At 55.4% G+C, this 56370-nt stretch carries 58 protein-coding genes and 1 tRNA gene (2 of these 59 cut by a window edge); 24 read left to right on the forward strand and 35 right to left on the reverse strand.

Going from position 1 to position 56370, the window contains the following annotated elements:
- The 3 genes from olsA to tsf form a co-directional block, all read left to right on the forward strand.
- On the forward strand, positions 1–645 hold the 3' portion of the coding sequence (gene olsA, locus AVO44_RS00575) for a lyso-ornithine lipid O-acyltransferase (RefSeq protein WP_068331225.1). 210 nt of this gene lie to the left of the window's left edge; 645 of the gene's 855 nt are visible here — the last part of the coding sequence; its start codon lies off the left edge, out of view; the stop codon is at positions 643–645.
- A 168-nt stretch (positions 646–813) separates the two neighbouring features.
- Complete coding sequence (rpsB, locus tag AVO44_RS00580; RefSeq protein WP_068331227.1) at positions 814–1605, forward strand: 30S ribosomal protein S2; 792 nt, start codon at positions 814–816, stop codon at positions 1603–1605.
- Positions 1606–1682: 77 nt separating this feature from the next.
- Positions 1683–2558 (forward strand): translation elongation factor Ts, encoded by an 876-nt coding sequence (tsf, locus tag AVO44_RS00585; protein ID WP_068331229.1) that lies wholly within the window; start codon positions 1683–1685, stop codon positions 2556–2558.
- Positions 2559–2931: 373 nt separating this feature from the next.
- Here tsf and AVO44_RS00590 read toward each other — a convergent pair whose 3' ends face one another.
- From AVO44_RS00590 to AVO44_RS00600, 3 genes are all read right to left on the reverse strand, one after another.
- Positions 2932–3687: a helix-turn-helix transcriptional regulator gene (locus tag AVO44_RS00590; protein WP_068331231.1), complete on the reverse strand. Its 756-nt coding sequence runs from the start codon at positions 3685–3687 to the stop codon at positions 2932–2934.
- Positions 3684–4133, reverse strand: coding sequence for a type II 3-dehydroquinate dehydratase (gene aroQ, locus AVO44_RS00595; protein WP_068331233.1), 450 nt, complete (start codon positions 4131–4133; stop codon positions 3684–3686). Before aroQ ends, AVO44_RS00590 begins: the two co-directional genes overlap by 4 nt.
- A 92-nt stretch (positions 4134–4225) precedes the next feature.
- A complete protein-coding gene (locus tag AVO44_RS00600; protein WP_068331235.1) occupies positions 4226–5239 on the reverse strand; it encodes an NADPH:quinone oxidoreductase family protein in 1014 nt (337 codons plus the stop codon).
- A 124-nt stretch (positions 5240–5363) separates the two neighbouring features.
- On the opposite strand from AVO44_RS00600, the gene AVO44_RS00605 reads away from it, so the two are divergent.
- Positions 5364–6182 (forward strand): SDR family oxidoreductase, encoded by an 819-nt coding sequence (locus AVO44_RS00605; RefSeq protein WP_068331238.1) that lies wholly within the window; start codon positions 5364–5366, stop codon positions 6180–6182.
- Positions 6183–6197: 15 nt separating this feature from the next.
- Positions 6198–7220: a phosphotransferase family protein gene (locus AVO44_RS00610; RefSeq protein WP_068331240.1), complete on the forward strand. Its 1023-nt coding sequence runs from the start codon at positions 6198–6200 to the stop codon at positions 7218–7220.
- Here AVO44_RS00610 and AVO44_RS00615 read toward each other — a convergent pair.
- Entirely contained in the window at positions 7217–7822 is a 606-nt protein-coding gene (locus AVO44_RS00615; protein ID WP_068331242.1) for a 2-hydroxychromene-2-carboxylate isomerase, read from the reverse strand. The genes AVO44_RS00610 and AVO44_RS00615 overlap by 4 nt on opposite strands.
- Positions 7823–7995: 173 nt before the next feature.
- Here AVO44_RS00615 and AVO44_RS00620 point away from each other — a divergent pair, with 173 nt between their 5' ends.
- A complete protein-coding gene (locus AVO44_RS00620; RefSeq protein ID WP_068331244.1) occupies positions 7996–9216 on the forward strand; it encodes a serine hydrolase domain-containing protein in 1221 nt (406 codons plus the stop codon).
- A gap of 50 nt (positions 9217–9266) precedes the next feature.
- Positions 9267–10136 (forward strand): acyl-CoA thioesterase, encoded by an 870-nt coding sequence (locus tag AVO44_RS00625; protein ID WP_068331246.1) that lies wholly within the window; start codon positions 9267–9269, stop codon positions 10134–10136.
- Here the strand turns inward: AVO44_RS00625 and AVO44_RS00630 are convergent.
- The 12 genes from AVO44_RS00630 to AVO44_RS00685 all read right to left on the reverse strand — a co-directional run bounded on the left by AVO44_RS00630 (position 10133) and on the right by AVO44_RS00685 (position 21858).
- The gene (locus AVO44_RS00630; protein ID WP_068331248.1) at positions 10133–10900 is read right to left on the reverse strand and encodes an SDR family oxidoreductase; all 768 of its coding nucleotides are present in this window, start codon (positions 10898–10900) and stop codon (positions 10133–10135) included. The two genes, AVO44_RS00625 and AVO44_RS00630, sit on opposite strands and share 4 nt — an antisense overlap.
- A 111-nt stretch (positions 10901–11011) precedes the next feature.
- A complete protein-coding gene (locus tag AVO44_RS00635) occupies positions 11012–12241 on the reverse strand; it encodes an acyl-CoA dehydrogenase (protein ID WP_068331251.1) in 1230 nt (409 codons plus the stop codon).
- Positions 12242–12353: 112 nt separating this feature from the next.
- Positions 12354–13043, reverse strand: a complete 690-nt coding sequence (phoB, locus tag AVO44_RS00640; RefSeq protein ID WP_068331252.1) for a phosphate regulon transcriptional regulator PhoB — start codon at positions 13041–13043, stop codon at positions 12354–12356.
- Positions 13044–13055: 12 nt separating this feature from the next.
- Positions 13056–13757 (reverse strand): phosphate signaling complex protein PhoU, encoded by a 702-nt coding sequence (gene phoU, locus AVO44_RS00645; RefSeq protein WP_068331254.1) that lies wholly within the window; start codon positions 13755–13757, stop codon positions 13056–13058.
- 16 nt (positions 13758–13773) lie between these two features.
- On the reverse strand, positions 13774–14571 hold the full coding sequence (pstB, locus tag AVO44_RS00650; RefSeq protein ID WP_068332550.1) for a phosphate ABC transporter ATP-binding protein PstB: 798 nt from the start codon (positions 14569–14571) through the stop codon (positions 13774–13776).
- 14 nt (positions 14572–14585) lie between these two features.
- Positions 14586–15917 carry a phosphate ABC transporter permease PstA gene (gene pstA / locus AVO44_RS00655; protein ID WP_068331256.1) on the reverse strand — a complete coding sequence of 444 codons (1332 nt, stop codon included), beginning with the start codon at positions 15915–15917 and terminating at the stop codon, positions 14586–14588.
- Entirely contained in the window at positions 15914–17386 is a 1473-nt protein-coding gene (pstC, locus tag AVO44_RS00660) for a phosphate ABC transporter permease subunit PstC (protein WP_068331258.1), read from the reverse strand. The genes pstA and pstC overlap by 4 nt, the downstream gene beginning before the upstream one ends.
- Before the next feature lie 87 nt (positions 17387–17473).
- Entirely contained in the window at positions 17474–18514 is a 1041-nt protein-coding gene (locus tag AVO44_RS00665; RefSeq protein WP_068331260.1) for a substrate-binding domain-containing protein, read from the reverse strand.
- A 203-nt stretch (positions 18515–18717) separates the two neighbouring features.
- Positions 18718–19764: a sensor histidine kinase gene (locus AVO44_RS00670; RefSeq protein ID WP_068331262.1), complete on the reverse strand. Its 1047-nt coding sequence runs from the start codon at positions 19762–19764 to the stop codon at positions 18718–18720.
- A gap of 23 nt (positions 19765–19787) precedes the next feature.
- The gene (locus AVO44_RS00675) at positions 19788–20312 is read right to left on the reverse strand and encodes a gamma carbonic anhydrase family protein (RefSeq protein ID WP_068331264.1); all 525 of its coding nucleotides are present in this window, start codon (positions 20310–20312) and stop codon (positions 19788–19790) included.
- Entirely contained in the window at positions 20309–20950 is a 642-nt protein-coding gene (gene gmk, locus AVO44_RS00680; RefSeq protein ID WP_068332553.1) for a guanylate kinase, read from the reverse strand. Before gmk ends, AVO44_RS00675 begins: the two co-directional genes overlap by 4 nt.
- Positions 20951–20967: 17 nt before the next feature.
- Complete coding sequence (locus AVO44_RS00685; protein WP_068332555.1) at positions 20968–21858, reverse strand: YicC/YloC family endoribonuclease; 891 nt, start codon at positions 21856–21858, stop codon at positions 20968–20970.
- 222 nt (positions 21859–22080) lie between these two features.
- Here AVO44_RS00685 and AVO44_RS00690 point away from each other — a divergent pair, with 222 nt between their 5' ends.
- On the forward strand, positions 22081–22755 hold the full coding sequence (locus AVO44_RS00690) for a PAS domain-containing protein (protein ID WP_068332561.1): 675 nt from the start codon (positions 22081–22083) through the stop codon (positions 22753–22755).
- 54 nt (positions 22756–22809) lie between these two features.
- On the opposite strand, the gene AVO44_RS00695 is transcribed toward AVO44_RS00690, so the two are convergent.
- Positions 22810–24180, reverse strand: a complete 1371-nt coding sequence (locus tag AVO44_RS00695) for a class II 3-deoxy-7-phosphoheptulonate synthase (protein ID WP_068331266.1) — start codon at positions 24178–24180, stop codon at positions 22810–22812.
- Positions 24181–24348: 168 nt separating this feature from the next.
- Between AVO44_RS00695 and AVO44_RS00700 the strand changes: the two genes are divergently transcribed.
- The gene (locus AVO44_RS00700; protein ID WP_068331268.1) at positions 24349–25353 is read left to right on the forward strand and encodes a GlxA family transcriptional regulator; all 1005 of its coding nucleotides are present in this window, start codon (positions 24349–24351) and stop codon (positions 25351–25353) included.
- A gap of 97 nt (positions 25354–25450) precedes the next feature.
- Here the strand turns inward: AVO44_RS00700 and AVO44_RS00705 are convergent, their stop codons facing one another.
- Complete coding sequence (locus tag AVO44_RS00705) at positions 25451–26551, reverse strand: PQQ-dependent sugar dehydrogenase (protein ID WP_068331269.1); 1101 nt, start codon at positions 26549–26551, stop codon at positions 25451–25453.
- 165 nt (positions 26552–26716) lie between these two features.
- On the opposite strand from AVO44_RS00705, the gene AVO44_RS00710 reads away from it, so the two are divergent.
- The 7 genes from AVO44_RS00710 (at position 26717) to AVO44_RS00740 (ending at position 32890) form a co-directional block, all read left to right on the forward strand.
- Positions 26717–27898: an ABC transporter substrate-binding protein gene (locus AVO44_RS00710; protein WP_068331271.1), complete on the forward strand. Its 1182-nt coding sequence runs from the start codon at positions 26717–26719 to the stop codon at positions 27896–27898.
- A 125-nt stretch (positions 27899–28023) separates the two neighbouring features.
- The gene (locus AVO44_RS00715) at positions 28024–28812 is read left to right on the forward strand and encodes an ABC transporter ATP-binding protein (RefSeq protein ID WP_068331273.1); all 789 of its coding nucleotides are present in this window, start codon (positions 28024–28026) and stop codon (positions 28810–28812) included.
- Positions 28809–29651, forward strand: a complete 843-nt coding sequence (locus tag AVO44_RS00720; RefSeq protein WP_082677354.1) for an ABC transporter ATP-binding protein — start codon at positions 28809–28811, stop codon at positions 29649–29651. The genes AVO44_RS00715 and AVO44_RS00720 overlap by 4 nt, the downstream gene beginning before the upstream one ends.
- A gap of 80 nt (positions 29652–29731) precedes the next feature.
- Positions 29732–30127, forward strand: coding sequence for a hypothetical protein (locus tag AVO44_RS00725; RefSeq protein WP_068331275.1), 396 nt, complete (start codon positions 29732–29734; stop codon positions 30125–30127).
- Positions 30127–31137: a branched-chain amino acid ABC transporter permease gene (locus tag AVO44_RS00730; RefSeq protein WP_068331277.1), complete on the forward strand. Its 1011-nt coding sequence runs from the start codon at positions 30127–30129 to the stop codon at positions 31135–31137. Before AVO44_RS00725 ends, AVO44_RS00730 begins: the two co-directional genes overlap by 1 nt.
- Positions 31134–32447 (forward strand): branched-chain amino acid ABC transporter permease, encoded by a 1314-nt coding sequence (locus AVO44_RS00735; RefSeq protein WP_068331279.1) that lies wholly within the window; start codon positions 31134–31136, stop codon positions 32445–32447. Before AVO44_RS00730 ends, AVO44_RS00735 begins: the two co-directional genes overlap by 4 nt.
- Before the next feature lie 188 nt (positions 32448–32635).
- Positions 32636–32890 carry a hypothetical protein gene (locus AVO44_RS00740; protein ID WP_068331281.1) on the forward strand — a complete coding sequence of 85 codons (255 nt, stop codon included), beginning with the start codon at positions 32636–32638 and terminating at the stop codon, positions 32888–32890.
- Positions 32891–32931: 41 nt separating this feature from the next.
- Here AVO44_RS00740 and AVO44_RS00745 read toward each other — a convergent pair whose 3' ends face one another.
- Positions 32932–34473, reverse strand: coding sequence for a helicase HerA-like domain-containing protein (locus tag AVO44_RS00745; protein WP_068331283.1), 1542 nt, complete (start codon positions 34471–34473; stop codon positions 32932–32934).
- Between the two features lie 437 nt (positions 34474–34910).
- On the opposite strand from AVO44_RS00745, the gene AVO44_RS00750 reads away from it, so the two are divergent.
- On the forward strand, positions 34911–35504 hold the full coding sequence (locus AVO44_RS00750; RefSeq protein WP_068331285.1) for an invasion associated locus B family protein: 594 nt from the start codon (positions 34911–34913) through the stop codon (positions 35502–35504).
- Positions 35505–35559: 55 nt separating this feature from the next.
- Here the strand turns inward: AVO44_RS00750 and AVO44_RS00755 are convergent, their stop codons facing one another.
- Genes AVO44_RS00755 through AVO44_RS00770 form a run of 4 tightly spaced genes read right to left on the reverse strand, consistent with a single transcriptional unit; the run spans position 35560 to position 39797 of the window.
- A complete protein-coding gene (locus tag AVO44_RS00755; RefSeq protein WP_068331287.1) occupies positions 35560–36768 on the reverse strand; it encodes a beta-ketoacyl-[acyl-carrier-protein] synthase family protein in 1209 nt (402 codons plus the stop codon).
- 9 nt (positions 36769–36777) lie between these two features.
- Complete coding sequence (locus AVO44_RS00760) at positions 36778–37035, reverse strand: acyl carrier protein (protein ID WP_068331289.1); 258 nt, start codon at positions 37033–37035, stop codon at positions 36778–36780.
- A gap of 32 nt (positions 37036–37067) precedes the next feature.
- On the reverse strand, positions 37068–38159 hold the full coding sequence (locus AVO44_RS00765; protein ID WP_068331291.1) for a UDP-3-O-(3-hydroxymyristoyl)glucosamine N-acyltransferase: 1092 nt from the start codon (positions 38157–38159) through the stop codon (positions 37068–37070).
- Between the two features lie 33 nt (positions 38160–38192).
- On the reverse strand, positions 38193–39797 hold the full coding sequence (locus AVO44_RS00770) for a L,D-transpeptidase family protein (RefSeq protein WP_068331293.1): 1605 nt from the start codon (positions 39795–39797) through the stop codon (positions 38193–38195).
- A 354-nt stretch (positions 39798–40151) separates the two neighbouring features.
- Here AVO44_RS00770 and mepK point away from each other — a divergent pair, with 354 nt between their 5' ends.
- Entirely contained in the window at positions 40152–40721 is a 570-nt protein-coding gene (mepK, locus tag AVO44_RS00775) for a peptidoglycan L,D-endopeptidase MepK (protein ID WP_068331295.1), read from the forward strand.
- Positions 40722–40853: 132 nt separating this feature from the next.
- On the opposite strand, the gene AVO44_RS00780 is transcribed toward mepK, so the two are convergent.
- The 9 genes from AVO44_RS00780 to iscR all read right to left on the reverse strand — a co-directional run bounded on the left by AVO44_RS00780 (position 40854) and on the right by iscR (position 48487).
- Positions 40854–40930: transfer RNA gene (locus AVO44_RS00780), tRNA-Arg, on the reverse strand.
- 66 nt (positions 40931–40996) lie between these two features.
- The gene (locus AVO44_RS00785) at positions 40997–42217 is read right to left on the reverse strand and encodes a cysteine desulfurase (RefSeq protein ID WP_068331297.1); all 1221 of its coding nucleotides are present in this window, start codon (positions 42215–42217) and stop codon (positions 40997–40999) included.
- A gap of 13 nt (positions 42218–42230) precedes the next feature.
- Positions 42231–42797 (reverse strand): Yip1 family protein, encoded by a 567-nt coding sequence (locus AVO44_RS00790; protein ID WP_068331299.1) that lies wholly within the window; start codon positions 42795–42797, stop codon positions 42231–42233.
- Positions 42794–43279, reverse strand: a complete 486-nt coding sequence (locus tag AVO44_RS00795; protein WP_068331302.1) for a YIP1 family protein — start codon at positions 43277–43279, stop codon at positions 42794–42796. The genes AVO44_RS00790 and AVO44_RS00795 overlap by 4 nt, the downstream gene beginning before the upstream one ends.
- The gene (locus AVO44_RS00800; RefSeq protein ID WP_068331304.1) at positions 43279–44559 is read right to left on the reverse strand and encodes a SufB/SufD family protein; all 1281 of its coding nucleotides are present in this window, start codon (positions 44557–44559) and stop codon (positions 43279–43281) included. Before AVO44_RS00800 ends, AVO44_RS00795 begins: the two co-directional genes overlap by 1 nt.
- Positions 44559–45314, reverse strand: coding sequence for a Fe-S cluster assembly ATPase SufC (gene sufC / locus AVO44_RS00805; RefSeq protein WP_068331306.1), 756 nt, complete (start codon positions 45312–45314; stop codon positions 44559–44561). Before sufC ends, AVO44_RS00800 begins: the two co-directional genes overlap by 1 nt.
- Before the next feature lie 71 nt (positions 45315–45385).
- The gene (sufB, locus tag AVO44_RS00810; protein WP_068331308.1) at positions 45386–46906 is read right to left on the reverse strand and encodes a Fe-S cluster assembly protein SufB; all 1521 of its coding nucleotides are present in this window, start codon (positions 46904–46906) and stop codon (positions 45386–45388) included.
- A gap of 18 nt (positions 46907–46924) precedes the next feature.
- The gene (locus AVO44_RS00815) at positions 46925–47968 is read right to left on the reverse strand and encodes a cysteine desulfurase family protein (RefSeq protein WP_068331310.1); all 1044 of its coding nucleotides are present in this window, start codon (positions 47966–47968) and stop codon (positions 46925–46927) included.
- Between the two features lie 60 nt (positions 47969–48028).
- Complete coding sequence (gene iscR / locus AVO44_RS00820) at positions 48029–48487, reverse strand: Fe-S cluster assembly transcriptional regulator IscR (protein ID WP_068332565.1); 459 nt, start codon at positions 48485–48487, stop codon at positions 48029–48031.
- A 176-nt stretch (positions 48488–48663) separates the two neighbouring features.
- On the opposite strand from iscR, the gene AVO44_RS00825 reads away from it, so the two are divergent.
- From AVO44_RS00825 to AVO44_RS00850, 6 genes are all read left to right on the forward strand, one after another.
- Positions 48664–49317 carry an alpha/beta hydrolase gene (locus AVO44_RS00825; RefSeq protein ID WP_068331311.1) on the forward strand — a complete coding sequence of 218 codons (654 nt, stop codon included), beginning with the start codon at positions 48664–48666 and terminating at the stop codon, positions 49315–49317.
- The gene (locus tag AVO44_RS00830) at positions 49317–49562 is read left to right on the forward strand and encodes a hypothetical protein (RefSeq protein ID WP_068331313.1); all 246 of its coding nucleotides are present in this window, start codon (positions 49317–49319) and stop codon (positions 49560–49562) included. The genes AVO44_RS00825 and AVO44_RS00830 overlap by 1 nt, the downstream gene beginning before the upstream one ends.
- On the forward strand, positions 49559–50716 hold the full coding sequence (locus tag AVO44_RS00835; RefSeq protein WP_068331315.1) for an HD domain-containing protein: 1158 nt from the start codon (positions 49559–49561) through the stop codon (positions 50714–50716). Before AVO44_RS00830 ends, AVO44_RS00835 begins: the two co-directional genes overlap by 4 nt.
- 372 nt (positions 50717–51088) lie before the next feature.
- The gene (locus AVO44_RS00840; RefSeq protein WP_068331317.1) at positions 51089–51424 is read left to right on the forward strand and encodes a DMT family transporter; all 336 of its coding nucleotides are present in this window, start codon (positions 51089–51091) and stop codon (positions 51422–51424) included.
- A gap of 76 nt (positions 51425–51500) precedes the next feature.
- Positions 51501–53318: a translational GTPase TypA gene (typA, locus tag AVO44_RS00845; RefSeq protein WP_068331318.1), complete on the forward strand. Its 1818-nt coding sequence runs from the start codon at positions 51501–51503 to the stop codon at positions 53316–53318.
- A gap of 299 nt (positions 53319–53617) precedes the next feature.
- Positions 53618–54565 (forward strand): hypothetical protein, encoded by a 948-nt coding sequence (locus AVO44_RS00850; protein ID WP_068331320.1) that lies wholly within the window; start codon positions 53618–53620, stop codon positions 54563–54565.
- Between the two features lie 157 nt (positions 54566–54722).
- Here the strand turns inward: AVO44_RS00850 and AVO44_RS00855 are convergent, their stop codons facing one another.
- The 3 genes from AVO44_RS00855 to alaS all read right to left on the reverse strand — a co-directional run.
- Positions 54723–55346, reverse strand: coding sequence for a transglutaminase-like cysteine peptidase (locus AVO44_RS00855; protein ID WP_068331322.1), 624 nt, complete (start codon positions 55344–55346; stop codon positions 54723–54725).
- A 355-nt stretch (positions 55347–55701) separates the two neighbouring features.
- Positions 55702–55989 carry a DUF1330 domain-containing protein gene (locus AVO44_RS00860; RefSeq protein ID WP_068331325.1) on the reverse strand — a complete coding sequence of 96 codons (288 nt, stop codon included), beginning with the start codon at positions 55987–55989 and terminating at the stop codon, positions 55702–55704.
- 1 nt (position 55990) lies between these two features.
- A protein-coding gene (gene alaS / locus AVO44_RS00865) for an alanine--tRNA ligase (protein WP_068331327.1) crosses the window boundary here: on the reverse strand, positions 55991–56370 show its end. Its footprint extends 2290 nt past the window's final position; 380 of the gene's 2670 nt are visible here — the last part of the coding sequence; its start codon lies off the right edge, out of view; its stop codon occupies positions 55991–55993.

A 56370-nucleotide genomic window follows, 5' to 3' on the forward strand; every position in this document is an offset into this window, starting at 1 on the left:
CCGCAATTCGTCTGTCGCAACGCGTTCAGGATTCTGGGAATCGGTTTTCGGACATCTGGCGAATTGATGCGGCAGCGCGGTGCCGTGGTGGCCAACCACACAAGTTGGCTGGACATCTTCGCGCTGAATGCGAGGAAGCGCGTTTATTTCGTCTCTAAGGCCGAGGTTGCAAAGTGGCCCGTCATAGGTTGGCTGGCTCGCGCAACTGGCACGGTTTTCATTGAGCGCGACCGTAAGAAGGCAAAGGAACAAACCAAAGTCTTTGAAGCCCGCCTGAAGGCTGGCCACAAGCTTCTGTTTTTCCCAGAAGGGACCTCAACAGACGGGCTGCGCATTTTGCCCTTTAAAACAACGCTCTTTGCGGCGTTCTTCGCAGATGAGTTGCGTGAGTTCATGTACGTCCAGCCGGTGACGGTTATTTTCCACGCGCCCAATGGCCAGCCTGAAAGGTTTTATGGTTGGTGGGGCGAGATGGATTTTGGTCCACATTTGATCAAAACGCTGGGCGCGCGCCGACAGGGTAGCGTCGAGCTTATTTATCACGCCCCGGCCAAGGTTAGCGACTTTGAAGACCGCAAGGCACTGGCCGCGCATTGTGAAGAGGCGGTGCGCCACGCTCATAGCTTGGCACGGCTTGAAAAATAAGGGCGAATACCCCTTGCGAAACGACAAAACCTACCTTATACGCGCGCCATTCAAACCCGCAGGCGGGGTTTGGGCTTTTTGAGGGAGACATCCTCATTAAGACCGCCGGTTGGAGCATCTGCTTCTTTCACCCCCGCCCAGGCGTAAACCGGAAAAGGAAAATACCGCATGGCTCTTCCCGAGTTCTCAATGCGTCAGCTGTTGGAAGCTGGCGTTCACTTTGGTCACCAGACACAGCGTTGGAATCCCCGCATGGGCCCGTTCATCTACGGCTCGCGCAATGGCATCCACATCATGGACCTGACCCAAACTGTTCCGATGCTGGATCAGGCGCTGCAAGCCGTTCGTGACACCGTTGCCAAAGGTGGCCGTGTTCTATTCGTTGGCACCAAGCGTCAGGCCGCTGGCCCGATCGCGGAAGCGGCAGAAAAGTCGGCTCAGTACTACATGAACCACCGCTGGCTGGGCGGCACCCTGACCAACTGGAAAACCGTTTCCCAGTCGATCAACCGTCTGAACCAGATCGACGAAGCCATGGAATCCGGTGCCGAAGGCCTGACCAAGAAAGAGCGTCTGGGCATGGAACGTGACCAAGCCAAGCTGCAAGCTTCGCTGGGCGGTATCCGTGAAATGGGCGGCGTTCCTGACTTGCTGTTCGTCATCGACGTCAAAAAAGAAGCACTGGCCATCGCCGAAGCCAACAAGCTGGGCATTCCGGTTGTCGCCGTTGTTGACACCAACTGCTCGCCCGACGGTGTTGACTACATCATTCCAGGCAACGACGACGCAGCCCGCGCAATTGCTTTGTACTGCGATCTGGCCTCACGTGCCGCTCTGGACGGTATGACCGCACAATTGGGCGCCGCAGGTGTCGATTTGGGCGCGTTCGAAGAAGCCCCGGTTGAAGAAGCCGTTGCCGACGAAGCCCCGGCCGACGCAGAAGCATCCGCCGAAGCGTAAGCTGCCCGTCACGTAAATGACATATGGGGCAGGGTATGACCTGCCCCAAATCCGTTTGAATTGAGGAGAGCCAAGAGATGGCAATCACAGCAGCAATGGTTAAAGAACTGCGCGACTCGACCGGCGCAGGCATGATGGACGCAAAAAAGGCGCTGACTGAAACCGGCGGCAACATGGACGAAGCCGTTGACTGGCTGCGCACCAAAGGTCTGGCTAAAGCGGCTAAGAAATCAGGCCGTACTGCAGCAGAAGGTCTGGTTGCTGTCCATGTCGACGGTGGCAACGGTGTCGCGGTCGAAGTGAATTCGGAAACCGACTTCGTTGCGAAGAACGCCGAGTTCCAGGAAATGGTTGGTAAGATCGCCTCCGCAGCCAAAAACGTCGACAATGTCGAGGCGCTGTTGGCGGCTGATCTGGGCGGCAAGAGCGTTGCCGACACGCTAACCGACAAGATCGCCACCATTGGCGAGAACATGTCGGTGCGTCGCATGGCGAAGCTGTCGGGTGACACTGTTGTGTCTTACGTCCACAACGCGGCGACCAATGGGATGGGCAAAATCGGTGTTCTGGTCGCCTTGACCGGTGGCGACGAAGCGATTGGCAAACAGGTTGCAATGCACATTGCGGCTGTGAACCCGACAGCTCTGTCCGAGGCGGACATGGACCCGGCAGTTGTCGAGAAAGAAAAGCAGGTTCAGATGGATATCGCCCGCGAATCCGGAAAGCCGGAGCAGGTGATCGAGAAGATGATCGAAGGACGCATGAAGAAATTCGTCGCTGAATCCACTCTGCTGAACCAGCAATTCGTCGTGAACCCTGACCTGACCGTTGAAGCAGCGGCAAAAGAAGCAGGCGCCACCATCACCGGCTTTATCCGTCTGGAAGTTGGCGAAGGCATCGTTGTCGAAAAGGAAGACTTCGCAGCCGAAGTCGCAAAGGCCGCCCAAGGTTAAGTGAATGTGCCCGGATGAATAAGTTCTGGGCACACTCAAAAAACCAGCCGCGTACTGCGGGGGTCATTTCACGCAAAGACGATTTAAATAGAAAAGGGCGCGAACGCGCCCTTTTTTGCGGGGTAATTGAGGGACCCCGCAAGATGGGGATGGTCGGGGCCCCTCAAAATTCCGACACACAGACGCGTACAAATAGACGCCTGGTTGTCAGAGCGGATGGAGCGCCTTGGTATTGCAAAGATCCATCCAAATGTTCCCTGGCTAAAGCCACCACTCACGGAACAATATCATTTTGCAACTAACAGCCAAGATTCGGAAAGTAATGATTTCCTTACCTAAGGTAAATTGACGCATTAAGGCGTCAGAATCCAGTCTACACCTCCATAATGAACATCTGATTTTGCAATGAAGCCTTCAGTACAGCTTGGGCCGTTGTTTCCACTGAAAGTGCCTCGCGCGCCAGCCTCAGATGTTTCTCAACCGTCGCAGAGGTCAGACCCATCAGTAAAGCGATATCCTGGGTGGTTTTTCCATCTCCGACCCATTGCAAAGCTTCGCGCTGACGCTTTGTCAGGGCCCGGTTCGGCGCGTGATAGGGCAGGGTAAGGATCTTCAGGTGCGCGACATTGTTCATCAACAAGATATCGTCGCCGCAATCTTTCCAAAGCGCATCAACCTCTTTCTGAGAGTTTGCTTCACCCGCAGACAATGAAATTGCCCCTTTAGACCGCATCGACACCGACGTGAAACTGACCGTATATCCAAATGACACACCATGCATTCTGTTGAAGTTGAGAACGTCCAGCTCTTCTTTTGTCAGCTTTCCTTTGGCTGCCATTTCCTGCGCCATACTCCAACTTGCTGCACCTTCGTTGTTCAGCGCCCACTTAAGCATGGGGGCATGAAAGTAAAGCCCGTCGCGCAGGAACCCATCCAAATACGATTTTTCATGGTTGGTAAGAACCAGGAAATCCTCGGGGTCGCCCAGCGAGGTTTCCGTTCGAAACTGTGTGTGGCCATAAATTAGCCTATCGAACCCGAACTTCGCCATCTGACGGCAATGGGCATCCCAAAGCTCTTCCAAGGTTTTGGTATAGCTCAGAAAGTGCAGGTATTCGCTCAGTTTCATTGAGCTTGCCTGTTTTTCAGATGTGCGGACAGAGCATCCAGAGCCAGCGTGTATCCTTGCGGGCCAAAGCCACAAATCTGTCCAATCGCAACCTTCGCAATATAGGACACATGCCGAAAATCTTCGCGCGCGTGGATGTTTGACAAATGCACCTCAACCACCGGCAGCTCGACCGATGCAATCGCATCCATCAAAGCGATCGACGTATGCGTATACGCGCCGGCGTTCAGAATGAGCCCGTCCTGTTCGCCCTTCGCGGAATGAATGGCGTCAATTAACGCGCCTTCGAGGTTGGATTGAAAACAAGTCACCTCAAAACCAATTGAAGATCCATGGGTTCTACAAAGGTCTTCAACCATCTCAAGCGTTGTGCTTCCGTAAACCTCGGGCTGCCTGGTTCCCAAAAGATTCAGATTTGGGCCGTTTAAAATCAAGGTTTTTAGCATTACTTCACTGTCCCCATTACAGGTTCTTAGTCGCGGATGGGCGGTAGTGTCCACCGCCAAATTCTCGCTTACGGCGAGTATGACATTCTGCTTCAGTCATGCTCCGACTGGTCGGGCATGATGACTACGATCTTCCCAAACGCCGATCGGCTGGAGAGATGGGCCAAAGCTTCGGGCGCCCGATTTAGCGGAAATCTAGCGCTAATCTTTGGTTTTATACGAGCTTCGGCATATAACCGAAACAAATCTTTTACGTTTTCAGCATGGCCTTTGGGGTCGCGCAAGACAGAGGCTCCCCAAAAAACGCCGACGATCTGACAGCTTTTCAGAAGGGGCAGATTCAGCGGGATTCTGGGAATTCCGGCCGGGAAACCAACCACCAGATATCGCCCGGCCCAACCCATACTGCGCAACGCAGGTTCAGCGTAGTCACCCCCCACGGCGTCATAAACTACATTCACACCTGAAGGCCCCGCCAGAGCCTTGATTTCAGAAGAAAATGCCTTTTGCGCCGACTTGTCCATTTCATTTGCATAGATAATCGTTTCATCAGCGCCGAGGCTTCGGCAAAAAGCGGCTTTGTCCTCTGAGGATACTGCCGCAATAACTCGTGCACCCATCGCTTTGCCCAACTCGACCGCTGCCGAGCCAACCCCTCCGGCGGCACCAAGCACCAGAAGTGTTTCGCCAGACTGCAAGGCAGCACGGTCTTTCAAGGCGTGATAGGACGTACCGTATGTAAAAACGAAACAAGCGGCATCTTCAAAGGGCATTGTTTCCGGAAATTTAACGGCTGCTGCCGCGGGGAGTGTCACGTGCGTGGCAAACCCACCATAAACGGTAAGCGCCAAAACGCAGTCCCCGATTGTGAAACCAGTCACGCCCTCACCAATTGCCAGGACTTCTCCCGCAATTTCTCCACCCGGTGAAAAAGGGCGCGGCGGCTTGATCTGATAGAGGTCTTTTATGATCAATGTATCCGGGAAGTTCACGCCTGCCGCCCTGATACCAACCAGAAGCTCCCCCTTACCCGGTGTTGGATCGGGCAGGGTCTTCAACTCCAAAGTTTCAGGACCTCCTGGTACGACGCTGAGTAAAGCTTGCATATTCGCCCTGTTATCCATGTTATTCAGTCAGAACGAACTTTGTCGTCACAGCAGGTGTTGTCAAGAAATCAAAGGTTTCCACGACAAACTGCCTGTTAGCGATTCAAATACCAAGGAGCAGACCATGACCCCTGAAACGCTATTCTCATTGCAGGGCAAAACAGCGCTTGTAACCGGAGGAGCGACCGGTATTGGCCGAATGGCTGCCGAGACAATGGTGCGGGCGGGAGCGCGGGTACTGATTGCGTCGCGCAAGGTCGAGGCCTGCGAGGCGGTTGCTTCTGAACTGAACGCACTGGGCGCCTCGGGCCACGCGGAAGGATTTGGTGGTGATGTCGCTACGCAAGAAGGGATCGATGCATTAGTAACCGAGATAAACAAGCGCACGGAAACGCTTGATATACTGATGAATAATGCAGGCGTGACATGGGGAGCTCCGATGGGTCAATTCCCCTACGATGCTTGGGACAAAGTCATGTCTGTAAACGTCGCCGGGCTATTCGAACTAACGCAGAAACTTCTGCCCACACTGATGAAATCGGGCTCGGCCGATGATCCGGCACGCATTGTGAATGTTGGCTCAGTGATGGGAGAGGTGCCAATGGGGGATGGTGCCTATAGTTACGCAGCCTCAAAAGCGGCCGTTCTGCACCTGACTAAAATCATGGCGAAAGAGTTCGCGCCCCAGCATATCACCGTAAACGCTCTGGCACCCGGACCATTCGTTTCAAAGATGACCGCCTTTGCCACCGCCGACGAAGAGACCCGAGAGCGGGTGGGAAGTACGGTGCCATTGGGGCGCGTCGGACGCGATGAGGATATTGCGGGCTGCATGTTATTTCTGTGTGGACGAGGAGGCAGCTATGTTACCGGGGCGGTTATTCCGGTGTCCGGTGGTATCAACGTGGAAACAGCCGGCAATATCTTCGCCGAAGCCATGTGATTGCGAAGGTGAAAGATGAACAGTACACAAATGGATCTGTCGGCCGTTGACACATATCTCAGTCGCCATCTGCCCGGGTATCAGGGGCCGATTGAGGCGACCAAATTCGCAATAGGACAGTCGAACCCGACTTTCCTTTTGACGACCCCCAAAAGTACATACGTTTTACGCCGCAAGCCGCCGGGAACACTTCTTAAATCCGCTCATGCCGTAGACAGGGAGTTTCGCGTTCAGACTGCTTTGGCCGACACGGCTGTTCCAGTGCCGAAGATGTACCTGCTGTGTGAAGACAAAACTGTCATCGGTTCGGATTTTTACGTGATGGAGCATCTTGACGGCCGGATATTTCTTGAACCCACAATGACCGGCGAAAGCAACGAAACACGCACCGCAGTTCTGGATGAAATGAACCGTGTCTTGGCCGATTTGCATGACGTGGATATCGCGGCTGTGGGTCTGTCCGATTTTGGACCACCCGGCAATTACTTTGAGCGTCAGATTGCGCGTTGGATTAAGCAATACCGCGCTTCGGAAACGTCCCATATCCCCGAGATGGACGCCCTGATTGACGCGCTTGAAGGTTCTGTGCCACAGGACGATGGTCAACGAACACTGGTTCACGGCGACTACAGGATCGATAACCTGATGTTCGAAAAAGATGGAACTCGCTGCATTGGGGTGCTGGATTGGGAGCTTTCAACTATCGGACACCCTTACGCTGACTTGGCCGCCGTGATCATGCAGTGGCGCATGCCACCAGGCACCGAGGGTCGAGGGCTTGCCGGCATTGATCGGGCCAGTCTTGGCTTGCCGTCCGATCAGGCTTTTATCGACCAATATTGTCAGCGCCGAAGTTTGCCGGGCATTGAGAATTTCGGCTTTTACCTCGCCTTCAATTTCTTTCGTATGGGCAGCATTTTGCAAGGCGTTTTTAAACGCGCGGAAGATGGTAATGCCTCTGATCCAGAACGCGCCAAGATCTTGGGGTCATATGTTCCGATGTTCGCAAAGCATGGGCTGGAAGCGTTAGAAGACTAGGATGTTCTCGATAGCTCCAACGCCAAATCTGCCATGCTGTTTTTTCCGAAAAACATCTCGGACCCGACAAACATACTTGGCACGCCAAAAACGCCGCGCTTTACCACCGCTTTCGTCTGGTCCTTCAGGTGCTGCTTGACCTCAGGACTGAACATTGCCTCGCGTAACTTGCGTACGGGCAGTTCGTTTTCTTGTAAAATTTCGGACAGGACACCCAGATCGTCAACCTTCTGTCCGTGCACCCAAATTGCTTCAAATACTGCTTTTATATATCTGTTCTCCCACGATTTTCCGGCGGAAAAAACGGCACCCCGCATGGCCAGCTTGGTATTGACTGGAAAGTGAGGGCTCATGTGAAAGCTTAAACCGCGCATGCGCGCAAACCGATGAAGATCGTGGCTCAGATACGCCGTTTTTTGGCGATTTTCCGAAAACGCCTGGAACGGGTTTTGGTTGTTGGTAACCTTGAAAACTATCGAAAGCAGCACCGGCGCGTAAGTCACCCGAGCACCATGCCTGTCTGCAACGTCGGGCAGGGTTTTGTACGCGAGAAAGGCGTTGGGGCTACAGAAATCATACACAAAATCGATATGTTGCGTCATGATGCTCCTCCGAAATGGCGACAATTTTTACTGTTCCAACTCGTGACAAGCGAATCCGCTACAGGACAAGTGTAACAGCCTGCTGAATCTTCGCGTAGAAATCTTGTGGAATTCGCTTTCAACTCCGGCCGCAGGCACGCAGTATCGCCGCACGAAACGGGGGACAAACAAAGATGACCAAGTTCGAGCCGTCGCGCCTGAACCGTATTGGCGACTGGATGAAGCGTTACGTGGATGAGCGAAAATACGCAGGCAGCTCCTTGTTGATAAAACACAATGGACAGGAAGTTTTTTTCAACGCCTACGGCAAAAGAAGCATTGAGCACAATCTGCCATTCCAACGCGATACACTCGTCCGCATCTATTCAATGACTAAACCGGTGACCACAGTTGCGGTGATGATGCTGGCGGAACGCGGCCTATTTCACCTCGACGCGCAACTATCTGAATTTCTGCCGGAATTCTCTGATATGCAGGCCTTGGTTCCTGGTGCCATGAGCACAGATCAGACGGAAAAGGCCCCAACACCGACACTGCATCAGTTGCTGACGCACACAAGTGGTTTCAGCTACCCGTTCAACCCTGGAATTTTGCCCGAACTGATGGATGCCCAAGACATGGTGTTCAAACCTGACCAGGGGCTTTTGGCTGATCGCGTATACGATCTTGCTGCACTGCCGTTGGCGTTCCAACCTGGCTCACGATGGGAGTATTCGGTTGGCATAGATGTTGTGGGGCGCGTTATTGAGGTCGTCTCCGGTAAATCTCTGGACAAGTTTCTTGCTCAAGAGGTCTTGGAGCCGCTTGGAATGCACGAGACGGATTTCACGGTTCCAACAGGGGCAGGAGATCGGTTTGCTTCGCTCTACACACCGTTGGAAGGAAACGCGATGGCCTTGAATTCCGCACAAACCGGCACTGAGACGCTGCGACTGGTGGATCATGCTGGTAGATCTCCGTTTGAAAAGACAACCACGTTTTCCGGTGGTGGCGGATTGGTCGGAACAATCGACGACTATTCCCGGTTCGCTGAGATGCTTAGAAACCGGGGGCAGGGCAATGGACACCGTTTGTTGAGCCCGAAAACCGTTGAATATATGTTAATCAATCACTTACCAGGCGACATTGCCTCAATGGGACCGCAAAGCTTTGCTGAACAACCCATGGAAGGTACAGGTTTCGGACTAGGAGGTGCCATTGTTACTAACCCGGGTCGAGTGCGTGTTCCGGGGTCTTTAGGTGACTTTAGTTGGGGCGGCATGGCTTCGACATTTTTTTGGATCGACCGGGTCAATAACATGACTTCTGTCTTTTTTACGCAGTTGTCGCCGTCCAGCTCATACCCGTCACGCGCCGAACTCAAGGCGCTTGTCCTTGGGGCAATGATTGAATGACGCGTTGAGCGCTGATACCAAATCTCTCATACAAACCCGGAGACCAAAACATGACCGCAGCGGAACGTGTTCTTCTGAACCTTTTGAACATCGAAAGGCTTGAGGTTGATCTGTTTCGCGGGACGGGCTCTGGCGGGGAAACACCAACGCGCATCTTTGGTGGACAGGTCATCGCGCAGGCTTTGGCCGCAGCATACCGCACGGTGGATGATCGGCTGTGTCATTCGCTTCATGCCTATTTTATCCGTGCAGGTGATCCGTCTATGCCGGTTATATATCAGGTTGATAGAGCCCGAGATGGAGGTTCCATGACAACGCGGCGTGTGGTTGCGATTCAGCATGGACAGCAAATCCTGAACATGTCGGCATCGTTTCACGTAAAGGATGAAGGCTGGGATCATCACCACGCCATGCCGCAGACCAAAGCGCCAGAAAACTATCCAGCACGAGAAGAATTGCGGAAGAAATATGAGGATAAGGTTCCGGAAAAACTTCGTGGCGAGCTTATGCGCGAAAGGCCCATCGAAGTGCGTGAAGTGGATCATCTGAACCCATTCAACCCCGCAAAATCAGATGACCGAAACCAGATTTGGTTCCGTATGCCAGGCGCGGCCGGCGCCGACCCGGTAACGCAACACCTAATTTTGGCTTACGCGTCGGACATGTATCTGATGTCGTCAGGAATGCGTCCGCATGGGCTAAGTTGGTTTACCGGAGAGATCAATGGCGCCAGCCTTGACCATGCTTTGTGGTTTCACGCACCGGTTCATTTCGAAAACTGGCATCTGTACTCGATGGACTCGCCATGGAGCGGGCAGGGACGCAATTTCAACCGCGGGTCCATCTATACCGAAGACGGGACTTTGATCGCATCCGTCGCGCAGGAAGGCCTGATGCGCAAAGCACGAAAGAAACCTTAGCTGTCTTCGATAAATTTTTGATTTAGCTTCCGCATTCCCGCTAGCCAGCGATCGTAATCACCAGCTTTGAGTTGCATGTAGTCCAGAACTTGCGGATGCGGAAGTATTAAAAACTGTTCGGACCGGATGGCTTGAACACAGGTTTCGGCAACATCCTCGGGTTCAAGCATACCGTCAATCGCTGCGACCGAGGTCTCAAGGCCTCGAGTCATTTCAGACCGCACAGCTTGCGGACACAGAACTGAAACGCGCAATCCCTTGTGGCCATAGGTTAAGGAAAGCCATTCTGCGAACCCGACAGCGGCATGCTTGGTAACACCGTAAGGGGCAGCACCGGGTTGGTTCAGCACTCCGGCGGCTGATGCTGTAATCAGGAAGTATCCGCCGCCGCGTGCAATCATACGTGGCACCAAGTGCCGCGCTGCCCAGACATGCGACATGACATTGATTGTCCAAATCCGATCCCAATCTTCGTTCGGAACCTCCAATCCGCCCAACGTCAGAATACCGGCATTCGCGCAGAATAAATCAATGGGCCCAATCGAATCCTCGACAGTTTCAATCAGCGCCTTGATCGCATCTTCACGCGACACGTCGCAGGTTATGGCGTGGCCATCAATATCTCGCGCCACATTCTGAGCGCCAATTTCGTCGATGTCCGCGCAGACAACCTTGGCACCGTCCTGAGCAAACCGATCGGCCAGACCTTTGCCGATCCCATGCGCGGCACCAGTGACGACCACAGTTTTTCCGCGCAAGTCCATTTAGCAAATCCAGATGTCAGCTTAGCTCGTAATCATAAACGCATGGTATTACGCTGGAAACAGCGCTTGGCCATTTCCATTAAATTAACATAATACCGATTACGCGACTTATTAGTAAAAGGCCTGCAGCCCCGTCTGCGACCGCCCCAGGATCAACGCATGTACATCATGAGTACCTTCATAGGTGTTCACCGTCTCAAGGTTAACCATGTGACGAATGACCTGGAACTCAAGTGAGATGCCATTCCCGCCGTGCATGTCCCGCGACATGCGCGCGATATCCAAAGCCTTGCCGCAGTTGTTTCTCTTGATGACCGAAATCATCTCGGGTGCAGCCTCAGCCTCATCCATCAGACGACCGACGCGCAAACTTGCCTGCAAACCCAGAGCGATTTCTGTTTGCATGTCGGCCAATTTGCGTTGGAACAGCTGGGTCTGTGCCAGCGGCCGATTAAACTGTTTACGATCCAAGCCGTATTGGCGTGCGGCGTGCCAGCAATATTCGGCTGCGCCCATCACTCCCCAGCTGATGCCATAACGCGCGCGATTCAGACAGCCAAATGGCCCCTTGAGACCCTGAACATGCGGCAGCAGCGCACTTTCGTCGACCTCGACGCCCTCGAGGACGATCTCACCAGTAATAGATGCGCGCAGGCTCAACTTGTTTTGGATTTTCGGCGCGCTCAGACCCTTGAGTCCTTTGTCCAGCACAAACCCGCGAATCTTTCCGTCATGTGCATCAGACTTGGCCCAGATGACGAACACATCCGCAATCGGCGCGTTCGATATCCACATTTTGCTTCCCGTCAGACGATAGCCACCGTCGATCTTTTCCGCGCGGGTCTTCATCCCTGCCGGGTCTGACCCTGCATCCGCTTCGGTCAAGCCAAAACAGCCAATCCATTCGCCGCTGGCCAGTTTCGGAAGGTACTTCCGACGCTGTTCCTCACTGCCGTAAGCATAGATCGGGTACATCACCAGAGAGCTTTGCACCGACATCATCGAGCGATAACCGGAATCAACACGCTCAACTTCGCGCGCGACCAAACCGTATGAGACATACCCTGCCCCAAGGCCGCCATACTGTTCAGGGATCGTGGTGCCCAGCAGGCCCATCTCACCCATTTCGCGAAAGATTTCGGGATCCGTTTCTTCGTTTTGAAACGCGTCGGTCACACGAGGTTGCAGCTTTTCCTGAGCATATGCCTGCGCGCTGGCGGCGATCATACGCTCGTCTTCGTTTAGCTGATCGTTCAGGCGAAACGGGTCATCCCATGCGAATTTACCCATATCGGGCGCATCTTTCGCGCGTAGGGCTGGCTTGGTGTCGGGGGCGTTCATGGTGCTTCTCCGCATAGTCGGCTTGGGGCAAACTAACCCGGTACGCACTCAAATGACAGTAAGAGTTTCGCATCTAACCATGAGCGGAACTCATACCCCTGCCCCCTTTGGTTTATCCCAAGGCGTATCCGGCCCCGCGCACAGTTCTTACGGGGTCTTGACCCCCGTGTTGCGTCAGCGCTTTTCGCAACCGTCCGATATGAACGTCAACCGTGCGCGTATCAACATAGATATCCCGACCCCAGACCCGATCAAGCAATTGTTCACGGCTCCAGACACGGCCCGGTTTCTCCATGAACGTGCTGAGCAGTCGGAATTCGGTGGGGCCAAGCTTCAGTGGCTTACTGTCGCGGCTGACCTTGTGTGTCTCCGAATCCAGAACGATGTCGTCAAACTCCAGCCGCAGACCTACAGTGGCAGGCCTCACTCGACGCAACTGCGTGCGCACGCGCGCCATCAATTCCACAACCGAATATGGTTTAACCACATAGTCATCCGCACCCGTCTCAAGGCCGCGCACCTTGTCGACTTCTTCCGTGCGGGCCGAGAGCATGATGATCGGGATCGACCGCGTATCTGGGCGTGATTTCAATCGGCGGCAGACCTCTATCCCACTGAGGTTTGGCATCATCCAATCCAAAACAATGATGTCCGGATGTTCCTCATCGACAAGCAACATGGCTTCGTCTCCGCTGCCAGCCTTGGACACACGGAACCCTTCTGCCTCAAGGTTGTAAGCCAGAACTTCTCGTTGCGCGGGTTCATCCTCGACAACCAGAACGGTCGGTTGATCAGCGGACATCTGTTAAAACTCCTAGGCGGATTGAGAGGTTATGTCGGCTTTCGGTCGCGCCTCGGTCGGGCGTTCACCGGTGACAAGATACACGACCTGCTCGGCGATCGCAGTGACATGGTCGCCCATGCGTTCGATGTTCTTGGCAATGAAATGAAGATGCATACAGGATGATATGTTGCGCGGATCCTCGGCCATGAAGGTCAGGAATTCGCGGAACAGGCCATTATACATCTGGTCCACTTCTTCATCGCGGGCAATGACATCGGTCGCCAGTTCGGCATCACGCTGAATGTATGCGTCCAACGCATCGCGCAGCATTCGCTCAACCTCGCGCGCCATCCGACGCAAGGCAGCGGCGCTGCCATTGATCTCGCTGGCATTAACCAGAACCGTTGTGCGCTTGGCGATGTTCTTGGAATAGTCGCCGATACGTTCAAGGTTTGCGGATACCTTCAGCACCGACAGCACCAGGCGCAAATCGCTGGCCGCAGGTGCGCGAAGGGCGATCAGGCGGGCAGTTTCCTCATTTATCAGGTCTTCCAGCGCATCAATTGCCTTGTCGCCCTGACGAACCTGCTGGGCCAGTTCCTCGTCTCGGGTTTCAAGCGATCTGGCCGAGCTCATGATTGCGGCCTCGACCAACCCGCCCATTTTCATTATATGGGCTTGAATAGCTTCGAGATCCCGGTCGAATACGGATGCGATATGTTGTTCGCTCATGTTTTGATACCTGTGCTCAGCCAATCCGGCCAGTGATGTAACTTTCGGTGCGAGGATCTTCGGGGTTGGTGAAGATCTGGCCCGTCTCGCCAAATTCAACAAGGTTTCCAAGGTGAAAGAACGCGGTCTTCTGGCTGACCCGCGCGGCCTGCTGCATCGAATGCGTTACGATCACCACGGAATATCGCGACCGTAGTTCATCAATCAATTCCTCGACCTGCGCGGTCGCGATCGGGTCCAGAGCCGAGCACGGCTCGTCCATCAACAGAACCTCAGGCTCGGTCGCGACAGCGCGGGCGATGCACAGGCGTTGTTGCTGCCCCCCGGACAAGCCAGTGCCGGGCGCATCAAGCCGGTCTTTCACCTCATCCCAGATTGCGCCGCGACGCAGGGATTTCTCAACGATTTCATCTAGTTCCGCCTTATTTCTGGCAAGCCCGTGAATACGCGGACCATAAGCTACGTTGTCATAGATCGACTTCGGGAATGGGTTGGGCTTTTGGAAAACCATGCCTACCTTGGCGCGCAGCTGAACGGGATCGACACGCTTGTCATAGATGTCTTCGCCGTCCAGTTTGAACGAACCCTCGACGCGCGCGACGTCGATTGTGTCATTCATTCGGTTCAGGCACCGCAGGAATGTCGATTTACCGCAGCCGGACGGACCAATGAAGGCAGTGACGGTCTTGTCTTCAATATCGACATTCACGTCTTTGATAGCATGGTTGTCACCGTAGTAAACTTGGCAATCACGGCACTCCAGCTTGATTTCATTGGCGTCCACTTGTCTCTCCACTCGCGACATGTCGTTCATTTTGGTGCCCTTCATTACCAGCGGCGTTCAAACCGGCGGCGCAGGATGATTGCGATAATATTCATCGTGAGAAGGAACATGAGAAGAATGATAATCCCACCCCACGCTTTTTCATAGAAGCCGACATCCGCGCGCGCAGCCCAGGTATAGATTTGGGCGGGCATGACCGAGTTCGGTTCGGTGAAACCAGCTAGAAAACCGTCCGGGTATCCGCGGGCTACGAATCCAACCATACCGATCAGCAAAAGCGGCGCTGTCTCGCCCAGTGCCTGAGCAAGTCCGATGATCGTGCCCGTCAGAATTCCCGGCGCGGCCAAGGGCAACACGTGGTGGAACACCGCCTGCATCTTTGACGCCCCTACCCCCAACGCGGCATCGCGGATAGATGGCGGAACCGCCTTCAGCGATGCGCGGGTCGAGATGATGATTGTTGGCAGGGTCATCAATGTCAGAACAAGCCCCCCGACCAACGGCGCCGACTGCGGCAGGTGCATGAACTGGATGAACACCGCAAGACCCAGGATACCAAAAACGATGGAGGGCACGGCCGCCAGGTTGGAGATGTTCACCTCAATCAGGTCCGTAAACTTGTTCTGAGGCGCAAACTCTTCAAGATAGATCGAGGCAGCCACGCCAATCGGCAGCGACAAAGCCAGAACCACCAGCATCATGAAGAACGAACCCACGACAGAGGCACCGATTCCTGCCCCGCCGGGGTTGTCCACGCCAGAATCGGCACCGGTGATGAAGGGCCAGTTGAACACCTGTTTTATGACCCCCGCCTCTGTTAACGCGTCAACAAGATCAAGATCGCTGAGTTGCAGAAAACGGCTGTCCTGAAGTGTGTCGCGCGAGACGCGGCCTTTGAAATATCCGTCGACCCGGCTGGAAGCTGCCAATTCGAAGTTGATTGGCTCACCCACTTGGTCCGGATTTTCGCTGTAGAAAGTTCGGATTGTGCCGCCGACTTTACCCAAAAGACGCTCAATCGCAGCTTCGTCAAAGTCGACGCTGATCCCGCTTTCCGCAAGCTTACCGTTCAACTCTGTAATGAAAAGATCAGAATAGGCTTTGGTCTTGAACAGCGTGCTTTCTGCCTCGGCCCGTTGCGGTTCCGTCAGGGTGAATTCAACGCTGACAACAGTTCGCGTAAATGCGGGAATCCCTTCTTTCAGGATCGACGCAAAAAGTACCACCAGAAAGAACAGGCCGGTTGCGATCGCAATAATACCGTAGAGGCGAAAACGCTTTTCAGCCTTGGCGCGCTTCAATGTACGCTCATCACTGGCGGTGAGGGAGGTTGCGCGGCGACCCGTTCCGGGGTTTTCCATGCTTGCGTCAGTCATTCGTACTGCTCCCGGTACTTGCGCACGATGTAAAGGGCAAAGACGTTAAGCCCCAGTGTCAGGATGAAAAGGGTCATTCCCAGTGCGAAGGCCACCAGTGCTTCGGGGGACGCGAAGTCAGCGTCGCCCGTCAACTGGCTTACGATTTTGGCCGTTACGGTTGTCATGGCCTCGAACGGGTTCAGGCTGAGCCGGGCGGCAGCCCCTGCCCCCAGAACCACAATCATGGTTTCACCGATGGCGCGCGACGCCGCCAGAAGGATTGCACCGACAATCCCCGGCAAGGCAGCAGGCAGGACGACCTGTCGGATTGTCTCGGATTGGGTTGCACCCAACCCGTATGATCCGTCACGCATCGCCTGCGGTACCGCGTTGATGATGTCGTCCGAAAGTGATGAGACAAACGGGATCAGCATGATGCCCATAACAAGCCCGGCTGTCACGACTGCGGTTCCTGCTTTCATCCATCCCAGCCCCTCGTCACCGAAAACGCCCAGCAAGAGCGGCCCAACGGTTAGCAGCGCAAAGAGGCCGTAAACAATCGTCGGGATACCGGCCAGAACTTCCAGCAGAGGCTTTGCAAAGGCCCGCACACGCGGGGATGCGTATTCACTCAGATAAATGGCCGCAAACAGACCGATTGGAACAGCCACCAGCAAGGCAACGAGCGATATGTAGAACGTGCCCCACAGCAACGGAATGATACCAAGCTCAGACGAACCACCACGGCCAGAAAAGCTGGGCGACCAGGTAGTTCCGAAAAAGAAATCTGACGCCGGATAGAGCTTGAAAAATTCCCACGTGTTGAAAACCAGGGAAAGAACGATCCCAACGGTTGTGAGGATGGCGATAGAGGCGGCCGCAAGAAGCAGAACCTGAACGCCTTGCTCAACGACATTTCGGGCCCGGAAAACTTTGTTCGTTTGCCACAAGCTGATAGCTGCGCCAGCCACAGCAGCGAGCAGCACGGCGATCGTCATGGCAGAACGGCCTGTCGAGTTCAGAACACGATAGCTCTGAGCCGCACGAAGAATCGGTTGCGTGATATTCGACGTAACGACCTGGCCCGCATCTTTGAGACGCTGCGTCATGTCCGTAAAATCGGCGCGCGCGTTCTGGGCGATATCCTCGGTTATAAGGCCTTGCTCAACCGCATTGTCCAAACCACTAGCCGCGCGGCGCACCTCGGCCAGAACCAGACTGCGGGACGAACCTTCTTTAATCGCCGTTTCCGGGATCATGCCGGATATCTGGGTATTCACGTAAATTGGCTGCACGAGCAACCAGAGGATCAAAAGACCAAAGGCAGGCACGATTGTCTTCAGGAAAACGTTTGCGCCGTAAAAGGATGGCAGCGAATGCAAGCTTCGGCTATCGCCTCCGGCGCTTTGCAGTGCACGCGACCGCCCCAGAAAATAGCCGCCCGCCGCGATCGCCAGAACGATCAGAAAGAGCCAAAGTATCGGCATGACACCCCCACTGGTCTCATTTGGTATTTAAAGGCGCGTAGGGGCGATATCGAAAACCGCCCCCAGCAAATTAGACCAGCGTCAGGCTTAGCTACCCGAACCCATGGTGACTTCGTTGGCAATTGCTTCCTGAGTTTCTGCAAGCTCGGGGTCAGCAACCAGGCCGTAGTTTGCCAGCGGACCGGACGGACCTGCGATTTCATCAGCAACGAAGAACTGAGCGTATTCTTTCAGGCCCGGGATCACGCCGATATGCGCTTTCTTGATGTAGAAGAACAGCGGGCGCGACACCGGGTATTCACCGGTCGAGATGGTCTCGGTCGACGGAGCGACACCGGACATGGTGGCCACTTTCAGCTTGTCGGTGTTGTTCTCATAAAACGCCAGACCAAACACGCCGATACCGTTCGGGTTGGTGTCGATACGCGCCAGTGTCTCGGTGTAGTCACCGTCAATGTCCACCGACTTTCCGTCTGTACGAACGTCCAGGCACGCGTCTTCAGCGTCGTCTTCGCTCATGCCGCCGGCAACCATGGCTTCCATTGCGCCAGTCGCTTCACAGCCGATCAGCAGAACTTTTTCCTCAAAGACTTCGCGAGTGCCGTGCTTGGTGCCGGGAATAAAGCTTGCGATTTCAACGTCCGGCAGATCAGAGTTGAATTCAGCCCACGTGTTGTATGGATTGTCGACGATTTCCCCGTCTTTCAGAACCTTGGCACCCAGAGCGTTGAAGATATCGGCAGGCTCAAACGCGTTGAAGGCTGGGCCCGACTGCTGGCTTGCAAAGACGATTCCGTCATAACCGATACGAACTTCCATGATGTCGGTCACGCCGTTTTCGGCACAGGCTTTGATCTCTTTCTCGCGAATAGCGCGGGATGCGTTTGCAACGTCGATGGTGTTTTCGCCAACACCTTCGCAGAAACGCTTCAGACCAGCCGACGAACCACCAGATTCAACAACCGGTGTCGGGAAATCAGTGTTATCACCAAACAGTTCTGCCACGATCGAAGCATAAGGCAGCACGGTCGACGAACCTGCGACTTGAACGTTGTCACGGGCTGCAGCGGTGGTTGCCGAAACAGCAGCGATAGCCAGCGCAGAAGCCGACAGTTTTACAAAGGACATTTCAGTCTCCCTGAAAAGATAAGTTCTGATCACCCCATGATGATCTTGCGCGAACCTCTAAAAGCCGTGCGTAAGCCTTTTGTGACAAGTTTGTAACAGCTTTATGACAGCACAGAAGAAACCTAGGTGACGTAGCGCAAAGCGGACATGCAATTTTTACATAGGTTGGGCAAACTAAGCTGAATCCAGACGTTCCGACCGCCTTAACGCGGCAAAATAACGGTAAACGTCGCGCCTTTACCCAGATCGCTTTCCACCCGTAACCGGCCACGATGTCGGTTGATTATGTGCTTCACGATCGCAAGCCCCAGTCCGGTTCCGCCCAACTGGCGTGATCTGTGACTGTCCGCCCGGTAGAATCGCTCCGTCAGGCGCGGCAGGTGAACCGCATCAATACCCGGCCCCTTATCAATCACCTGAACCCGAACCGCCGGTCCACGCATGGCAGTGTCACGTTCCGAGGGTATAACCCGCACCTCAACACTCCCGCCGCTACCACCATATTTGATGGCGTTCTCAATCAGGTTGGTAAAAACCTGCCGCAACTGATCATTATCCCCGGTTAGCGTTACAGGGCCTTCCGGTGCGTTCAGGTTCAGATCAACCTTCGCATCCGTGGCCAGAGGGCGCAGAGAGTTCAACGTCGATTGCAACAGCCCCGTCAATTCCAGCTGTTCTTTCGGGCGCACGCGCTCTTCGCTTTCAACCCTGTTCAAGGACAGAAGATCCCCAACCAGACGATTCATACGGTTGGCTTCGTCAGACATGATCTTCAGAAAGCGCTCGCGTGCAGCGGCATCGTCATGGGCCGGGCCTTGTAGGGTTTCGATAAAGCCCATCAAAGCGGTTAGGGGTGTTCGCAATTCATGACTAACGTTTGCCACGAAATCCCGGCGCATCTGGCTGGCCTGCTCGACATGCGTGATGTCCTGAAAAGTAGCCAACGTCGCACCGCCTGAAACCGCGCCAACTCCGTTCATATAGCGGCACTTGATCTCGAACGTCGTGTCCTGCGCACCGTCGTTGGACAAGTGACGCGCTATGGTCGGCCCTTTCGAGCGGAGGCTCTGCTCTATTGCCTCGATAACCTGCGGCTGCCTCAGGATTGTTGCGAAATGGCGACCGACGATGTTCTGCGCCAACAACGTCTTTGCATCGGTATTGGCCGCGATAATCCGTTCCGTCTGATCGACCATCAAAGCCGGCATCGGAATGGCCGCGACAAACTCGGCAAGCAGATCGTCTGACATCACTGTGCTCTTTTTCCGAAGCATTAAGACAGTGGCTTCAACTCATCGCGGAACCGGCGCATGTTCTCCTGATAATGAAGCGCGCTCCAAGTGATCTTCTGTGCCGCGGCGTCATCCAGTTGCCGCACGACCTTTCCCGGCGATCCCATGACAAGCGAATTATCAGGGATTTCCTTGCCTTCCGTAATCAACGCTCCGGCCCCTATCAGGCAATTCTTCCCGATCTTCGCACCATTCAGAACGATAGCTCCCATGCCGATCAGAGTGTTGTCACCGATGGTGCAGCCGTGCAGCATCACCTTGTGCCCAATGGTGCAGTTTCTGCCGATGGTCAGCGGGTAACCGGCGTCGATATGCATGACACAGTTCTCCTGCACGTTGCTGCCTTCACCCACCCGGATCTCTTCATGATCTGCGCGAATGGTACAACCGAACCAGACCGAGGCCCCTTTTTCCAGCACCACCTTACCGATCAGGTTCGCATCCGGGGCAACCCATGTATCTTCGTGGATTTGCGGAGAATGCTCACCCAAGGCGTAAACAGTCATGACAGGCCCTCGAATTCGTTCTGCAATGTGCGGACATGGCTTTGCAGTGTGGGTTGCTGGATACGCCGCATCCTTTCGGCGCTGACGATGGTTTTCAGCTTTTCCTCTGTTGCGTCCAAGTCGTCATTGACCAACACATAGTCGTAATACCCCCAGTGGCTGATTTCATCCCAACTTTTGAGCATCCGCTTGGCGATGACGTCCTCGCTGTCCTGTCCACGCGTCTCAAGACGTCGCCGCAGTTCAGGGATCGAAGGTGGTAGAATAAAAATGGACAGCGCGTGCTTTCCCAAGTCCGAGTTTCGGATCTGCACCTCACCCTGCCAGTCAACATCAAATAAGACGTCCCGTCCGGCGTTGATCGACTCCCGCACGGGTCCGGCCGGCGAGCCGTAGAAATTTCCGAACACATGGGCGTGTTCCAGCATTTGCCCTTTGGCGACTTGTTGCTTGAACTCATCCTCCGAGAGGAAATAGTACTCGCGCCCATGCTCTTCACCGGGGCGTGGAGCGCGGGTTGTGGCCGAAATCGAGAATTCGAGGTCTCCGTCCCACGCCATCAACCGACGGGCCAGGGTGGATTTACCTGCGCCGGACGGCGAAGACAGGATGATAAGTAGGCCACGGCGATCTGCCATATCAGGTATTCCCATAGTCATTCAACATTTTGCACTTGCTCGCGCATCTGGTCTATTACGGCTTTTAACTCAAGCCCCACCGATGTCAGATCAGCGCTTTGCGCCTTTGAACACAGCGTGTTCGCTTCGCGATTGAACTCTTGCATCAGAAAATCCAGCTTGCGCCCCACCGCCACATCCTGCGATAGCAGACTGCGTGCCGCGTCGACATGGGCTTTCAACCGGTCGATCTCTTCGGTGATGTCAGATTTAACCGCGATCAGCGCCAGCTCCTGTGCCACACGATCGGGTTCAACCCCCTGCGCGTTGTCCAGCACCCGCGCAAGGTTTTCCCGCAGCGTGTCTGCCATTTTGTCCTTTCGCTGTTCGGCAAGTTCGGCTGCTTGAGTCACCAGTTCCGAAACTAAACGTAGCTGTGAGTCCAAAATTTCAGCCAAGGCGTTACCCTCGGCTTGTCGCATATCGACGAATTCGGCCAGCACGTCTTTAAAATCGACCGTTAAAGCCTCTACCAGCGGTGCTGGATCGTCAACATCGCTGCCAGCTTCCAACATCCCCTTAAATGCAATCAAATCTGCCGCGCTTGAGGGGGCGAGTGTTACACCGCGAGCCGCCGCCATTTCCTGTGTTCGCCCCATTGCCACAAGCGCCGCACCCATCGCGGCTTCGTTCAAAACCAAATCAAGGGCAGTTTCATCCCGGCCCAACCGCAGAGACAGGGTGACATTGCCACGGCTCAGCGCCTTTGTCATTTGACTGCGCAAGGCGGCCTCAAGCCCGGTTAACCAATCGGGCACGCGCAGGCGCAGGTCCAGCCCCTTGCCGTTCACACTGCGCAGCTCCCACGTCCAGCTATGAGGCCCCAATGCCCCCTTGCCCGAGGCGAAACCGGTCATAGATCTGATCATACTTGCTGCCCCTGTCTGCTCGCTTGCCGCACCTAAAGCCAACAATGGCCGCAGGGCAAGCCTTTGCTGAATTTGAGTGTTCAGCCAGAAGTTAACCATTCATTAAAGATTTCCTCCAAAATTGAATCAACCCGTGTCAATTTTGGCCCCAGACAGTTCTGGACGATCCAGATGTCTGGCTTTTTACGAAAATTGGGGTCGCTTGACGCTAGGGTGATGAAAATGAGGAACTTTTTCGGTAACGGGTTCGGGTCGAATTCTGGAAAGATCGTTGCAATGGATCGTTTTGACAACGGGCGCAGCCTTTCGCCCATCCGACAGGCCGAGGCCTACTGGACCGCATTGCTGACCAGTGACGGCATCCCCAAGCGATCACAGGTCGATCCGCGAGGGCTTGAGAATATCCTGGAATACACGTTCATACTTGAACGGATCACCCCGCGGCTGGCGCGGTTCCGTGTTGCAGGAAGCCATCTGAACAAACTGGCGGGCATGGAAGTCCGTGGCATGCCACTGACCGCCTTCTTTGAGCCCAGTGCACGTTCGCAAATTTCTGATGTGCTGGAGCAGGTCTTCGCCAAGCCTGCTATCGCTGGATTTGACTTAGTCTCCGCAGGTAAACTGGGTCGCACCCGAGTACAGGCGCGAATGATACTGTTGCCGTTAAAAAGCGATCTTGGAGATGTCAGCCGTGTTCTTGGAGTATTGGTGAGTGATGGCGCGATCAGCGCAACGCCCCGCCGTTTCACCATTCAAGACACCCAACTGCGGGCTGTATCCGACGTTCAGGCGCCCAAAAGACCAAAGCGGCAGCTTTCGACCGGTTTTGCCGAGGCTCCCCAAGAGTTCAAACGCCCCGGTTCTCACCTTCGGCTGGTTGTGTCCCGCGATGATTAAAAACGAAAAAGGCGGGCAAACCCTGCCCGCCTTTCGTTAAATAGTCACAGTGCCTTAGCTGGCTTCGCGTTTGCTTCGATCACGGCGCAGGTTGGTGAGTTCTTCTGCAACCAAGAACGCCAGTTCCAACGACTGCGAGGCGTTCAGACGCGGGTCGCAGGCCGTGTGGTAACGATCAGACAGATCTTCTTCGGTGACTGCGCGCACGCCGCCGATGCATTCGGTCACGTCCAGGCCGGTCATCTCGAAATGCACGCCGCCGGGCACCGTACCCTCGGCCTGATGCACGCCAAAGAAATCGCGCACCTCACGCAGCACGGATTCGAACGGGCGGGTCTTGTAGCCAGTCGCCGACTTGATCGTGTTGCCATGCATCGGGTCGCATACCCAAGTCACCTTGGCACCCTCTTCCTTGACGGCCTTGATCAGGCGCGGCAGATGCTCGCTCGCCTTGCCTGCGCCGAACCGAGCGATCAGCGTCAAACGACCCTCTTCGTTTTCGGGGTTCAGCTTGGACATCAGAACCTTTAGGTCCTCGGCCGTTGTCGTCGGGCCGCATTTCAGACCGATGGGGTTCAGTACACCGCGACAGAATTCGACATGCGCGCCATCAGGTTGACGCGTGCGGTCGCCAATCCAGATCATGTGGCCCGAACCTGCCAGCCAGTTGCCCGAGGTTGAATCAAGGCGGGTCAGCGCCTCTTCGTATTCCAAAAGCAGGCTTTCGTGGCTGGTGTAGAATTCCACGGTCGAGAATTCATGCGTGGTCTCGGCAGTGATTCCTGCCGCATCCATGAAATCGATCGTGTCCTGAATCCGGTCCGCGATTTCCGAGTATTTCTGTACGTCCTGTTCATCGGTGAAGCCAAGCGTCCAGGAGTGGACCCGGCTCATATCGGCGAAACCACCGGTCGAAAATGCCCGCAGCAGGTTCAGCGTTGCGGCAGCTTGTGTATAGGCCTGCAACATTTTGCCGGGATTCGGAATGCGCGCTTCGGGGGTAAACGCCAGTTCGTTGATGATATCACCGCGGTAGCTTGGTAGCTCGACGCCATCTACAACCTCGGTCGGGGCACTGCGTGGTTTGGCGAACTGTCCCGCCATGCGGCCCACTTTGACCACTGGCACTTTGGCACCATAGGTCAGAACCATCGCCATTTGCAGCATCACCTTGAAGGTGTCACGAATCGCATCGGCACTGAATTGTTCAAAGCTTTCAGCACAATCCCCGCCCTGCAACAGGAAGGCCTCGCCGCGACCGGCGGCACCCAGATGTTGCTTAAGACGCCGTGCTTCGCCCGCAAAGACCAGCGGGGGATACTGCGAAAGCTGCGCCTCGACCTTGGCCAGTGCGGCCGCGTCGGTATAGTCTGGCATCTGAACCCGGGGCTTGTTGCGCCAGTTCGTTTTTTGCCATTCAGTCATAGCTTTGATCTCCGCTGAAGTATTCAGGGGGCCTCTATACAAAAAGCATTGAAGACTGACCATATATGATTTGCGCCCCTTGACGTCGTAAACAAGCTTTGATCATGGTGGCTGCCAAATCTGTCGCCGACACAATACCGTCGAGCGCCGAATCAAGGACACCTCGCCATGCAAGAGCAACGCCAAGTTGTCACGGTGGAAAACGCTGCAGCCACCTCGCGTCACTTCGTGTTTGTCCTTTTGGACAAATTTTCGCTGCTTTCATTTGCTTCTGCCTTGGACAGTCTAAGGATCGCCAACCGCATGGCGGGCAAGACGCTTTATACGTGGTCCCTTATGGGCGAAGGCGGTGAGTCCGTCAGTTGCTCGGCCGGGACAACCTTCGCGTTGGATTCCGATCTGATTGAACTGCAACGAGATGATGTCGTGTTGATCTGTGGCGGCGTGGACGTTCAGTCGGCAACCACCAAGAAAGTGCTGAACTGGGTCCGCCGCGAGGCGCGGCGCGGTTTGCGGATTGGCGGTCTTTGCACAGCCGCCTATTCTTTGGCCAAGGCGGGGCTGCTGGACGGCAAGCGCGCGACCATCCACTGGGAGAACTCGGACAGTTTTATCGAGGAATTCGATGAGGTCCAACTGACCAAATCCGTGTTTCGGATCGACGGTAATCGAATGACGACAGCAGGCGGCACGTCCTCAATCGACCTGATGTTAAAAATCATCGCTGATGATTTTGGTGAAGATCTGGCCAATGCGGTGGCCGACCAGATGATTTATTCGTCAATTCGAACCGACCAGGACACCCAACGCTTGTCGACCCCCACCCGTATCGGTGTGCGCCATCCGAAGCTAAGTCAGGTCATCCTCATGATGGAGAAGAACATCGAAGAGCCAATCTCGCCTTCGATCCTGGCCAAGGATGTCGGCATGTCGACGCGTCAGCTTGAGCGCCTCTTCCGCCGCTATCTAAGCCGCTCACCCAAGCGGTATTATATGGAGTTACGTCTGCACAAAGCGCGCAATCTTCTGATGCAGACCGATATGAGCGTGATCAACGTGGCATTGGCGTGCGGCTTTGCCAGCCCGTCGCATTTCTCAAAGTGCTACCGGGCCCATTACAACACCACACCGTATCGGGAACGTGGTGCGCACGGCGACAGGTTGTCGGTTTAAGTTCTTCAGAAAAACTAACAGAGTCTCTAGGACGCGCGCCTTCAAGATGATTTGCGGTACGATGAAACCGCGCGCTTATCTATTCCGCGAGCCTCCCTTAGCCCAAGTCAGGTGGCGTCATCCGGTAAACCGCGCCCTGCCCGACTGAAATAAACCATATCGACCCGTCCGGAGCCTCAACGACATCGCGCACACGTTCTGTTTCCGGGCCTTTGATCTGCTCAACCTCGCGCAGCGGGGATCCTGCGAGCCGGGCGATGTAATCGAACTTGAGCGAACCGACAAAGATATCACCCGTCCATTCCGGCCACAGTTTTCCGGAATACACCATCAAGCCCGATGGGGCGATGGACGGGTCCCAATAATGCTCTGGCTGTTCCATTCCGGGTTTCGAGGTTCCCTCGCCGATTTTCTCACCTGAATAGTGAACGCCATAAGAGATAACTGGCCAGCCATAGTTTAAGCCCGGCTCGACCAGATTGATCTCATCCCCACCCCGTGCGCCATGCTCGGAAATCCAGAGCCGTCCCTCGGCGTCCAGACCGGCCCCTTGCGGGTTGCGATGGCCGAACGACCAGATTTCGGACCGAACATCGTCATCATCAACAAATGGATTGTCCTCAGGGATGGTCCCGTTGCGATTGACGCGGATCACCGATCCGATGTGGTTTGTTGTATCTTGGGCGGCAGGCCGGTCCCCTCGGTCACCGATCGTGACAAACAGGGTGCCATCGTTGGCTTCCACAACGCGCGATCCGAAATGCTTGCCGGTACGGCCGCCCGGCACGGCTTCAAAGATCACACGTACTTTGGTCAGCCTGTCGCCGTCTTCCGACAAGCGCGCAACCGCCAGCGAAGTCCCTGCTTTGCGGAACTGGCGCTTAGCAAAAGTCAGAAAAATTTCACGGGTTTGCGCGAAGTCCCTTGCGATGGTGACATCCAACAATCCACCCTGCCCATTTGCGGCAACCTTCGGCACACCGCGCACGCGCTGCTTTACCCCATCGCGGACATGTAACAGGTCTCCGTCGCGTTCTGTCACAAGGAAGCTGTTATCGGGCAATATGTCAACGGCCCAGGGTGTATCCAAGCCGCTTACCATTTCGGTAAGCTCAACCGCGCCTTGCGATGTTTGCACGTTTTGTGCACTCGCGATTCCGGCCCAAGCTAGACCCAAAATTACAAAAGCCCGAATCATAAAAGCCCTCCGTCGTATTCCGACCCAGTTTCGCGATCGCGCGCGTCATGAAAACAGATAGAGTTCCAAGCCGCAAAAACACTTTTTCGTTGGGACTTTTCTTTTGGTGACAGCTTGCCTAGGGTCTTGAGCAGGAAGAAAATGTTCCAACATGGGAGTAACCTAATGAAAAAGCTGCTTACTGCAACTGCAGCAACTGCTCTACTGGCCGGCACAGCCATGGCTGAAGACGTAAAACTCGGCGTTCTTTTCGGTTTTACCGGACCGATTGAATCGCTGGCACCCGCCATGGGTTCGGGCGCTGAACTGGCGATGGCCGAAGTTACCGAATCCGGCAAGCTTCTGAACGGTGCAACAGTAACTGCCTCCCGCGCCGACACTGGCTGCATCGACAACGGCCTTGCCACATCGAACGGTGAACGCATGATCGCGGACGGCGTTGCCGGTATCATTGGCGGAGATTGCTCGGGCGTCACCGGTGCAATCCTTCAGAACGTCGCAATTCCGAACGGCATGGTTATGATCTCGCCCTCGGCGACCTCGCCTGGCTTGTCGACAATGGAAGATAACGGACTGTTCTTCCGTACCGCTCCGTCGGATGCGCGCGAAGGTCAGGTAATGGCAGACATTCTGAACGATCGCGGTATCAGCTCGATTGCGCTGACCTACACCAACAACGACTACGGCAAAGGTCTTGCGGATGCGATCCAGTCGTCTTTCGAAGCTTCGGGCGGTGAAGTCACGATCGTCGCTGCGCACGAAGACGGTAAAGCGGACTACTCGGCCGAAGTCGGCGCGCTGGCTTCAGCAGGTGGCGACATTCTGGTTGTCGCGGGCTATCTGGACCAGGGCGGTCTGGGAATTATCCAGGCAGCACTGGACAGCGGTGCGTTCGACACGTTCGGTTTGCCCGGTGGCATGATTGGCGACTCGCTGCCTGCCAATGTCGGACCTGACCTAAACGGTTCCTTCGGTCAGATCGCCGGTTCTGGTGGAGAAGGTGCTGAAAAGTACTTCGCGATGGCCGAAGCCGAAGGGTTTGACGGTTCGTCACCGTACTCGCCTGAATCCTATGATGCTGCTGCCCTGTTCATGCTGGCCATGCAGGCCGCGGGTTCGACCAACCCGGCGGATTATGGCGCGAAAATCATGGAAGTTGCCAATGAACCTGGCGAGAAAATCTATCCCGGTGAACTGGCCAAGGGTCTGGAATTGCTGGCCGCAGGTCAGGACATCGACTATGTCGGCGCATCAGGTGTTGAATTGATCGGCCCCGGTGAAAGCGCGGGCTCATATCGTGAGATCGAAGTGACCGACGGCGAAAACAAAACCGTTAACTTCCGTTGATCTGGCGTTAACAGTCATAAAAACAAGCAGCCCGGGCCTTGTGTCCGGGCTGTTTCAGTGAAAAAAGGCCGCACCCCGGCAAACGGGGCGGGACAAAGCGCCAAAAAAGGCGGCTAGGGGAAAAGATGATCGTCGTCGAAGACGTGCACAAGCATTTCGGCGGATTTCATGCGGTGGACGGGGCATCGCTGGAAATCCAGAAGGGTTCGATCACCGGCCTGATCGGGCCAAACGGGGCCGGAAAAACAACGCTGTTCAATGTGATCGCGGGTGTTCTTCCACCGACCAGCGGCCGCGTTTTCATGGATGGCGAGGATATCACCGGCCTGCCGCCGCACGAGTTGTTTCACAAGGGTTTGTTGCGCACGTTCCAGATCGCGCATGAGTTTTCGTCGATGACCTGCCGCGAAAACCTGATGATGGTTCCCGGCGCGCAATCTGGAGAATCGCTCTGGAACACCTGGTTTGGCCGCAAGCGCATCGCGAACGAAGAGCGCGCGTTGCAGGCCAAAGCTGACGAGGTTCTGGAATTCCTCACCATCGAACACCTTGCCGATCACAAAGCCGGTCAGGTCTCGGGCGGACAGAAAAAGCTGTTGGAGCTGGGTCGCACCATGATGGTCGATGCCAAGATCGTGTTTCTGGACGAAGTCGGAGCAGGCGTGAACCGCACGCTGCTGATGACCATCGCCGACACGATCATCCGCCTGAACAAAGAGCGCGGTTATACCTTCGTCGTCATCGAGCATGACATGGATTTCATCGGCAAGATTTGCGACCCGGTCATTTGCATGGCAGAGGGAAAGGTTCTCGCCGAAGGCACTCTGGACGAGATCAAGGCCAACGAGCACGTGATCGAGGCCTATCTGGGCACTGGCCTGAAGAACAAAGACAAGCTGGAGGCCCAAACATGACCGCTGGCAAAACCGACAACCCTTATCACGACGACAAGGGCAATAAGGACGCCTCGATCACCAACCCGCATGGCGTCGGAACCATGACCCCCGCGCATCGCAAAAGCGGCGCAACATTTAAGGTTGCAGGTGGCCCCTTCTTGATCGGCGACACCATGACTGGTGGCTACGGCAAAGGGCCGGACATTTTGCATGACTGCACGATTTCCGCCAACAAAGGTGAGATCGCGGTCATCGTCGGCCCGAACGGAGCCGGTAAATCCACGGCGATGAAGGCACTGTTCGGTATGCTGGACGTACGCTCGGGCAGCGTGCGGCTGGATGGTGAGGATATCACCAATCTCTCGCCGCAGGACCGTGTTATCAAAGGGATGGGGTTTGTGCCGCAGACCTCGAATATCTTCACGTCGATGACGGTTGAGGAAAACCTGGAAATGGGCGCCTTCATCCGACGCGATGACATCAGCCAGACGATGGAGCAGGTCTATGACCTCTTCCCCATCCTACGCGACAAGCGCAATCAGGCGGCCGGAGAGCTTTCGGGCGGTCAACGCCAACAGGTCGCCGTGGGCCGCGCGCTGATGACCCAGCCAAAGGTGCTGATGCTGGACGAACCGACCGCCGGCGTCTCACCCATCGTGATGGATGAGCTGTTCGACCGGATCATCGAGGTCTCGCGCACCGGGTTGCCGATCCTGATGGTCGAGCAGAACGCCCGTCAGGCGCTGGAGATCGCGGACAAGGGATATGTGCTGGTTCAGGGCCGGAACGCCTATACCGGCACAGGCAAAGAACTGCTGGCTGATCCCGAAGTGCGTAAGAGTTTCTTGGGGGGGTAGCCAAAGTGCAGATTTTGGGCTCAACATCCCGTTCACTAGATTGGAAAAAGGTTACCGTGGCTCAAAAGCCAAGGAATCAGATGGATAAGATTACTGCCATGGCTTGTGCAATCGGCTTAACGGCCAATTTTGCGCTTGCGGATTCAAAGAACACCTTACCTCATGTATTCGAATTGATTTGTGATTGGTCTGACGACCATTTGCTTGAAAGTGTCGGTTCGCTTTCTGGAACACCTACACTCGCTTATTCGTCGTCTTCTAAACCTATCAAACTGGACGCCGCCATTCAGAACAACCCAATCGAGCAAATTGGGGTTGGCGGGACACGGCATTTTCTGGTCCCTTCAATGGGACCACTCGCGGGATTGACCATAACGGTGTTTCCTGATGGCCGAAGCGTACGTACACAAGTTTACAACGCGTTCGGTGATCTCTCAGTTCAAACCAGCATCGGCACATGTGAGGTCATAGAATAATGGACTTCCTCAACGCCCTTGTGGCGCTCTCCAACTTCGTCCTTGTTCCCGCAATCGCCTATGGCAGCCAGTTGGCGCTGGGCGCGTTGGGGGTGACACTGATCTACGGTATCCTGCGGTTCTCGAACTTTGCCCATGGCGATACGATGGCGTTTGGCGCGATGATCGCCGTGCTGGTCACATGGGGCTTGCAGGCCGCCGGGATCGGTTTCGGGCCACTTCCGACCGCCCTGCTCGCCCTGCCTTTTGCCATTCTGGGCTGTATCGTTCTGGTGCTGATCACGGACCGTCTAGTCTATCGCTTTTACAGGGAACAAAAGGCCAAGCCCGTGATCCTCGTGATCGTTTCAATGGGCGTGATGTTCATCATGAACGGTCTTGTGCGGTTCATCATCGGTCCGGATGATCAGCGTTTCTCGGACGGGGCACGGTTTCTAATTTCTGCGCGCGACTTCAAAACACTGACAGGTCTTGATGAGGGGCTGGCCATCCGCACCTCGCAAGCGATCACGGTCGTTGTCGCCGTTGTCGCCGTGGCGCTGCTGTTCTGGTTCCTCAACAAAACCCGCACGGGAAAGTCGATGCGCGCCTATTCCGATAACGAGGATCTGGCGCTGCTGTCTGGTATCAACCCCGAACGCGTGGTGATGATTACCTGGATTCTTGTCGCGGCGCTGGCGACCACAGCGGGCGTGCTTTACGGGCTGGACAAGAGCTTTAAGCCCTTCGTCTATTTCCAGCTTTTGCTGCCGATCTTCGCCTCTGCCATCGTGGGTGGTCTTGGCAACCCTATCGGAGCCATCGCAGGCGGGTTCATCATCGCCTTTTCCGAGGTAACAATCACCTATGCCTGGAAAAAGGTGCTGACCTATCTGGCACCGGAAAGCCTTGAGCCATCTGGATTGGTGCAGCTTCTGTCCACCGACTACAAATTCGCCGTCAGCTTTGTAATTTTGCTGATTGTGCTTCTGTTCAAACCCACAGGTCTTTTTAAGGGAAAAGCAGTATGAGCGAGCCCGTCAAAAACACGCTGCTTTTCGTCCTTGTCGGCGGTTTGATCCTTCTGACCGGGTTTACCCAAAGCTGGAACGCCGCGATCCTGATCCTGAACATGGGCCTGATCTCGGCCATCATGGCGATTGGGGTAAACCTTCAGTGGGGCTTTGCCGGTCTGTTCAACGTCGGCGTGATGGGTTTTGTCGCCTTGGGCGGGCTGGCGGTTGTTTTGATATCTACACCGGTGACGCCCGGAGCATGGTCGGCCGGCGGGTATGGCATCGTCCTGGCGTTACTGCTGGGCGCGGCGACTGTGGTCGCTGCCGTGTTCGTCGCGCAGAAGATGTCAAAGGGTCGGATGCAAACCCTTTCGATCATCGCAATTCTTATCATCGGTTTTTTTGTTTATCGCGCGATCTTCGACCCCAACGCGGCAGCGGTCGAAGCGATTGACCCTGCTATCGCAGGAAACCTTGGGGGTCTTAATCTGCCTGTGTTGCTGGCGTGGCCAGCGGGCGGCCTTTTGGCTGCCGGGGCCGCTTGGCTGATCGGGAAAACGGCGCTTGGCCTACGATCAGACTATCTGGCGATTGCGACGCTGGGGATTGCCGAGATCATCATTGCGATCCTGAAGAACGAAGACTGGCTGGCCCGTGGCGTCAAGAATGTCTACGGCATTCCGCGCCCTGCCCCTGTCGTCGGCTATGAGGTTGACCTGCAAAATGATCCCGGCTTCGTCGCGCGGGCCGAGTGGTTCGGCTTGGACGCGGTCACCGCCTCAACCCTGTCGGTCAAGCTCGGCTATTCGCTGCTTTTCCTGATTGTACTGCTAATGCTGCTGTGGATGGCACAGAAGGCCCTGCGCAGCCCTTGGGGCCGCATGATGCGTGCCATTCGCGACAATGAGGTTGCAGCCGAAGCGATGGGCAAGGACGTTACGCGTCGCCACTTGCAAATCTTTGTGCTGGGTTCCGCCATCTGCGGCATCGCGGGCGCGATGATGACCACGCTGGACGGGCAGCTAACCCCCAGCGCGTATCAGCCGCTGCGGTTTACCTTCCTGGTCTGGGTGATGGTGATCGTAGGAGGTTCTGGGAACAATTTCGGCGCCGTTCTTGGGGCGTTTCTGATCTGGTTCCTTTGGGTTCAAGTGGAGCCCATCGGGTTATGGCTCATGAACCTGATCACTGCGGGGATGCCTGACGGCAGTGCGCTTAAGGCACATTTGATCGAAAGCGCTGCGCATATGCGCTTGCTCACCATGGGTTTGATTCTGCTGATTGTCCTCAGGTTCAGTCCAAGAGGTCTCATCCCAGAGAAATAAACGGGGCTGAGGGGTAAATCCTGAGATCAAGGGGCGATAACGGATCAGTTTATTGATTCAAAAGCCAAAGCTGACTAAACCAAATCAACATCGAGCAAGCCCCCGATCTCCGCAAAGTCACCCCTACGGTCAAACAAACACTTAATACTTCGACGTCAGGCCACCCCTCAAGAGTAAGAAGACGACACATGAAAACATCGATTATCCGTTGTATCCTTGTGCTGCCGATTGTCGCCAGCCTCGCCGCGTGTATCCCATCCCCCGAAGACCTGGAGTCTGAACCAGTCAAAGTTCAAACCCCAAAAGGTGAGGTGACCTGTCAGCTTTATCGTCAGAATCGAGTCACTTGGGACCGCGCCATCGACTTCCCTGCCACGAAAATGTCAGTGCCCGAAGCGGACAACTATTGCCGGCAGGAAGGTCAACGCCGCCTGAATCAATAAGATCGGCAATCGAAATCTTACCGTCGCGCCGGGCCTTGTTTCTACTTGGCCCGGAACAACCCGCCCAGAATGCCGCGAACAATCTTGCGACCGGTTGTTCCCTTCAACTCTTTGATCACGGCCTCGCTCATCGCTGAGGCGAAGGTATCTTTCTGCCGCATTCCCCGCGAGGACGACCGACCGACCCGACTACCGGAATAGCGCCTGGCCGTAGCAAATTCACGTTCAGCCATGGTTTGCTTTTCTTCGTTTTCTTCTGCCTCCGCAGCGGCCAGTGCGGCCTGATCAGCGCGAGCTTGCAAGATTTCGAAGGCTGACTTGCGGTCTTTCAGCTCACCGTATTTGGCTTGCATGGGCGACGCGGCCAAAACCGCTTTTCGGTCGGCCGGGGCGATTGGACCCAAGTGGGTGGCCGGCGGACGGATCAAGGTCCGCTCCACGATCCCGGGCACACCTTTCTTCTGCAACATGGATGTAACCGCCTCACCAACACCAACCTCTCGGATGGCGGTTTCCGTATCAAAAGCGGGATTTTCGCGATATGTTTCAGCGGCAAGACGCAGGTTCTTCCGGTCACGCGCCGTGAACGCGCGCAAGGCGTGCTGAACGCGGTTCCCTAATTGGCCAAGAATGTCCTCTGGAATGTCTGCCGGGTTCTGGGAGATGAAATAGACTCCAACCCCTTTGGATCTAATGAGGCGCGCGACCTGCTCGACCTTGTCCACAAGAACCTTGGGCGCGTCTTCAAACAGCAGATGCGCTTCGTCAAAGAAAAACACCAACTTCGGCTTATCCGGGTCGCCGACCTCGGGCAGTTCTTCGAAAAGTTCACTCAGCAGCCACAACAGAAACGTAGCATACAGGCGTGGCGACCCCATCAACTTGTCCGAAGCCAGGATATTCACCACCCCCTGCCCGTTTTCATCTGTCCGCATCAGATCAGACAATTCCAGCGCGGGTTCGCCAAACAGATTAGTGCCCCCTTCATTTTCAAGAACAAGCAAGCGTCTCTGGATCGCCCCGACCGAAGCTGTCGAGACGTTGCCATAGCGCAAAGACAATTGCGCCCGATTTTCACCGATCCAAACCAACAACGCCTGTAAATCCTTAAGATCAAGCAGGGGCATTCCTTCTTCGTCCGCCACGCGGAAAGCGATATTCAGAATTCCTTCCTGCGCCTCGCTCAGGTCCATGAGGCGGGACAAAAGCAATGGGCCCATCTCGGTCACTGTCGTTCGAACCGGATGACCTTGTTCGCCGAAAAGATCCCAGAATGTCACAGGGCACGCGGCATAATCGTAGTCCGTAAATCCAATGCGCGCGGCCCGATCCTGAAACGCCTGATGAAGCTTGTGACCTTCACTGCCAGCTTTGGCTAGCCCAGACAAATCCCCTTTGACATCGGATAAAAACACCGGAACGCCAGCCTTCGAAAACCCCTCGGCAAGAATTTGAAGAGTCACCGTTTTGCCTGTGCCCGTAGCACCAGCAATCAACCCATGTCGGTTGGCATATCTCAACGTCAATGACTGGGGCTGGTTGTAGTCTTCACCAGCACCGCCTAAAAATACATTTTTATCCATTTTTATATGGCCTTAATTTCCATCGATCTGCCCACAGCATACAAAGTTAACCTTTGACTGCGATAGTGAATTTGCCGACTGCGTTGCCCAAGGCGACAGACGGCAAACTTCCTCCCTGTCGACTGACCGCGCCTTCGGGCGCGGTTTTTTTAAAGCAAGACTTGATTTTCCATTAAATATTCAGGTTTTCAGTTGACCCTTGCGTCTGCCTTTCGTAACGTTTGCGCATAACTAAGTCGGCCAGTCCGACGGGGAGAAAAATTTACGAAAGGGGGCCGCTCCACCGGCTCCCTTTTTTGCTGGACAATGTGCTGCCGCAACAAGTGAAATGGCAAAAATCCGATCACATCTCCCCTATTTTGCAGCTTAACACCTGACACTATAATCCAAGGGTGGTAAGACGCACAAAAAAGCTCAACCAACGTGCTGAGGCATTCATGATCAAGAAACTTCTATCGCTTACTTTATCAGCCGCCGTGCTGATTTCTGGCGCGGTCAGCGCGCAAGAGGCGCAGTCGCAAGGGACCGAAACCGCGCCTGCGGAAAACGGGCTGGACCTTGGCACCACCGGCCCTCGTGTCGGAGAGCAGTTCGTTCGCGAAACCTCCGGTGATTGGGAAATCTCGTGCATCAAGGCCCAAACCGGCGAAGATCCCTGCGCCATGGTTCAAATCCTCAACGGTCAACAGGGTGAGCCGCTGGCCGAAGTGACAATTGGCAAGCTTCCCGAAGGCGGCGCGGCGGTTGCCTGGGCTAACGTGATCGTGCCGTTGGAAACGCTGTTGCAAGCGCAGCTTGCCCTTTCCATCGATGGCGCGCCGCGGAAACTATACAACTATCATCACTGTGTTCCCGTTGGTTGCATCGCTCAGTTAGGCTTTAGCCAGCCAGAAATCGAGGCGATGAAGTCCGGTTCAAAGGCCGTGGTATCTCTGGTCCCTGCGCGCTTCCCCGATCAAGTGTTGCAGATGGACATGTCATTGAACGGATTTACGGCGGCTTTCGACGGTCTGAGCGTCAATCAGAACTGACTAAAAAACGCCACCGGGTTGAAACGGTGGCGTTTTTTCTTCCAGCGTGCACAAATCAAACTTTTTTCAGCGCCAGAACAGCGTTCAAACCGCCGAAGGCAAATGCGTTACTAAGCGCCACGGCGACCTTGGCTTCACGCGCATCATTGGGCACCACATCCAACGCGCATTCCGGGTCAGGCTCTTCATAGCCGATTGTTGGAGCGATCACACCGTCGCGCAGCGCCATTATACAGGCCAGCAATTCAACCGCCCCTGTGCCACCGATCAGGTGACCATGCATGGATTTCGTCGACGATATCATTAGATCATCCGCATGCGGCCCAAACACGTCGGCCACTGCTGCGCATTCGGTTTTATCATTCGCGGCGGTACCGGTGCCATGGGCGTTGATGTAGCCGACCTGATCCGCATCCAAACGCGCATCAGCCAACGCTCCGGACATTGCCCGCGCCGCCCCCTGTTTGCTGGGCATCACGATGTCAGTCGCGTCAGATGACATGGCAAAGCCAACGACCTCACACAGGATATCCGCGCCGCGCGCGCGCGCGCGATCGTATTCTTCAAAGACGAATATACCAGCGCCTTCGCCCTGCACCATTCCGTTGCGGTTGGCACTGAACGGTCGGCAGGCATCCTTGGACATGACGCGCAACCCTTCCCAGGCCTTCACGCCACCAAAGCACAGCATGGATTCCGACCCACCCGTAAGCATCGCCGGTGCCGCGCCACTTCGGACCATCTGAAACGCCAGCGCCATTGCGTGATTGGATGAGGCGCACGCGGTCGAGACGGTGAAGCTTGGCCCTTTTAGATTGTGCTCCATCGAGACATGACTGGCCGCTGCATTATTCATCAACTTGGGAACAACAAAGGGGTGAACGCGGTTTTTGCCATCCTCGTAAACCGAACGATAGTTGTCATCCCAAGTCGAAACACCACCGCCCGCAGTACCAAGCACCACCCCGGAGCGGGCTGCGAGTTCACCATGAAATTCGATTCCGGATTGGTCAATCGCTTCTTTCGCTGCCGTCAGCGTGAATTGCGTAAAGCGATCATACAAGCTCATTTGTTGGCGGTTGAAGCGCCCTTCCGCCTCGAACCCGCGCACCTGGCCGCCGATTTGGATAGACAGCCGCTCAACATCGCGGAACTCAAGCTCTGAGATACCGCAACGCCCTTCGCGCATGGCTTCGAACGTGTCGGGGACGGAATGACCCAGCGAATTGATCGTCCCTGCCCCGGTAATAACAACGCGTTTCATGCTGTTATGTCAGACTTTTTCAGACACAAGTTTTTCAATACCGGTGATGATGGCGGCAACGTTCGATATGTCAAAATCGCTGGCTTCCGGTTCGTTCGCGTTGAAGGGTACCGAGATATCGAACTCTTCCTCGATTGCAAAAATGCTCTCGACCAATCCCAAACTGTCGATCCCCAAATCCTCAAGCGTACTTTCAGGTGTAACGTCCGAAGGCTCCAGCACGGCCTGCTCAGCAATGATTGCGATGACGCGGTCGGTGATGCTCATGTCGGTCCTCTGATTATCCCGTTGGGGGTGATTTAATCGCTCGGGGGCTGTTTGAAAACAGCCTTTTTCAGCGCCTCGACGTCACGTGCCAGCCTGGGCAAGCGCCGTTGCGTTTTGTAAATGTCTGTATGCGTTTCCATTTTTACGGCCGGGTAGCCCATGATGACCCGGCCCGCAGGTACATTCGAAAGGATTTTGGTGCCGCCCCCCGCAATGACGCCATCGCCGATAAAGATGTTGTCCACCACGCCAGTCTGGCCACCGAGTACCACATTGTTTCCAATTTCAACCGAACCGGACACTCCGGCTTGGCCGCAAATCAAACAGTCCTGACCAACACGCGTGTTGTGCCCAATATGTACAAGGTTATCCAGCTTGGTCCCGTTGCCGATGCGGGTGTTTCGAATTGTCCCGTTATCGACCGTGCAATTGGCACCGACCTCGACATCATCCCCGATCTCAACTGCGCCCAGCGAGTGAATGCGCTGCCAGCTTTGCGCCTGCGCATCGCCTTTGTCACCCATCGTTTTGCGGACGTTTTCAACATTTGACACCTCGGGTGTGACAAAACTGAACCCATCGGCCCCGATCCTCGCGCCAGGTTGCGCAATAAAGCGGTCGCCAATCTGCACACGAGCACCGATGCTGACCATCTCGCGCAATACCACGTTTTCCCCCAAAACCGCGTCAACCCCGATAACGCAGTGAGGTCCGACCACCGCACCACTACCAATGCGAGCCCGTGCTCCGATAACTGTCAGTGGCCCGACCGAGGCGCTCTCGCCGATTTCGGCGCTTGGGTCTATCACAGCCGACGGGTGAATGCCCGGCTCAACACCCTGCCCTCGGTCCAACATCGCTGTGATTCCAGCCATTGCCATGCGTGGTCTGACAACAAAAATCGCAGCCTGCAGCCCCATTGCCTGCCAGTCTGCGCCTTCCCACAAAACAGCCGCCTTCGCTGAACCACCGTTCAGCGCCTCGGCATATTTCGGAGACATCGCCATCGCTAGGTCCGTAGGACCGGCATCTGCCGGTTCAGCGGCACGCGCGACAACAAGGTTACCATCGCCGCGATATTCGGCGCCCAGGGCCTCGGCTATTTGCTGGATTGAATACTGCATGGGGCTTCTCTGATTAAGGATCTGCCCCGCTGATTACCCCTGAACGTCCGGCAGGGCCACCCCCGCCTTTTGCAAAGCTTCCCAGATTTTCCGATCACGGTCATAAACATCGCGGCGATACTGAACCTTACCCTTCGGGCCGATATAGGCCGTACGATAGATCAGATGGACCGGCACGTGTTCTTCCAACTGAACAGTTGTTTCCTTGCCTGTGGCTAGAACGCGATGGAAGAACGCCTTTGGATCTTCTTCCTGCTTCGCCAAAAGTGCATAGGCAAACTCAAACGGATCTGCCAAGCGGATACACCCATGCGAAAAGGCCCGAACCTCGCGCGCGAACAGGTTTTTCTGAGGCGTATCATGTAGATAGATGTTGTACTTGTTGGGGAACATGAACTTGACCAAGCCCAAAGCGTTGCTTTGGCTCGGCGGTTGACGCATCGCAAACGGGAAGTTCCGAGCATTGAACTGAGTGAAATCCACCGCTGCTCGGTTTACCTGACGGCCGCTTCGATCCGTGATGTGGATATGCCCAACCGCATTTGGGTTGGACTGCAGTTTAGGTAGATACTCTTTGGTGATGATCGAGCGCGGAACGTACCAACTGGGGTTGATCACCAAATGCTCCATCTCGTCTGAGAACTCAGGGCTGCGACGATCGTGAGTATTTTTGCCAATGACAGTGCGTGTTTCAAACGTGACTAATCCGTCATCAACAATCTTGGCTGAAAAATCAGCTTGGTTCACCAGAATGTGGCGTTCTCCGCGTTCACGCGGCAACCAGCGCTCACGCTCCAGCGCGACATACACGGCTTTGAGCCTTTCCGACGCGCTCCGGTTCAGCTCAGTGATGGTGTCTTGCCCGGCAACGCCGTCTGTCGCAAGCCCGTGGTCAGCCTGAAATGCCTTTACTGCGATCAGCATCGCGCCGTCGAATTCAGGGTTGGCGGTTGGCCGCAGATATCCCATAGAAACCAACCGGTTGCGCAGCTTAATTACATTCGGACCGGTATCACCATATTCCAGTTTGGACACCGGAACCGTCGGCCCCCACCCGCCTTGGTTGACGAGTGTCTCCAAAACCAGCTTTTGTTTCATCAACGCGCGGTACTGCGTCGATTGCGGCGCAAGCTGGTCAAAATAAGTATCGTGCTGTGCTGCGACCAATCCCTTTAGGTGATCCTTGGCTGAAACCCTCTCAACTTTTCGCACCAGCCCATCGTCGATCTCAGACGGGCGCAGCGCACCGGATTGAAGGTTGCGCGCATATTCCACAAACGCCTTGCTCAGTTTGATTTCCACGGCACCAAGGTCGCGCGTTGTCCGCGCCGTTTGCATCTTATCGATAAGGGTCTGAACGCTATACGATCCTTGCGGCAAACCATGCATATCCGTCGAGGAAAGCGCCTGAATCAACCTCGACCGGCGTGCCACGTGCTCAGGAGTTTCGCCCACCCAAACCGGGGCAAACCCGTTTTCACGGTAAAACTCTGCAACCCCCGAGCCCGTAGGTACGAACTCGGCCACGGCCATCTGAAACGCCGTTGAAGACCGTGGCTCGGCACTCGCCATGGAAGCCGAAGACACAAATAGTGCGGTAAAGACAATAACAGTACGCGTCCGAAAACCTGAAATCATAAGATCGCCTTGATTATTCGTTATTTTCTGCTGCTGGGGTGCGCTCTCGCTAAATATGGTGGCGACCCCGATGGCTTGTCTATTCACAAATGTACTAATAAAACGCATCTTCAAGCGCGTGATGCGTGTTTGCATCGCACGGCGGCTCCTTGCCGCCAAATGCCCCGGTATTATACATAATTTCATCACCTGCGCAAAAAATCGCCGAAAATTCCCCCTAGAAAAGCTGAATCTGAAAGACTTCTTGGCGGGCGAATCCGACTGTGGCATAAATTGCGCATCTGGGATGGGAAATAATTAAGAAGGCGCGCGTAACATCGTGTGCAGGCAGGAACAGTACGGGACGAAACTAAAATGACGATGAGCAGTACTTCGGGGTTAACCCGACGTGCCCTATTGGGTGCATTTGCGGCCACGGCAGTTGTGGCTTCACCGACTTATTCCAATGCAGCGGGTTTCCTTCGTGGTGGAGGGGATATCAGGCGCATACGCATGTATTCCGGTCGCACTGGTGAGCGGATTGATATGGTTTATTGGGTAGACGGGAAATACATCAAAGATGCCGTTAAAGAAGTAAATCATTTCATGCGCGATTGGCGGACCGATCAGGTCAAAGACATGGATTTACGCACGATCGACATCATGGCGGCCGCGCACAATCTGCTGGATGTCAACGAGCCCTATATGTTGCTGTCCGGCTACCGTTCGCCCAAAACAAATGCAATGCTTCGATCCCGCTCGCGCAGAGTCGCCAAAAACTCGCTCCACATGAAAGGTCAGGCGGCGGATCTGCGTCTCTCTTCACGCTCGGTTTCGCAAATGGCACGGGCTGCCATATCGTGTCGCGCTGGCGGCGTCGGCAAGTATTCGCGCTCAAATTTTGTCCATATGGATTGCGGTGAAGTTCGCAGCTGGGGCGGTTAACGCCCTTGGGGAATACTTCTGAACGATGAGCGCCCGAGGGCGCTCTTTGTTTTTGCGGAGTGGCTCAAACGAAAACGACGCGCAGCATAAACGTCAGCGCAATATGATTAGCTCAAGCCCAAGTGAAGAGTATGGCGCACCTGAGAGGATTCGAACCTCTGGCCTCTGCCTTCGGAGGGCAGCGCTCTATCCAGCTGAGCTACAGGTGCCTGTGCCGTTAGCTAACCTTGTTCCGATCCGGGTGCAACTGAAAATCAGCCCGGATCAGTCAAGTTTCACGCAAAGAGATCATGCGCCAATTCAAGCGCGTCGATCAGGGTATCGACCTCATCCTTGGTGTTATAGAGGCCAAAACTCGCCCGGCAGGTTGCAGTCACGCCGTAGAAATCCATCAGCGGACCAGCGCAATGGTGGCCCGCCCGTACGGCAACACCTTTCTTGTCGAGAATAGTGGAGACGTCATGCGCATGACCTGCCCCGTCCAGCGAAAAGCTGAAGATCGCGGCCTTGTCGGGACGAGTGCCCTGCATCTGCAACCAGTTCAGACCAGTTAGCTTTTGCATAGCATAGTCGCGTAGGCCCGCCTCATGGGCAGCGATGTTCGTCATACCCAGATCCATCATATATTCAAGCGCAACACCCAGACCTATCGTCTGCACGATGCCAGGTGTACCAGCCTCGAATTTCATGGGCGGATCGTTGTAGATCACCTGATCCTTGCTGACCTCTTTGATCATGTCCCCGCCGCCTATGAAGGGGCGCATCTCGGCCATGCGCTCGGACTTGATATAAATCGCACCCGAACCAGACGGACCATAGAGCTTGTGCCCGGTGATCGCGTAAAAGTCGCAGCCAATATCCTTAACGTTGACAGGCAAGTGTACGGCGCCTTGGCTGCCATCGACCAGTACTGGCACACCCTTGGCATGCGCGCCTTCGGTGATTGCCTTCACGTCAACTACTGTTCCCAGAACATTCGAGCAATGTGTTACAGCCACAAGCTTGGTTTTGGGGCCAATCGCATCAATCACGGCCTGCGGATCCAGCCCGCCATCCGCATCCACATCGACCCATTTCAGGACAACGCCTTGACGTTCACGCAGAAAATGCCAGGGCACGATATTGGCGTGATGCTCCATGACGCTGAGAACAATCTCATCACCCGCTTGTAGACGCGGCATGGCCCAACCGTAGGCAACCAGATTGATACCTTCGGTCGTGCCCGAGTTCAGCACGATTTCATTCTCATTCACTGCCCCAAGAAACTCGGCGATCGTTCCGCGCACGGCCTCGTATTTCTCGGTCGCCAGATTGGACAGGTAATGCAGACCGCGATGCACATTCGAATACTCCTCGGAATATGCACGGGTCACAGCATCTATAACGATCTGCGGCTTCTGCGCCGAGGCACCGTTGTCCAAATAGGTCAGCGGCTTTCCGTTCACCTCGCGCGATAGGATTGGAAAATCTGCGCGAATTTTTTCTACGTCATACATGGTATTTCTATCCCTATACCGGTCCGCTGGGTGTCAGTGCCAGGACAAACGGCAATGCGATCAAGGCAGACAGCACAATGACCCCGAAAGACTTCCAGAGCGTTCCGAATTTATGCGCTTCATTAAGAAAATGGAGCGTGACGTAAAGGCTCACTATCGCGGTGGCAAACAGAAACAGTACCATCAGAAACGGCATCGCAATAGCAAGCACCAGGGTGATGAACATTGCCGTAATCTGTAGGTATTGCAGCCAGATTGTCAGCGTCATGATCTCAGTAAAAGAGGCGACCCCGCCAAGCAGACGTCCGGCCAAAAGGAACGCCGCAATACTGAAAAGTATCAGGGCTCCGGAACGAACCAGACCCATGAAAATCGGTTCAGGCGGCGGGGCTTCGAAGCCATCCGGAACTGGCATAAGGTAGTCAAAACCGAACTGCACAAGACCATTCAGTACGACGGCCAGAAAAAAACCAAGCCACAGAACTTCGCGTCCGGGGCGAAAGGCCAGTAGATGACGCGCGGCCTCGGCCGGGTTGGTCAGGGTCATCACCGCGAGGTTGCCCAAAGTTATGCTATTCATTCCGCTTGCCTTTGCGCTTGTCGGAGGCCTGCCAGCCAGAACCAGATAAAAACCGCAAGCCATATGACCCCGACAAGTGTCAGTGCCGGGCCGGGTCCCAAGAAGCCTGCGACAAGGCCATTCAGCAGCACCAGAGGTGTGGACGACAACAATGCCCAAAAGAGCGCAAGCCTGGCACCATAGGCCGAACCGCGTCCGCCAGCCAAACGTGCCGCACCATAGGACACGAACGCAAGCACATATAGAACCAGAGGCAGGATGATTACGGAGCCCAACAAGGCTCCGCCCATCAGCATATTCAACTCCAGCCCTTCCAGATGTGCCCTGCGCGCAAGCGCCGGAAGCTGCGCGATAAAGGCTATCACGCAGAACCCCATGACGAAAATCAGCGCCCGGTCTTCCCGCTGCCCAAGATCAAGCAGACGGCGCACCACCCGCCCCGGCCCCCGATACGTGGCCACGATATCTGCTGTCAAAGGCATCAGCTACGCCGCGCTAACCAGCCTTCCAGACGGGTCACGATCTCTTCCGCCAACGCACGGTCTTCTATCTCGTCTACCGCCTCGGCCAGAAAGGCCAGGGTCAGCATGTTCGTCGCATCCTTATACGGAACGCCCCGCGAGCGCAGGTAGAACAACGCAGTCTCGTCGATTGCGCCTGATGTCGAGCCGTGCGAACAGGCCACGTCATCTGCATAGATCTCAAGTTCAGGCTTGGCGAGGAACTGGCTATCATCATCCAGAAGCAAAGATTGACTGATCTGGTACCCATCCGTTTTCTGCGCACCTTCTTTAACCAGAATCTTGCCCTGGAATACGCCTGTCGCTCCGTTGCGCAGGACCTTCTTGAACACTTGGCGGCTTTCGCAGTTCACTGCTTCATGGGTGATAAACACCGTGTCATCATGGAGGAAATCTCCATCCCCAACACACGCGCCAGCCACATGGGCAACCGCATCATCACCGGTCAGTTCCACGACCTGTTCGTTACGGGTCAGAACACCATTCACGGTGAGGGTGAATGACTTGTACGTCGATTCTTTGCCCAGCCGAGTGAACATATGCGTAACAGCGCGCCGCTCGTGATCGCGACCCTGGGCACGAATGTGATGCAGCGTGCCGTTGTCCGCAATGTCGATCTCCATGCACTTGTTGAACCGAGACGCCGCCGGACCGGTTTCCAAGATGGTCACCTCCGCATCGCTTTCAACACGGATGACGTGATGCAGGATCGCATCTGATGTCTCTGATTCATGGCGATACACAAAGTTGATGGGCTTGGACGGCTTACCCGTCACGTGAATGGCAACACCATCCGTTGCATATGCCGTATTCAGCGCTGCCAACGGTCGCTGCACCGGGGTCTGGCCCCGCTCTTCCAGCTTGCCATACAACTCTTTGGCCCAATGGATATCCTTGCAGCAGATATCCTCCAGACGGTCGATCGTTACACCCTCAAGGGTCAGGTCGTCCGAATCTTCCGGGCTAAAAACGCCGTCGATAAAGACGATAGACAGGCGATCCACATCGCTGAACACCAATGGTTCACCTGCATCCAGAACAGCCGCTTGCGGTGCTTGTGGTGAAACGAGCGTGTCGGGTTGGGTATACTTCCAGTATTCATCACGGCGACCCGGCAGGCCCATTTGATTTACACGAGCCAAGGCACCCTCACGCGCTGCCTTGGTGCAGCCCGGATCCGGCATCGTCAGAGACGCAAGCCGCGCCTCGGTTGCGGTTTGTTTTGCTTGCGGCAGGGCCATTAGTTCACCTCGGCCAGGATGTCTGAATACCCGTTATGTTCCACTTCCAGCGCCAGTTCAGGGCCGCCAGATTTCACGATACGCCCATCCGCCATGATGTGAACGACATCTGGTTTGATGTGATCCAGCAAACGCTGATAGTGGGTAATCACAAGAAAACCCCGGCCCGCGTCACGCAATGCATTCACACCTTCGGACACCAGCTTCATCGCGTCCACATCAAGGCCCGAGTCGGTTTCGTCCAAGATGCACATCTTAGGCTCAAGCATCGCCATTTGCAGGATTTCGTTGCGCTTCTTCTCGCCGCCTGAAAACCCGACGTTCACCGGACGCTTGAGCATGTCAGCATCAATCTTCAGCGACTTCGCTTTCGCGCGAACAACCTTCAGGAATTCAGCCGCCGACAGTTCATCTTCGCCACGTGCCTTTCGCTGTGCGTTCACCGCAGTCCGCAGAAAGGTCATGTTTCCAACACCCGGGATTTCGACCGGGTACTGAAATGCCAGGAAGATGCCAGCCGCGGCGCGCTCTTCAGGCTCCATCTCAAGCAGGTCTTGCCCGTCCAGCGTGGCCGAACCTTCGGTGACTTCATACCCGTCACGTCCGGACAGCACATAGCTGAGCGTTGACTTACCCGAGCCGTTCGGCCCCATGATCGCGTGCACTTTTCCGGCCTCAACCGTGAGGTCTACGCCTTTGAGAATCCGCTTGTCTTCTTCTTCCAGCTGTACGTGCAGGTTCTTGATTTCCAGCATGTTTTGTCCTTTGGGGTATCGCTTAAGGGGCGCTTGCCCCGCTTATTTTTGAGTAGATAAAAAGCAGGAGGTCAGCCCACAGATCCTTCGAGGCTGATGGCGACCAATTGCTGTGCTTCCATGGCAAATTCCATCGGCAGAGCTTGCAGGACATCCTTGCAGAACCCGTTGACGACCAGCGCCACGGCTTCCTCTTCGTCCATACCGCGCTGGCGGCAATAGAACAGCTGATCGTCGTCCACTTTGGACGTCGTCGCCTCGTGCTCAACGCGGCTCGAGTTGTTTTTGACCTCGATATACGGAACCGTGTGGGCGCCACATTTATCGCCGATCAACAAGCTGTCGCATTGCGTGTAGTTCCGGCTGTCTTTTGCCTTGGGGTGCATCGACACCAACCCGCGATAGGTATTTTGTGCCTTGCCCGCGCTGATACCCTTGGACACAATGCGCGACTTGGTGTTCTTACCCAAATGCACCATCTTCGTGCCGGTATCGGCTTGCTGCATGTTGTTTGTAATCGCGATTGAATAAAACTCGCCCTGGCTTTCATTGCCGCGCAGGATGCAGGACGGGTACTTCCACGTTACAGCAGAGCCCGTTTCCACCTGTGTCCACATCACCTTGGACCGATCACCGCGACAATCGGCGCGCTTGGTCACGAAGTTGTAAATGCCGCCCTTGCCGTTTTCGTCCCCGGGGAACCAGTTCTGAACGGTCGAGTACTTAACCTCGGCGTCTTCTTCGACGATGATTTCGACCACAGCGGCATGCAGCTGTGCCGTATCACGCTGAGGTGCGGTGCAGCCTTCCAGATACGAGACGTAAGAGCCCTTATCAGCAATGATAAGCGTCCGTTCGAATTGGCCTGTGTTTTCAGCGTTGATGCGGAAATAGGTGCTCAACTCCATCGGGCAGCGAACGCCCGGCGGGATATAAACGAATGAACCATCCGAAAACACGGCCGAGTTCAATGTGGCGTAGAAGTTATCCGACACCGGAACAACAGTGCCGAGATACTTTTTGACCAGTTCGGGGTGCTCTTTGATCGCCTCGGAGATTGAGCAGAAGATCACGCCATGCTTTGCCAGCTCATCCTGGAACGTCGTGCCGACAGACACGGAGTCGAAAACAGCATCCACAGCAACCTTGCGCCCTTCGGCGGGGATATTTTCCGCACCTTCAACACCGGCCAGAATCATCTGTTCTTTCAAGGGAATGCCAAGCTTTTCGTAGGTTGCCAGCAGCTTGGGGTCGACCTCATCCAGCGATTTCGGCTTTTCTTCCATCGATTTCGGACGGGCGTAGTAATACTGGTCCTGAAAGTCGATTGGCGGATAATGGACCATCGCCCATTTCGGCTCGTCCATTTTGGTCCAGCGTTCGAAGGCCGACAAACGCCACTCGGTCATCCACTCGGGCTCTTCGTTTTTTTCAGAGATCAGTCGAACGATATCGGGGTTCACACCCTTGGGTGCGTACTCCATCTCGATATCAGTATCCCAGCCGTATTTGTAGGTTCCGACCTCGCGCACCGCGTCAACGGTTTCCTGATCGACGCCTTCTTTTACCTGGGTCTGGTCCAATGCGGCCATGTCGTTTTCTCCGTCAGGTCACGCGGCACGCGCGCGATGTTTCTTTTCTTTTTCCAACCACGCTTCAGCAAAGCGCAGCACGTTCTCTTCTGTCGTCGAAGGTCCCAGCGACACGCGTATCGCGCTGGCAGCTGTAACCTCATCGAATCCCATCGCGGTAAGGACCGCGCTAGCGCGCACCTTTCCGCTTGAGCAGGCCGAACCTGCGCTTACCGCAAATCCTGCCAGATCCATCTGCATCACCTGGGTTTCGCCCTTCCAACCGGGGGTAGCAAAACACAGGGTGTTTGGCAGGCGGTCCTGCTCTTTTCCGATAAAAATAGTAGATTTAGAACCGGCCTCAAGAGCCATTTCTAGAATATTTCTAAATTCTTTCACTTGTTCCCAAACACCATTGGCCAAATCGCGGGCAGCGGCTTCAGCCGCAGCCCCAAATCCCGCGATTCCAATGACATTTTCCGTTCCCGAGCGACGACCCATTTCCTGACCGCCACCTTTGATCTGGGCGGCCAAATCGGTTCCACGTTTCATCACGACTGCGCCAACACCTTTCGGACCGCCCAGCTTGTGCGCCGAGATCAAAGCCATCTGCGCGCCCAACCAGTTGAAGGCAACCGGTAGCTTGCCAAATGCCTGCGTCGCGTCGGTAACCGCCAGACCCGCTGGCAGCGTCTGAACAATCCCGGTTTCCGAGTTGGCAAGCTGCAAAGTCGAAGCCTCGGGATCAACGACGTCAATCCGGCCAGACGCATCCGCGATAAGATCCTCGGTGATCCACGACCTGACTGCGTCATGTTCCACGGCCGAGCCATGCAGACCGCGCCCGGCCAGCGCAAGCGCCGCACCTTCGGTCGAGCCTGATGTAAACACGATATCGGCACCATCCGCTCCGAATGCCGCGGCGACTTGAGCGCGGGCACGCTCGATCAGTGCCTTCGCTGCACGACCCTCGGCATGCACCGAAGATGGGTTGCCGCACAAATCCATCGCCGCGATCATCGCCTCTCGGGCCTCGGGGCGCAGAGGGGTCGTTGCATTGTGGTCAAGGTAAATACGACTCATGGATTCACCTTTTCCCCAATGCCAAGACCCAAACAAATAACGATCAACAGATGCATCGTATTACTCGTCCACTACAGCAAACAGACTTGGAACGGCGGGACACGGGGCCAGATCGTTCTTTATCACATCGGACAACCGCGTCTGATGCAGGAACACGTAGACATGTGCGCTCAGGCTTTCCCACAAACGGTTGGTCAAGGATTGCGCCCGGCTTCCCGAAGACGCACCAGACGCCCCTGCCCCTTTTTGCAAAGCGTCTACTGTTTCGTCTACGGCTGACAAGATTTCGACCACGCGAATTTCCGAAGCAGCGCGCGCCAGACGATATCCCCCACCCGGCCCGCGAACCGAAGATACAAGGTTGGCTCGGCGCAGTTTTACGAACAACTGCTCGAGATAAGGCAGCGAAATGTCCTGACGCTCGGATATCTCGCCCAAAGTAACAAGCTTATCGTCCGGCTGAAGCGCGATATCAGCCAGAGCAACCATGGCATAACGACCTTTGGTTGAAAGCTTCATTCTATTCCCCTTAAAGCTGATATCGCGCGAAAACATTGACGCCGCCGCTGCCAGTGCGTATCTCCGACAAGCAGCGTCGTGCGCGACGCAAAGTAGTTAGAACCGTTCTAAGGTGCAGGAAGATAGCCGTCAAGCCTATCGCGGCACCCAGAAAACAAGACAGGACCAAAGCACACATGCCCGAGGTGATTTTTCCCGGACCCGAAGGCCGCCTAGAAGGCCGTTACCACCCGCAAAAGGAAAAAGACGCACCGATCGCCATCGTGCTTCATCCGCACCCACAATTTGGCGGGACGATGAATAACAAGGTCGTGTACAACCTGCACTATGCCTTTTATAACATGGGCTTCACCGTCTTACGGTTCAATTTCCGTGGCGTGGGCCGCAGCCAGGGCGAATATGATCAGGGCGTAGGTGAACTCAGCGACGCAGCATCGGCGTTGGATTACTTGCAATCCATGAACAACAACTCCAAGCATTGCTGGGTTGCCGGATTCTCGTTCGGTGCGTGGATCGGTATGCAGCTTTTGATGCGCCGACCCGAGATTACGGGTTTCATCAGCGTATCGCCCCCTGCAAATATGTACGACTTTTCGTTTCTGGCCCCCTGCCCGTCGTCTGGCCTGATCATCAACGGATCTGCCGACCGAGTGGCGCCTCCGGCCGATACGACAGCACTGGTAAGCAAACTGCACGAGCAAAAGGGAATCACCATCACCCATACCGAGGTTGAAGGCGCTGACCACTTTTTTCAGGACCGTCACATGGATACGCTGATCACCGATGTAAGTGATTATGTGAAACGCCGCTTGACCGAGAATACGCGCTGATGTCTGACACCATCATTACCCTCGCCTCTAAACTGGCCGAGGACACGATGAAAGTCATGGATGAAACCGGTGACGATCGGTTTTTTGTTGAAGTGGGCGAACTTTTGGGTGCGTCCTCTCAGACGTTGGAAGAAGCGTTTCTGACCGAGATCCGCGTAAGGCTGGCAGAACGCAAAGCCCGGAACTTCGTGATCAAAAGACTGTCTGATCACCGCGCAAAAACAAAAGCGATAGAAAAACAATGAGCGACAGACTGTCTGCGCAAATCGAATTTCTGAAACGCGCGGACAGCCTGAAATCGGTTGACCGCGCCAACTTTCTGCTTGACCAGTCCCGCCCCGAAAACGCGGCAGAACATAGCTGGCAACTTGCGCTGTGGGCTTTGGTCATGCAGCCGCTGGCAGATGAAGCTGTGTGCATCAACCGCGTCATTCGCATGTTGTTGCTGCACGATCTGGTCGAGATTGTCGTCGGCGATCATCCGATACACCTGAAAACCGATTGGAATGCGGTCGAACAGGCCGAGCAAGCCGCAGCGGTTGAAGTGTTTGGCCTGTTGCCCTCTGATCAGGCTACGGAATGCCTGCATCTTTGGCGTGAGTTTGAGGCCGACCAAACTCCTGACGCTAGGTTTGCCAAGTACCTTGATCGCTGCCAACCAATGTTTCAGGTGCTGTGCGCGCCGCACGCCAATCCGGATCATCTAACTATTGTACAGGAAAACCTGAGCAGTGGGCGAGCGGCCTATCTCGAGTCCGAGTTCCCAGACGCCTACAGCGCAGCTCAAAGCCTGCTGAACGGGCATCCACCCGCAGAAACCGAGTTCTCGATCAGGCTAGGTTTTCTCGCAGAGACCGACAAACTGAAATCCGTCTACCGAGCCTCGCGCTTGCTCAGCGGTCACCGGCGCGAGAATTCGGCTGAACACTCGTGGCACATCATGATATTTGCCTGGATTCTTTCTGGACAGGCAGCGCCCGACGTCTCAATCGACCGCGTTTTGCAAATGCTGCTGTTGCACGACATCGTCGAAATCGACGCCGGGGATCACCCCATTCATGGTCAGGTCGACCACGCTGCTCAGGAAGCCGAGGAACAGGCAGCCGCCGAGCGTCTGTTCGGGTTGTTGCCCAGCGAACAAAAGGCTGAGTTCCTGTCGTTGTGGCAAGAGTTCGAAGCAGCCGACAGCCCGGATGCCCGCTTTGCCAAAGCTGTGGACCGGTTCCAGGCTCCGGTCGGAAACCTCGCCACTGACGGCGGGACTTGGGCGGATTACAATGTCACGCTTGCGCAGATTGACCAACGCGTGGGAGTTCCGATTCGCCGTGGCGCTCCGGGTCTGTGGGCGTGGCTCAAACCGCAGCTCGATACCTATTTCGCGACGACAGTCAGCACTTAGAAAAGAAAAAGGGGCACAACGGCCCCTTTTCCCCTGTTTCGGCAGGCGCTAAAACCCTAAAACCATCTAACCGCTCAACAAAATGGCCGCGTTGTGTCGACGGACCCCCCGTCAGTTAGCCACCCAAGCACCACAATCTTTACCGAAACAAATACGAGAATACCCGTAAGTTTCGTGCAACAAACAGCCGCCCAGCAAAAACCTTTAAAATCAGAAGCTTCCTATCCGAAAATGATCCGCACTAGTAGTCAGGTTATCCATACTTCACACCACCTGGCAGGTTAAACAAAAGATGGATAAAGCCCAGAATATTCTTGCTCGCCAGGCTTTTTTCATGCTCAACCTCACAAAACTTTCGTTGAGATTTTCATCGTGCCCAAAGCCTACTTCTTCCTGCTGCTGGCGGTTCTCGCCGAAACCATCGGCACCACGTCCTTGCAAGCCAGCCAGCAATTCAGCCGTTTCTGGCCATCCGTTCTGGTTGTCATCAGCTACGGTATCGCTTTTTACCTGCTTGGCCTTACCCTGAAGTACATGCCGGTCGGAATTGTCTATGCTATCTGGTCCGGGCTCGGAATCTTTTTTATCGCGGTCATCGGTTTTATCGTTTTTGGGCAGAGACTCGATTGGCCTGCTGTCATCGGATTGCTGATGATTCTGGGCGGTATTCTGATCATTCACCTGTTTTCCAGAACGGTCGGCCACTGATCACCGGTTAGGGCTGGTCTATTTGCTCAAACCACGCTATGCGCGCGGCAACTTCCCGTTCAAAGGCTGACCTCTCATGGACCTGCGCAATATCGCAATCATCGCTCACGTGGACCACGGTAAAACGACCCTGGTGGACGAGCTGCTCAAACAATCCGGTGCGTTCCGGGAAAATCAGGCCGTGGCCGAACGCGCCATGGACAGCAACGATCTTGAGCGCGAGCGTGGGATCACCATTCTGGCCAAAGCGACGTCGGTCGAGTGGAAGGGTACGCGGATCAACATCGTCGACACCCCAGGCCACGCCGATTTTGGGGGTGAGGTCGAGCGTATCCTCAGCATGGTTGACGGTGTGGTCCTGTTGGTCGATGCCGCCGAAGGTCCGATGCCTCAAACGAAATTCGTGACCTCCAAGGCGCTAGCGCTGGGTTTGCGTCCCATTGTCGTTTTAAACAAGGTCGACAAACCTGATGCCGAACCTGATCGCGCGCTGGATGAGTGTTTCGATCTGTTCGCCAACCTCGGCGCGGATGATGACCAGCTTGATTTTCCGGCCATGTACGCCTCGGGTCGTTCGGGCTGGGCGGATATGGAACTGGACGGGCCACGCAAGGATCTCACTGCCCTGTTCGACCTGATCGTCGACCATGTTCCTGCGCCAAAACAAGCCGAGCGCAAGGATGAGCCATTCCGCATGCTGGCCACCACATTGGGCAACGACCCTTTCATCGGCCGCATCCTGACCGGGCGCGTCGAAAGCGGGACGCTGAAAGCCGGTGACAGCCTCAAGGCGCTCAGCCGTAACGGGACACTGATCGAGAACTTCCGCGCCTCGAAAATTCTGGCCTTCCGCGGCCTCGCACAGCAACCTATCGACAAAGCCGAAGCAGGCGATATCGTAACCATCGCAGGAATGAGCAAGGCGACGGTGGCCGACTCGCTGGTATCGCCCCAAGTCGAAGAGGCTCTGCCCGCCCAGCCCATCGACCCGCCAACCATCACCGTGACCTTCGGCATCAACGACTCACCGCTGGCCGGTCGTGATGGCAAAAAAGTGCAATCGCGCGTGATCCGCGATCGCCTGATGAAAGAAGCTGAATCCAACGTCGCCATCCGTGTCACCGACACCCCCGGCGGTGAGGCGTTCGAAGTCGCCGGTCGTGGCGAATTGCAGATGGGCGTCTTGATCGAAAACATGCGCCGCGAAGGCTTTGAACTCAGCATCTCGCGCCCTCAGGTCCTGTTCCGCGAGGAAGACGGACAACGCCTTGAGCCCATCGAAGAAGTCACCATCGACGTAGACGATGAATACTCTGGTTCGGTCATCGAAAAAATCACTGGTGCACGCAAGGGTGAGCTGGTCGAAATGCGCCCTGCCGGCGCTGGTAAGACCCGGATCATCGCGCATGTGCCGTCCCGTGGGTTGATTGGCTATCACGGAGAGTTCCTCACCGATACTCGTGGCACTGGCGTTCTGAACCGCGTGTTTCACGGATGGGCTGCGCATAAGGGCCCAATCCCGGGCCGCCGCGCAGGCGTTTTGATCTCGATGGAGAATGGTCAGGCCGTGGCCTATGCCCTTTGGAACCTCGAAGAACGCGGACGCATGTTCGTCGGTCCGCAAGCAGATGTTTATCAGGGAATGGTGATCGGCGAACATTCTCGCGACAATGATCTTGAAGTGAACCCCCTGAAGGGCAAAAAGCTGACAAACGTCCGCGCAAGCGGTTCTGACGACGCCGTTCGTTTGACGCCGCATGTCCAATTTTCACTCGAAGAAGCGATCGCATATATCGATGATGATGAACTGGTCGAGGTTACGCCGAACGCCGTGCGTCTGCGTAAACGCTTCCTGGACCCGCACGAACGCAAACGCATGGCGAAATCGGCCTGACTTACTTAATGCGATTGTTGCGACAATGGCAACAATGTCACACTTTTGACGAATTTGCATTTTGCACTCGGTAGTTCAAATCTCACAAAGCCCGCCAAGCCGGCGGGCTTTCTAATTGTTTTATATGAATTAATACCGGCATGCGGGCTGCCACAAAGGCAACTGCGCCTCAACAGCACTTGAAAACATGGCGCAAAACGGGTGTAATTGTGGTTGAAGTGTGGCATTATTTTTGTACCAAGGCGTGTAGCACAATTATAGTGCGTCTGAGTTAGTAACGAGTTTGAAGGAGTGGCGCCATGCGCGTGAAGTCCCGTTTATTATCGGTCGTTTTTGTATCTGCAACATTTCCGCTGGTCACTGCTGACGTGGCACTTGCCGAAAGGTGCAACATCAAAACAGCGCGTCAGTCCGTATCGACGGACACCTTGTGCAATTGCACGGTCGTCGACACCCGGATGCTTCGCTATATCCAGCGCAGAGATGATTTTGAGGATATTTTGTCCCGTACGCTTGAGGCCTGCCCGGCCTTTGCAGCGGTGTTAACAGATGTTCCCACTGCAACCACAGCCGCACAAAGAGACGGTGAAGATGCAACTTCTGGCCTTTCGGGTGCCACTTCAGATGGCAGTGGAAGCGATGGTGGCGGAGCATCCCCATCCCCAACCCGAGGCGACAGTGGTGACGGCGGTGGAGACGGCGGCGGCGATGGTGGTGGATCTGGCGGCGGAGACGGCGGATCCGGCGGCAACAATGGCGACGGCGGCAATGACGGCGACGGCAACGGCGGCAACAATGGCAGCGGCGGCAATGACGGCGACGGCAACGGTGGCAACAATGGCGACGGCGGCAATGACGGCGACGGCAACGGTGGCAACAATGGCGACGGCGGCAATGACGGCAACGGCAACGGCGGCAATAATGGCGACGGCGGCAATGACGGCAACGGCAACGGCGGCAATAACGGCGACAGCGGTAACACTGGCGACGGCAACGGCGGCAACAACGGCGACAGCGGTAACACTGGCGACGGCAACGGCGGCAATAACGGCGGTCCGGGCAACGGCAACGGAAACAACGAAAACACTGGAAACGGCGGAGGCAACACTGGCGGTTCCGGCCCCGGCACCGGAAACGGTGGCAGCAATAACGGCCAGGGTGACGGCGGAAACTCCGGCGGTGCCGGTACTGGCGGAGGCGTTGGCGGTGGCAATGCCAACGGCCCAGGCAGCGGCGGAGTATTCTAACCGAAAAGCGGAGTGTGGCTGGCGTTTCGTGACGCTTGGTCACCCAGCCAACTCAATGAACGCCAATGAAACACTACAATGGGCGGCCAGTCGGTCGCCCTTGGTTTTGACTTAACTTCCCCGAAACCGAGAGAAAAATACGGGCGAACACAGGGGCTCAACTGCGGGCATATACGCCTACCCATCCGCTGGGCTTCCGCGGATTTTGCATCCGAAGAAACAGATACCGTGTCGCGGACCATGACTTGATCTGATTGGTCAAGTTGTCCAAAACCAGATCCCCGCCCGCCGATCGGTAAATCAGTACTGCATGCGAGTTACGCTTTGCATCCAACACGGTAGCAATGAGCAATTTGCTGGGATCAACACCTGCGCGGATCAGATCGCGCTTTTTCAGCAAGGCAAAGTCTTCGCAATCCCCACCACGCGAGGTCGGCAACGCCCATCTCTCGGCAGTTCTATACTGCGAAAAATCTGTCACCGAACGTGTTGTTGCATTCACTTGACGATTCACACGATGAATAATCTTCATTTCTTGCTGGCTCGTCAGTGGCGCAGACGTTCTCGTCGCGCAAGCCCAACTGTATTTCCGGCACAATTGTCGGGCACCAGACGGTGGAGGTGAAACAGCAACTGCCTTTATGAAGCGGCCTTCGCTTGCGTCCGCGCCCGAGCCTGCAACCATCGCTCCGACAGCCAGGGCACAAATGACAACAAGTCGACCTAAAGGCGATTTAAAGCGCGCAAATGAGGCTCTGACTTCAGTGCTCAACGGTTTCATGCCTGTTCCCCGGTCTAAATTTACCCACTCGATTGCAGACAAACGGGACCGTAGATTGTTGTACCTTAATATCAATCGACGGGATCGCCTGTTCAATCAGAGGTGAAGTTGCAGGGAAAAAAAGGCGGAAATCCGTTCGACACTTTGACCATTTCAGGCAAGAATTGAGGGCGCACGGCCACAATTCCAAGAAAGCTTGCGCGGCGAAACCCGGCAATTCACTTGGTAACTACTTGTAAAATTGAAATTAATTCGAGTAAGGAAAATTTAAGGCAGCCGAGGATGTCGACTGCCTGCTAGATTGGCTAAAATCCGCTTACACAACTTTTGGTTGCGGCTGAATCACGCGTTTTTGTTACTCTGTTATCTCAACAACCATTAGCTCACGCTCACTGGCGCCTCGTGCGTGGTCTAGCGCTTTCTGATATTCGGGCGAGTTGTAACACTCAACGGCAGCTTCGACCGACGGAAACCGGGCAACCACGTTGCGTGGACGCTCTTTACCTTCCAACTGCACATACCGGGCAGCACGCGCGATAAACACGCCCCCGTGCTTGGCAATCGCGGGGCCAGCCAGTTCAGCATATTTACCGTAAGCTTCGTCGTCGGTCACGGTCACGTGGGCAATCCAGAGTGCGGGCATCTTATCCTCCCAAAACTTGTTCGGCGGCTTTGATTGCCGCGTCGGAATTCGACGCATCGCGGCCACCGCCTTGCGCCATATCAGGACGTCCACCGCCGCCCTTGCCGCCTAATTCAGACACAGCCGCCCGCACCAGATCGACCGCTGACACTTTGTCGATCAGGTCCGATGTAACACCAGCAGCCACAGCCGCCTTCCCGCCCGCATCCGCAATCAAAAGCACGGCACCCGAGCCCAAACGGCTTTTGTGTTCATCGATCAGCGCGGGCAGATCCTTGCCCGAAACCCCCGTCAGCGCCTGGGCCAGGAAAGGAACACCATTCACGTCGCGCGCCTCTGCCCCGCCCTGCCCTGAACCTCCGGCCATGGCCAGATCGCGAC

Source organism: Ruegeria profundi (assembly GCF_001507545.1).
In the GTDB taxonomy this organism is placed as follows: Bacteria; Pseudomonadota; Alphaproteobacteria; order Rhodobacterales; family Rhodobacteraceae; genus Ruegeria; species Ruegeria profundi.

Excerpts from the sequence above, each read along its gene's own strand:
- rpsB (WP_068331227.1), top strand. The coding sequence starts at position 814 with ATGGCTCTTCCCGAGTTCTCAATGCGTCAGCTGTTGGAAGCTGGCGTT.
- tsf (WP_068331229.1), top strand. The coding sequence starts at position 1,683 with ATGGCAATCACAGCAGCAATGGTTAAAGAACTGCGCGACTCGACCGGC.
- AVO44_RS00590 (WP_068331231.1), bottom strand. The coding sequence starts at position 3,687 with ATGAAACTGAGCGAATACCTGCACTTTCTGAGCTATACCAAAACCTTG.
- aroQ (WP_068331233.1), bottom strand. The coding sequence starts at position 4,133 with ATGCTAAAAACCTTGATTTTAAACGGCCCAAATCTGAATCTTTTGGGA.
- AVO44_RS00600 (WP_068331235.1), bottom strand. The coding sequence starts at position 5,239 with ATGCAAGCTTTACTCAGCGTCGTACCAGGAGGTCCTGAAACTTTGGAG.
- AVO44_RS00605 (WP_068331238.1), top strand. The coding sequence starts at position 5,364 with ATGACCCCTGAAACGCTATTCTCATTGCAGGGCAAAACAGCGCTTGTA.
- AVO44_RS00610 (WP_068331240.1), top strand. The coding sequence starts at position 6,198 with ATGAACAGTACACAAATGGATCTGTCGGCCGTTGACACATATCTCAGT.
- AVO44_RS00615 (WP_068331242.1), bottom strand. The coding sequence starts at position 7,822 with ATGACGCAACATATCGATTTTGTGTATGATTTCTGTAGCCCCAACGCC.
- AVO44_RS00620 (WP_068331244.1), top strand. The coding sequence starts at position 7,996 with ATGACCAAGTTCGAGCCGTCGCGCCTGAACCGTATTGGCGACTGGATG.
- AVO44_RS00625 (WP_068331246.1), top strand. The coding sequence starts at position 9,267 with ATGACCGCAGCGGAACGTGTTCTTCTGAACCTTTTGAACATCGAAAGG.
- AVO44_RS00630 (WP_068331248.1), bottom strand. The coding sequence starts at position 10,900 with ATGGACTTGCGCGGAAAAACTGTGGTCGTCACTGGTGCCGCGCATGGG.
- AVO44_RS00635 (WP_068331251.1), bottom strand. The coding sequence starts at position 12,241 with ATGAACGCCCCCGACACCAAGCCAGCCCTACGCGCGAAAGATGCGCCC.
- phoB (WP_068331252.1), bottom strand. The coding sequence starts at position 13,043 with ATGTCCGCTGATCAACCGACCGTTCTGGTTGTCGAGGATGAACCCGCG.
- phoU (WP_068331254.1), bottom strand. The coding sequence starts at position 13,757 with ATGAGCGAACAACATATCGCATCCGTATTCGACCGGGATCTCGAAGCT.
- pstB (WP_068332550.1), bottom strand. The coding sequence starts at position 14,571 with ATGAACGACATGTCGCGAGTGGAGAGACAAGTGGACGCCAATGAAATC.
- pstA (WP_068331256.1), bottom strand. The coding sequence starts at position 15,917 with ATGACTGACGCAAGCATGGAAAACCCCGGAACGGGTCGCCGCGCAACC.
- pstC (WP_068331258.1), bottom strand. The coding sequence starts at position 17,386 with ATGCCGATACTTTGGCTCTTTCTGATCGTTCTGGCGATCGCGGCGGGC.
- AVO44_RS00665 (WP_068331260.1), bottom strand. The coding sequence starts at position 18,514 with ATGTCCTTTGTAAAACTGTCGGCTTCTGCGCTGGCTATCGCTGCTGTT.
- AVO44_RS00670 (WP_068331262.1), bottom strand. The coding sequence starts at position 19,764 with ATGTCAGACGATCTGCTTGCCGAGTTTGTCGCGGCCATTCCGATGCCG.
- AVO44_RS00675 (WP_068331264.1), bottom strand. The coding sequence starts at position 20,312 with ATGACTGTTTACGCCTTGGGTGAGCATTCTCCGCAAATCCACGAAGAT.
- gmk (WP_068332553.1), bottom strand. The coding sequence starts at position 20,950 with ATGGCAGATCGCCGTGGCCTACTTATCATCCTGTCTTCGCCGTCCGGC.
- AVO44_RS00685 (WP_068332555.1), bottom strand. The coding sequence starts at position 21,858 with ATGATCAGATCTATGACCGGTTTCGCCTCGGGCAAGGGGGCATTGGGG.
- AVO44_RS00690 (WP_068332561.1), top strand. The coding sequence starts at position 22,081 with ATGAGGAACTTTTTCGGTAACGGGTTCGGGTCGAATTCTGGAAAGATC.
- AVO44_RS00695 (WP_068331266.1), bottom strand. The coding sequence starts at position 24,180 with ATGACTGAATGGCAAAAAACGAACTGGCGCAACAAGCCCCGGGTTCAG.
- AVO44_RS00700 (WP_068331268.1), top strand. The coding sequence starts at position 24,349 with ATGCAAGAGCAACGCCAAGTTGTCACGGTGGAAAACGCTGCAGCCACC.
- AVO44_RS00705 (WP_068331269.1), bottom strand. The coding sequence starts at position 26,551 with ATGATTCGGGCTTTTGTAATTTTGGGTCTAGCTTGGGCCGGAATCGCG.
- AVO44_RS00710 (WP_068331271.1), top strand. The coding sequence starts at position 26,717 with ATGAAAAAGCTGCTTACTGCAACTGCAGCAACTGCTCTACTGGCCGGC.
- AVO44_RS00715 (WP_068331273.1), top strand. The coding sequence starts at position 28,024 with ATGATCGTCGTCGAAGACGTGCACAAGCATTTCGGCGGATTTCATGCG.
- AVO44_RS00720 (WP_082677354.1), top strand. The coding sequence starts at position 28,809 with ATGACCGCTGGCAAAACCGACAACCCTTATCACGACGACAAGGGCAAT.
- AVO44_RS00725 (WP_068331275.1), top strand. The coding sequence starts at position 29,732 with ATGGATAAGATTACTGCCATGGCTTGTGCAATCGGCTTAACGGCCAAT.
- AVO44_RS00730 (WP_068331277.1), top strand. The coding sequence starts at position 30,127 with ATGGACTTCCTCAACGCCCTTGTGGCGCTCTCCAACTTCGTCCTTGTT.
- AVO44_RS00735 (WP_068331279.1), top strand. The coding sequence starts at position 31,134 with ATGAGCGAGCCCGTCAAAAACACGCTGCTTTTCGTCCTTGTCGGCGGT.
- AVO44_RS00740 (WP_068331281.1), top strand. The coding sequence starts at position 32,636 with ATGAAAACATCGATTATCCGTTGTATCCTTGTGCTGCCGATTGTCGCC.
- AVO44_RS00745 (WP_068331283.1), bottom strand. The coding sequence starts at position 34,473 with ATGGATAAAAATGTATTTTTAGGCGGTGCTGGTGAAGACTACAACCAG.
- AVO44_RS00750 (WP_068331285.1), top strand. The coding sequence starts at position 34,911 with ATGATCAAGAAACTTCTATCGCTTACTTTATCAGCCGCCGTGCTGATT.
- AVO44_RS00755 (WP_068331287.1), bottom strand. The coding sequence starts at position 36,768 with ATGAAACGCGTTGTTATTACCGGGGCAGGGACGATCAATTCGCTGGGT.
- AVO44_RS00760 (WP_068331289.1), bottom strand. The coding sequence starts at position 37,035 with ATGAGCATCACCGACCGCGTCATCGCAATCATTGCTGAGCAGGCCGTG.
- AVO44_RS00765 (WP_068331291.1), bottom strand. The coding sequence starts at position 38,159 with ATGCAGTATTCAATCCAGCAAATAGCCGAGGCCCTGGGCGCCGAATAT.
- AVO44_RS00770 (WP_068331293.1), bottom strand. The coding sequence starts at position 39,797 with ATGATTTCAGGTTTTCGGACGCGTACTGTTATTGTCTTTACCGCACTA.
- mepK (WP_068331295.1), top strand. The coding sequence starts at position 40,152 with ATGACGATGAGCAGTACTTCGGGGTTAACCCGACGTGCCCTATTGGGT.
- AVO44_RS00785 (WP_068331297.1), bottom strand. The coding sequence starts at position 42,217 with ATGTATGACGTAGAAAAAATTCGCGCAGATTTTCCAATCCTATCGCGC.
- AVO44_RS00790 (WP_068331299.1), bottom strand. The coding sequence starts at position 42,797 with ATGAATAGCATAACTTTGGGCAACCTCGCGGTGATGACCCTGACCAAC.
- AVO44_RS00795 (WP_068331302.1), bottom strand. The coding sequence starts at position 43,279 with ATGCCTTTGACAGCAGATATCGTGGCCACGTATCGGGGGCCGGGGCGG.
- AVO44_RS00800 (WP_068331304.1), bottom strand. The coding sequence starts at position 44,559 with ATGGCCCTGCCGCAAGCAAAACAAACCGCAACCGAGGCGCGGCTTGCG.
- sufC (WP_068331306.1), bottom strand. The coding sequence starts at position 45,314 with ATGCTGGAAATCAAGAACCTGCACGTACAGCTGGAAGAAGAAGACAAG.
- sufB (WP_068331308.1), bottom strand. The coding sequence starts at position 46,906 with ATGGCCGCATTGGACCAGACCCAGGTAAAAGAAGGCGTCGATCAGGAA.
- AVO44_RS00815 (WP_068331310.1), bottom strand. The coding sequence starts at position 47,968 with ATGAGTCGTATTTACCTTGACCACAATGCAACGACCCCTCTGCGCCCC.
- iscR (WP_068332565.1), bottom strand. The coding sequence starts at position 48,487 with ATGAAGCTTTCAACCAAAGGTCGTTATGCCATGGTTGCTCTGGCTGAT.
- AVO44_RS00825 (WP_068331311.1), top strand. The coding sequence starts at position 48,664 with ATGCCCGAGGTGATTTTTCCCGGACCCGAAGGCCGCCTAGAAGGCCGT.
- AVO44_RS00830 (WP_068331313.1), top strand. The coding sequence starts at position 49,317 with ATGTCTGACACCATCATTACCCTCGCCTCTAAACTGGCCGAGGACACG.
- AVO44_RS00835 (WP_068331315.1), top strand. The coding sequence starts at position 49,559 with ATGAGCGACAGACTGTCTGCGCAAATCGAATTTCTGAAACGCGCGGAC.
- typA (WP_068331318.1), top strand. The coding sequence starts at position 51,501 with ATGGACCTGCGCAATATCGCAATCATCGCTCACGTGGACCACGGTAAA.
- AVO44_RS00850 (WP_068331320.1), top strand. The coding sequence starts at position 53,618 with ATGCGCGTGAAGTCCCGTTTATTATCGGTCGTTTTTGTATCTGCAACA.
- AVO44_RS00855 (WP_068331322.1), bottom strand. The coding sequence starts at position 55,346 with ATGAAACCGTTGAGCACTGAAGTCAGAGCCTCATTTGCGCGCTTTAAA.
- AVO44_RS00860 (WP_068331325.1), bottom strand. The coding sequence starts at position 55,989 with ATGCCCGCACTCTGGATTGCCCACGTGACCGTGACCGACGACGAAGCT.